This is a genomic window from Massilia sp. AB1, assembly GCF_018119385.1.
In the GTDB taxonomy this organism is placed as follows: Bacteria; Pseudomonadota; Gammaproteobacteria; order Burkholderiales; family Burkholderiaceae_D; genus Telluria.
In genome coordinates, this window is sequence record NZ_JAGKSG010000019.1 from 56,850 (window position 1) to 101,616 (window position 44,767).

45 protein-coding genes and 2 tRNA genes (1 of these 47 running past the window's edge) are annotated in these 44,767 nt (G+C 66.1%); 23 read left to right on the forward strand and 24 right to left on the reverse strand.

The annotated features are described in order from the left end of the window. Nucleotides 1-74, forward strand: the 3' end of a protein-coding gene (locus J8847_RS12820; protein WP_211525101.1) for a LytR C-terminal domain-containing protein. 1,054 nt of this gene lie to the left of the window's left edge; the window shows 74 of its 1,128 coding nt (coding positions 1,055-1,128); the start codon falls outside the window, past its left edge; the stop codon is at nucleotides 72-74. A 33-nt stretch (nucleotides 75-107) separates the two neighbouring features. Here J8847_RS12820 and J8847_RS12825 read toward each other — a convergent pair whose 3' ends face one another. Then, entirely contained in the window at nucleotides 108-875 is a 768-nt protein-coding gene (locus tag J8847_RS12825) for a head GIN domain-containing protein (protein ID WP_229429774.1), read from the reverse strand. A 245-nt stretch (nucleotides 876-1,120) separates the two neighbouring features. Continuing rightward, nucleotides 1,121-1,288, reverse strand: a complete 168-nt coding sequence (locus tag J8847_RS12830; protein WP_211525102.1) for a hypothetical protein — start codon at nucleotides 1,286-1,288, stop codon at nucleotides 1,121-1,123. A 391-nt stretch (nucleotides 1,289-1,679) separates the two neighbouring features. Here J8847_RS12830 and J8847_RS12835 point away from each other — a divergent pair, with 391 nt between their 5' ends. From J8847_RS12835 to J8847_RS12855, 5 genes are all read left to right on the forward strand, one after another. After that, entirely contained in the window at nucleotides 1,680-4,709 is a 3,030-nt protein-coding gene (locus tag J8847_RS12835; protein WP_211525103.1) for a TonB-dependent receptor, read from the forward strand. Between the two features lie 81 nt (nucleotides 4,710-4,790). Then, nucleotides 4,791-6,341 (forward strand): tryptophan halogenase family protein, encoded by a 1,551-nt coding sequence (locus J8847_RS12840; RefSeq protein WP_211525104.1) that lies wholly within the window; start codon nucleotides 4,791-4,793, stop codon nucleotides 6,339-6,341. A 28-nt stretch (nucleotides 6,342-6,369) separates the two neighbouring features. Further along, a complete protein-coding gene (locus tag J8847_RS12845) occupies nucleotides 6,370-7,089 on the forward strand; it encodes a SapC family protein (protein WP_211525105.1) in 720 nt (239 codons plus the stop codon). Further along, complete coding sequence (locus J8847_RS12850) at nucleotides 7,073-8,086, forward strand: cupin-like domain-containing protein (protein WP_211525106.1); 1,014 nt, start codon at nucleotides 7,073-7,075, stop codon at nucleotides 8,084-8,086. Before J8847_RS12845 ends, J8847_RS12850 begins: the two co-directional genes overlap by 17 nt. A 13-nt stretch (nucleotides 8,087-8,099) precedes the next feature. Next, entirely contained in the window at nucleotides 8,100-9,602 is a 1,503-nt protein-coding gene (locus tag J8847_RS12855; RefSeq protein WP_373888810.1) for a tryptophan halogenase family protein, read from the forward strand. Between the two features lie 43 nt (nucleotides 9,603-9,645). On the opposite strand, the gene J8847_RS12860 is transcribed toward J8847_RS12855, so the two are convergent. The 9 genes from J8847_RS12860 to J8847_RS12900 form a co-directional block, all read right to left on the reverse strand. Further along, nucleotides 9,646-10,929: a sugar MFS transporter gene (locus tag J8847_RS12860; protein ID WP_211525107.1), complete on the reverse strand. Its 1,284-nt coding sequence runs from the start codon at nucleotides 10,927-10,929 to the stop codon at nucleotides 9,646-9,648. Between the two features lie 19 nt (nucleotides 10,930-10,948). Further along, nucleotides 10,949-11,902 carry a glucokinase gene (locus tag J8847_RS12865; RefSeq protein WP_211525108.1) on the reverse strand — a complete coding sequence of 318 codons (954 nt, stop codon included), beginning with the start codon at nucleotides 11,900-11,902 and terminating at the stop codon, nucleotides 10,949-10,951. Continuing rightward, complete coding sequence (locus J8847_RS12870) at nucleotides 11,899-14,379, reverse strand: glycoside hydrolase family 3 protein (protein WP_211525109.1); 2,481 nt, start codon at nucleotides 14,377-14,379, stop codon at nucleotides 11,899-11,901. Before J8847_RS12870 ends, J8847_RS12865 begins: the two co-directional genes overlap by 4 nt. 17 nt (nucleotides 14,380-14,396) lie before the next feature. Continuing rightward, on the reverse strand, nucleotides 14,397-15,761 hold the full coding sequence (locus J8847_RS12875; protein WP_211525110.1) for a GH1 family beta-glucosidase: 1,365 nt from the start codon (nucleotides 15,759-15,761) through the stop codon (nucleotides 14,397-14,399). 112 nt (nucleotides 15,762-15,873) lie between these two features. Next, complete coding sequence (locus tag J8847_RS12880) at nucleotides 15,874-16,902, reverse strand: LacI family DNA-binding transcriptional regulator (RefSeq protein WP_211525111.1); 1,029 nt, start codon at nucleotides 16,900-16,902, stop codon at nucleotides 15,874-15,876. A gap of 67 nt (nucleotides 16,903-16,969) precedes the next feature. After that, entirely contained in the window at nucleotides 16,970-18,022 is a 1,053-nt protein-coding gene (locus J8847_RS12885; RefSeq protein WP_211525112.1) for an ABC transporter ATP-binding protein, read from the reverse strand. Between the two features lie 4 nt (nucleotides 18,023-18,026). After that, nucleotides 18,027-18,902, reverse strand: coding sequence for a carbohydrate ABC transporter permease (locus tag J8847_RS12890; protein ID WP_211525147.1), 876 nt, complete (start codon nucleotides 18,900-18,902; stop codon nucleotides 18,027-18,029). Nucleotides 18,903-18,922: 20 nt separating this feature from the next. Continuing rightward, a complete protein-coding gene (locus J8847_RS12895; RefSeq protein ID WP_211525113.1) occupies nucleotides 18,923-19,798 on the reverse strand; it encodes a carbohydrate ABC transporter permease in 876 nt (291 codons plus the stop codon). Nucleotides 19,799-19,803: 5 nt separating this feature from the next. Continuing rightward, a complete protein-coding gene (locus J8847_RS12900) occupies nucleotides 19,804-21,045 on the reverse strand; it encodes an ABC transporter substrate-binding protein (RefSeq protein ID WP_211525114.1) in 1,242 nt (413 codons plus the stop codon). A gap of 598 nt (nucleotides 21,046-21,643) precedes the next feature. On the opposite strand from J8847_RS12900, the gene J8847_RS12905 reads away from it, so the two are divergent. After that, the gene (locus tag J8847_RS12905; RefSeq protein ID WP_211525115.1) at nucleotides 21,644-21,988 is read left to right on the forward strand and encodes a hypothetical protein; all 345 of its coding nucleotides are present in this window, start codon (nucleotides 21,644-21,646) and stop codon (nucleotides 21,986-21,988) included. An 83-nt stretch (nucleotides 21,989-22,071) separates the two neighbouring features. On the opposite strand, the gene J8847_RS12910 is transcribed toward J8847_RS12905, so the two are convergent. The 6 genes from J8847_RS12910 to petA form a co-directional block, all read right to left on the reverse strand. Then, nucleotides 22,072-22,147, reverse strand: a tRNA-Thr gene (locus J8847_RS12910). Between the two features lie 37 nt (nucleotides 22,148-22,184). After that, nucleotides 22,185-22,676, reverse strand: a complete 492-nt coding sequence (locus tag J8847_RS12915; protein ID WP_211525116.1) for a ClpXP protease specificity-enhancing factor — start codon at nucleotides 22,674-22,676, stop codon at nucleotides 22,185-22,187. 137 nt (nucleotides 22,677-22,813) lie between these two features. Continuing rightward, the gene (locus J8847_RS12920; protein ID WP_005663771.1) at nucleotides 22,814-23,425 is read right to left on the reverse strand and encodes a glutathione S-transferase N-terminal domain-containing protein; all 612 of its coding nucleotides are present in this window, start codon (nucleotides 23,423-23,425) and stop codon (nucleotides 22,814-22,816) included. Between the two features lie 98 nt (nucleotides 23,426-23,523). Beyond that, the gene (locus tag J8847_RS12925; RefSeq protein WP_211525117.1) at nucleotides 23,524-24,285 is read right to left on the reverse strand and encodes a cytochrome c1; all 762 of its coding nucleotides are present in this window, start codon (nucleotides 24,283-24,285) and stop codon (nucleotides 23,524-23,526) included. A gap of 27 nt (nucleotides 24,286-24,312) precedes the next feature. Next, nucleotides 24,313-25,722, reverse strand: coding sequence for a cytochrome bc complex cytochrome b subunit (locus J8847_RS12930; protein ID WP_211525118.1), 1,410 nt, complete (start codon nucleotides 25,720-25,722; stop codon nucleotides 24,313-24,315). Between the two features lie 2 nt (nucleotides 25,723-25,724). Next, nucleotides 25,725-26,339 carry a ubiquinol-cytochrome c reductase iron-sulfur subunit gene (gene petA / locus J8847_RS12935; protein WP_211525119.1) on the reverse strand — a complete coding sequence of 205 codons (615 nt, stop codon included), beginning with the start codon at nucleotides 26,337-26,339 and terminating at the stop codon, nucleotides 25,725-25,727. Nucleotides 26,340-26,566: 227 nt separating this feature from the next. Between petA and mscL the strand changes: the two genes are divergently transcribed. Genes mscL through J8847_RS12955 form a run of 4 tightly spaced genes read left to right on the forward strand, consistent with a single transcriptional unit; the run spans nucleotide 26,567 to nucleotide 29,281 of the window. Next, nucleotides 26,567-26,977 (forward strand): large conductance mechanosensitive channel protein MscL, encoded by a 411-nt coding sequence (gene mscL, locus J8847_RS12940; protein WP_211525120.1) that lies wholly within the window; start codon nucleotides 26,567-26,569, stop codon nucleotides 26,975-26,977. Between the two features lie 47 nt (nucleotides 26,978-27,024). Continuing rightward, nucleotides 27,025-28,173 carry a Do family serine endopeptidase gene (locus J8847_RS12945; RefSeq protein ID WP_211525148.1) on the forward strand — a complete coding sequence of 383 codons (1,149 nt, stop codon included), beginning with the start codon at nucleotides 27,025-27,027 and terminating at the stop codon, nucleotides 28,171-28,173. A gap of 26 nt (nucleotides 28,174-28,199) precedes the next feature. Then, a complete protein-coding gene (locus J8847_RS12950) occupies nucleotides 28,200-28,889 on the forward strand; it encodes a DUF2461 domain-containing protein (RefSeq protein ID WP_211525121.1) in 690 nt (229 codons plus the stop codon). Between the two features lie 17 nt (nucleotides 28,890-28,906). After that, on the forward strand, nucleotides 28,907-29,281 hold the full coding sequence (locus J8847_RS12955) for a cupin domain-containing protein (RefSeq protein WP_211525122.1): 375 nt from the start codon (nucleotides 28,907-28,909) through the stop codon (nucleotides 29,279-29,281). A gap of 153 nt (nucleotides 29,282-29,434) precedes the next feature. Here J8847_RS12955 and J8847_RS12960 read toward each other — a convergent pair whose 3' ends face one another. The 5 genes from J8847_RS12960 to J8847_RS12980 all read right to left on the reverse strand — a co-directional run bounded on the left by J8847_RS12960 (nucleotide 29,435) and on the right by J8847_RS12980 (nucleotide 32,308). Beyond that, nucleotides 29,435-30,466, reverse strand: a complete 1,032-nt coding sequence (locus J8847_RS12960; RefSeq protein ID WP_211525123.1) for an NAD(P)H-dependent glycerol-3-phosphate dehydrogenase — start codon at nucleotides 30,464-30,466, stop codon at nucleotides 29,435-29,437. 14 nt (nucleotides 30,467-30,480) lie between these two features. Continuing rightward, a complete protein-coding gene (locus J8847_RS12965) occupies nucleotides 30,481-30,894 on the reverse strand; it encodes an SH3 domain-containing protein (RefSeq protein WP_229512783.1) in 414 nt (137 codons plus the stop codon). A 100-nt stretch (nucleotides 30,895-30,994) separates the two neighbouring features. Further along, nucleotides 30,995-31,453: a protein-export chaperone SecB gene (secB, locus tag J8847_RS12970; RefSeq protein WP_211525125.1), complete on the reverse strand. Its 459-nt coding sequence runs from the start codon at nucleotides 31,451-31,453 to the stop codon at nucleotides 30,995-30,997. A gap of 168 nt (nucleotides 31,454-31,621) precedes the next feature. Beyond that, a complete protein-coding gene (grxC, locus tag J8847_RS12975) occupies nucleotides 31,622-31,885 on the reverse strand; it encodes a glutaredoxin 3 (RefSeq protein WP_211525126.1) in 264 nt (87 codons plus the stop codon). A 21-nt stretch (nucleotides 31,886-31,906) separates the two neighbouring features. Next, the gene (locus J8847_RS12980; protein ID WP_211525127.1) at nucleotides 31,907-32,308 is read right to left on the reverse strand and encodes a rhodanese-like domain-containing protein; all 402 of its coding nucleotides are present in this window, start codon (nucleotides 32,306-32,308) and stop codon (nucleotides 31,907-31,909) included. Nucleotides 32,309-32,396: 88 nt separating this feature from the next. Between J8847_RS12980 and gpmA the strand changes: the two genes are divergently transcribed. The 11 genes from gpmA (at nucleotide 32,397) to gspM (ending at nucleotide 41,864) form a co-directional block, all read left to right on the forward strand. Beyond that, entirely contained in the window at nucleotides 32,397-33,143 is a 747-nt protein-coding gene (gene gpmA / locus J8847_RS12985) for a 2,3-diphosphoglycerate-dependent phosphoglycerate mutase (protein WP_211525128.1), read from the forward strand. Between the two features lie 10 nt (nucleotides 33,144-33,153). Next, nucleotides 33,154-34,581, forward strand: coding sequence for a peptidoglycan DD-metalloendopeptidase family protein (locus J8847_RS12990; protein ID WP_211525129.1), 1,428 nt, complete (start codon nucleotides 33,154-33,156; stop codon nucleotides 34,579-34,581). Nucleotides 34,582-34,589: 8 nt separating this feature from the next. After that, a complete protein-coding gene (locus J8847_RS12995; protein WP_211525130.1) occupies nucleotides 34,590-36,071 on the forward strand; it encodes a S41 family peptidase in 1,482 nt (493 codons plus the stop codon). A 159-nt stretch (nucleotides 36,072-36,230) separates the two neighbouring features. Beyond that, on the forward strand, nucleotides 36,231-36,983 hold the full coding sequence (locus J8847_RS13000) for a HesA/MoeB/ThiF family protein (RefSeq protein ID WP_211525131.1): 753 nt from the start codon (nucleotides 36,231-36,233) through the stop codon (nucleotides 36,981-36,983). Between the two features lie 165 nt (nucleotides 36,984-37,148). Next, nucleotides 37,149-37,586: a type II secretion system major pseudopilin GspG gene (gene gspG / locus J8847_RS13005; protein WP_211525132.1), complete on the forward strand. Its 438-nt coding sequence runs from the start codon at nucleotides 37,149-37,151 to the stop codon at nucleotides 37,584-37,586. Between the two features lie 8 nt (nucleotides 37,587-37,594). Then, the gene (gspH, locus tag J8847_RS13010; RefSeq protein ID WP_211525133.1) at nucleotides 37,595-38,089 is read left to right on the forward strand and encodes a type II secretion system minor pseudopilin GspH; all 495 of its coding nucleotides are present in this window, start codon (nucleotides 37,595-37,597) and stop codon (nucleotides 38,087-38,089) included. Further along, nucleotides 38,086-38,472 (forward strand): type II secretion system minor pseudopilin GspI, encoded by a 387-nt coding sequence (gspI, locus tag J8847_RS13015; RefSeq protein ID WP_211525134.1) that lies wholly within the window; start codon nucleotides 38,086-38,088, stop codon nucleotides 38,470-38,472. Before gspH ends, gspI begins: the two co-directional genes overlap by 4 nt. Beyond that, nucleotides 38,469-39,131, forward strand: coding sequence for a type II secretion system protein J (locus J8847_RS13020; protein WP_211525135.1), 663 nt, complete (start codon nucleotides 38,469-38,471; stop codon nucleotides 39,129-39,131). Before gspI ends, J8847_RS13020 begins: the two co-directional genes overlap by 4 nt. Nucleotides 39,132-39,145: 14 nt before the next feature. Beyond that, a complete protein-coding gene (gspK, locus tag J8847_RS13025; protein WP_229429778.1) occupies nucleotides 39,146-40,120 on the forward strand; it encodes a type II secretion system minor pseudopilin GspK in 975 nt (324 codons plus the stop codon). Nucleotides 40,121-40,140: 20 nt separating this feature from the next. Further along, complete coding sequence (gene gspL, locus J8847_RS13030) at nucleotides 40,141-41,349, forward strand: type II secretion system protein GspL (RefSeq protein WP_211525137.1); 1,209 nt, start codon at nucleotides 40,141-40,143, stop codon at nucleotides 41,347-41,349. After that, nucleotides 41,346-41,864: a type II secretion system protein GspM gene (gene gspM / locus J8847_RS13035; RefSeq protein WP_211525138.1), complete on the forward strand. Its 519-nt coding sequence runs from the start codon at nucleotides 41,346-41,348 to the stop codon at nucleotides 41,862-41,864. The genes gspL and gspM overlap by 4 nt, the downstream gene beginning before the upstream one ends. On the opposite strand, the gene J8847_RS13040 is transcribed toward gspM, so the two are convergent. Then, complete coding sequence (locus J8847_RS13040) at nucleotides 41,824-42,378, reverse strand: hypothetical protein (protein ID WP_211525139.1); 555 nt, start codon at nucleotides 42,376-42,378, stop codon at nucleotides 41,824-41,826. The genes gspM and J8847_RS13040 overlap by 41 nt on opposite strands. A 43-nt stretch (nucleotides 42,379-42,421) precedes the next feature. Beyond that, nucleotides 42,422-42,537, reverse strand: a tRNA-OTHER gene (locus J8847_RS13045). 96 nt (nucleotides 42,538-42,633) lie between these two features. Between J8847_RS13045 and gspD the strand changes: the two genes are divergently transcribed. Further along, nucleotides 42,634-44,767, forward strand: a 2,134-nt coding sequence (gspD, locus tag J8847_RS13050; protein ID WP_211525140.1) for a type II secretion system secretin GspD, incomplete at its 3' end; no start/stop codon positions are given.

Sequence of the window (44,767 nt, forward strand, 5' to 3'; positions counted from 1 at the left end):
CACCGGCGGCGCCCGCGGCAGCCGCGACGGCAGCCAGTGTTCCGGCGCCGCCGGGTAAAGGCAAAACCAGCTAGCCTGGTTCTCCCGGCAGCGCGTTCAGCTGCCGCTTACTTCCAGCTGATGCTGCCCATGCCGTTGTCGGTGCCGTTGCGCTTGGCCGGGTTGCCGTACACGGTGGCCGAGCCCAGGCCGCTCAGGCTCACGTCGGCGGCCTGCTTCGCATGGACCGAGGCGCCGCCCAGGCCGGACAGGGACAGGTCGACGGTGTCGGCCTGCAGCTCCTTCGCTTCCAGGCTGCCGACGCCGCTCAGCTTGGCCTGCAGCAGGCGGGCGTGGCCCTGCACCGTCATGCGGCCGGCGCCGCGCAGGTTCAGGTCGATGCGCTCGGCGCGCACGCCCTTGAGGTTCATGGCGCCCACGCCGCCCAGGCGGGCGTCGATCTGGCGGAAGTTGCCGTCGACGGCCACCGCGCCGGCGCCGTCCAGGGCCAGCTTCACGGCATCGCCGGTGAAGCCGCTGATGGTCGAGCTGCCGACGCCGTTCGACGTGAATTCGGCCAGGTTCGGCACCGTGAGTTCGGCGCGCAGCTTGTGTTCCGTGCGTTCGTTACGGGAAGTGAAGGATTCGGTGCCGATTTCGAGCGTGTCGCCGCGCTGCGCGGTGGTGATGCGCTGGATATAGCGGCGGTCGCCCGAGATCACCAGCGAGGGCGTGGCGCCCTGGAGCAGCACCAGGTCGATCACGCCGCCCAGCTTGACCTTGGTGACCTTGGCGTCCACGGCGCGGGTCTCGCGCACGGCTTCGTCGGCGAGGACCGGGCCGGCGGCCAGGGTGAACGAGCCGGCGACGAGGGCGGCGGTCAGCAGTTTTTGCATGGTGGATCTCCGATAACGGTTGTCGATAAGGGCAGGATAGGGGAGAAGGCCGGGTTTGCCCTCCGGATTGCGACGGACTGCGCATTCGGCGGGATGGACCGTCGAAAATCCCTACCGCCGTGGGCCGTTCTGCCGCCCTTGCCCGCCCTGCGATACACCCGTACGTAATCGGCCAGCATCTGCTGCGGCAGCACCGTCGTGCTGTCCGGATTACCCGCCGAGTAGAACCGCAGCTCCTGGTCGCCCTATCCATGTCCGCCGGCCTCCGCCACCCACTTGCCGCGGTCGAGCGCATCGCCCTCGAATTCGTCGCTCCAGGCCAGGGTCCAGCCGGAGGCGGCGGGCGGCTGGTGCGCGCAGCCGGCGCCCAGGACGGCGAACACCAGCACGGCTGCCTTGGCGATCATGCCCATGATTCTTCCCAATGAATTTGGAATGGTTTCCAAAAAGACAAGCCGTCTATAGCATCGCCAAAAAATCGGTGTCAACCACGCGCGCCTTCTATCGCTCCACGTGGCTCCCTCTAGCGCCGATGCCTATGTTGCAAAACCGCCGCATGGCGGCCCATATCTGTATGGAATATTCCGTTGACAATTTTTTTTTCCAACCCTAATATTCAGACCAACACATGGAAACGTTTCCATGCAACCGGAAAAATTGGAGCGATCCGGGAGGGTAAGCGGCGGCATGGCGGTCGGAGAGGACGCGGCAAGGGGCTTGAGGCGTCCAGCGGGTTGTGGAGACAAGGCGGCAGGCACAGAAGCCAGGTGTGACCGCCATATTTTAAAAAGAACAGGAGAACACATGGTTTACCCCAAGGCGAAACAGACATTGATGAGCCTGGCAGTGGCGAGCGCCTGCGCGGCCTTCGTCCCGGCTCATGCCCAGGACCAGGCCGGCACGCCCGAGCAGGCGCCCGCCACCCCGGCCAGCGCGGCCAGCGCGCCCAGCGAGGGCGCCAGCGCGCCCGGCCTGTCCCCGAACGGCACGACCCAGACCGTGGTCGTCACCGGCCTGCGCGCCAGCCTGGAATCCTCGCTCAACCTCAAGCGCAATGCGCAGGGCTTCGTCGACGGCATCGTGGCCGAGGACATCGGCAAATTCCCCGACACCAACCTGGCCGAATCGCTGCAGCGCATCTCCGGCGTATCGATCGACCGGACCATTGGCGAAGGCTCGAAGGTCACCGTGCGCGGTGTCGGCCCCGATTTCAACCTGGTGCTGCTCAACGGCCGCCAGATGCCGACCTCCGGCCTGGGCGACCGCAACGGCCGCGCCTTCGACTTCGCCAACCTGGCGTCCGAAGCGGTGTCCCAGATCCAGGTGTACAAGTCGGCGCGCGCCGAAACCCCGACCGGCGGCATCGGCGCCACCATCAACATCATCACCCCGCGTCCGCTGTCGCGTCCCGGCATGCAGGCCAGCGTCGGCGTCAAGGGCGTGTACGACAAGTCGGCCCAGAACCTGCCGGACGACGTCAAGCGCGGCGACAAGGTGACGCCGGAGATCTCCGGCATCTACAGCAATACCTCGGCCGACGGCCGCTTCGGCATCGCGCTCACCGGCAGCTACCAGGAACGCAACCTGGGCTTCAACCAGGCCGCGGTCTCTAACGGCTGGAAGGGGCCGTTCCGCGGCGACGAGAACAACTGGGGGACGATCCCGCAGCCGGGCACCCCGGGATCCGAGCGCATCACCAATCGTCCGGATCCGACCGATGTGTACCAGGTGCCGCAAAACCTGAACTACAACATGAACGGCGTGCAGCGCCAGCGCACCAACGGCCAGGTGGTGTTCCAGTTCGCCCCGACCAAGGCGCTGACCACCACCCTGGACTACACCTATTCGGAAAACAAGGTCCAGACCCGCCGCCAGGACATCTCGGCCTGGTTCAACTTCGGCGCCTCGTCGAGCAGCTGGACCGACGGCCCGGTGGCCAGCCCGCTGGTCTACACGGAGCTGATCCCCGGCGCCAACAGCGACATCGCGATGGGCGGCGCCGATTTCGCCACCAGGAACGAGAACAAGTCGCTCGGCTTCAACGCGGCCTGGAAAGTCAACAACGACGTCCGCTTCGAATTCGACCTGCACCATTCGACCGCCGAATCGACCCCGGACAGCCCCTGGGGCTCGAGCAACGTCCTCGGCACCGCCAGCATGAGCCGCGGCGACACCACCGTCGATTTCAGCAAGGACTTCCCGGTGCTGAGCATCGCCGGCGCCGACTTCACGCGCGCGCCGCAGCAGGTCACCGGCTCGGTGTTCGAGAACGGCTACATGAAGACCAAGATCGACCAGGCCCAGGTCCACGGCAGCTGGAAGATGCTGGAAGCGTCCGAACTGAAGTTCGGCCTGGCCGCGACCAAAGTCGACTATCGCTCGGCTTTCTCGGTGCAGCAGCGCGACACCTGGACCGGCGCCACCAGCCCCGCCGACTACCCGGCCAACATGTTCCACCGCGAGACCCTGAGCAGGTACTTCGACAATATCGACGGCAGCGACAACCCGGCCCTGTTCAACCAGTTCTACACCTTCGACTTCGAGCAACTGCGCGCACTGGCGGCGCAAGTCACCGGACAGCCCGACCTGTACCGGCCCAAGACCACCTACGACAACGACCAGCGCACCGAGGAAAAGTCGAAGAGTCTCTACCTGCAGTTCAACACCGACTGGGATACGGCCATGCCGATCCACACCTCGATCGGCCTGCGCTACGAGAAAACCGACGTCACCTCGAGCGCGCTGGTGCAGACGCCGACCGCCATCAGCTGGGTCTCGCAGAACGAGTTCCCGGTGGTGTTCGGAGAACGCGGCTTCACCACGCTCAAGGGCAAGTACCATCATCTGCTGCCGAGCTTCGACGCCGACGTCGACCTGCGCCCGGACATGAAGGCGCGCCTGAGCTATGGCGAGACCATCGGGCGTCCGCGCTATGACCAGATCTCCGGCGGCCAGGTCCTGAATTCGCTGGCGCGCGTGGAAGGCGGCACCGGCACCCAGGGCAATCCGTCGCTGGAGCCGGTCAAGGCCAAGAACATCGACCTCGCCTTCGAGTGGTACTACGCCAAGTCGAGCTTCTTCTCGGTCAACCACTTCCGCAAGCACCTGGACAACTACGCCGGCCAGTCGCAGTTCATCGCCCAGCCCTTCGGCGTGCGCACCCCGGTCGGCGGCGCCTACTGGAACGCCGCGGTGCAGAACGGCTGCCCCACCAGCGACACCACCTGCATCCGCAGCTACATCCTGCGCAATTTCGCCGGCCAGCCGGGCGTGGTGCGCGGCGCGGACGACGCTTCGGGCGCGCCGACCGGCATCATCACGGCCACCGCCAGCGATCCGATCGCGGACTTCCGCATCAACTCGTTCTCGAACCAGAAGAAGGACCGTGCCCGTGGCCTGGAATTCAACCTGCTGCACATGTTCGGCAACAGCGGTTTCGGCGTGCAGGCCAACTACACCTACGTGCATTCCGGCCTGAAGTACAACAACGCCAGCATCGGCGAGCAGTTCGCGCTGGTGGGCCTGGGCGACTCGGCCAACCTGATCGGCATCTTCGAGAACGACAAGTGGAACGTGCGCGCGGCCTACAATTGGCGCGACGAGTTCCTGTCGGGGACCTTCGACGGATCGGGGCCGAATCCGAACTATGTCGAGGCCTACGGCCAGTTCGACCTGAGCATCGGCTATAACCTGACGAAGAACCTGTCCATCCAGTTCGAAGGCATCAACCTCACGGACGAGATCAAGCGCATCCACGGCCGCACCAAGCAGACCTTGCTGTTCGTCGAACAGTCCGGACCGCGCTACATGCTGGCCGCGCGCTACAAGTTCTGACCTGAAGGACCTAAGGGCCGCGGGCATTCCCGCCGCGGCCCGTTCGGGGTAGACTGCCCCATCTGTTTTTCGGGACGCACCATGGTGACGAACGCCATCAGGAACATCGTGATCGTGGGCGGCGGTTCGGCCGGCTGGCTGACCGCCGCCGTCCTTGCCGCGCGCTACCGCACGCTGGAGCAGGGCGGCCTGCGCATCACCCTGATCGAGTCGCCCGACGTCGCGCCGATCGGCGTGGGCGAGGGCACCTGGCCCACCATGCGCGACACCCTGCGCGAGGCCGGCGTGTCCGAAACCGCTTTTTTCCGCTCCTGCGACGCCGCCTTCAAGCAGGGCTCGCGCTTCAACCGCTGGGTCAGCGGCGCGGACGACGATTATTACTTCCATCCCTTCGTACTGCCCCAGGGCTACGGCGAGGCCGATATCGCAAGCCAATGGCAGCGGCGCCATGCGCATGTGCCCTTCGCCGACCTGGTGAGCTACCAGCCGCACCTGTGCGTGGCCGGCCGCGCGCCCAAGCAGGCCGCGACGCCGGAATTCGCGGCCGTGGCCAACTACGGCTACCATCTCGACGCCGGCAAGTTCGGTGTGTTCCTGCGTACCCACTGCCTGGAAAAGCTGGGCGTGCACTACGTGCCGGACCACGTCACCGGCATCCGTTCGCGCGACAACGGCGACATCGCCGCCCTGCACACCAGGGCTCACGGCGACCTGGAAGGCGACTTGTTCGTCGACTGCACCGGCATGCAGTCCATGCTGCTCGGGAAGCACTACGGCATCCCCTTCCTGTCGCAGCGCCACGTGCTGTTCAACGACAGCGCGCTCGCGGTCCAGGTGCCCTATGCGCGCGAGGACGAGCCGATCGCGTCGCAGACCACCTCCACCGCCCAAAGCGCCGGCTGGATCTGGGACATCGGCCTGCCGTCCCGGCGCGGCGTGGGCCATGTATATTCGAGCGCGCACACCACGGACGAACAGGCCGAGCGCGAATTGCGCGCCTACCTGAAAGCCAGCGGCGCCGGCGAGGACCTGCCCGCACCGCGCAAGCTGAGTTTCCAGCCCGGCTACCGCGAGAAATTCTGGCACCGCAATTGCGTGGCCATCGGCCTGTCCGCCGGCTTCATCGAACCGCTGGAGGCGTCAGCGCTGGCGCTGGTGGAGCTCTCCGCCGCCATGCTGGCCGACGGGATGCCGGTCACGCGCGAGCAGATGGAAGCCGCGGCCGGGCGCTTCAACGCGACCTTCACCTACCGCTGGGAGCGGGTGATCGATTTCCTCAAGCTGCACTATGTGCTGAGCCGGCGCGAGGACAGCGACTACTGGCGCGACAACCGCTGCGCCGAGACCATTCCCGAGCGCCTGGCCAGCCTGCTGCTGCTGTGGCGCCACCGCCCGCCCTCGCGCTACGATATCGACCGCATCCAGGAAGTCTTCCCGGCGGCGAGCTATCAGTACGTCCTGTATGGCATGGGCTTCCATCACGCGCCGGGACCGGCGCCGCGCATGGAAGACGGCGCGGCCGCCGACGGCTTCCTGCGCGACGCGGCGAACCTGACGCGCCGCATGCTGCCGGCGCTGCCGGACAACCGCGCGCTGATCGACCATATTCGCAGCCACGGGCTGCCACGCTGACAACAACGACAACGAAAGAGACAACACGATGCCCACTATCTCCGTGCTGAACAACATCGACCACAAGGACCTGCGCATTATCACGGCCAACCGCCCCGGCCTGGGCGACGACGTGGCCTGGGTTCTCACCTTTGCCCAGGAATTCCGCCTGCTGCAGGCGGACTACCCGATCATCTTCCGCAAGACCGAGGGCGAGGTGCCGTTCGAGTCGATCGCGCTGATGGGCTTCACGGAAAACGAAAACCTGTTTCTCGGTCCCGACGGCTGGGACGCGCCCGTCATTCCCATGATGGTGGCGCGCCAGCCTTTCCTGATCGGCCGCAATGGCGACGAGCTGATGATCCAGCTGGACCTGGACAACCCGCGCGTAAGCCGGCTTGAGGGCGAGCCGGTATTCCTGCCCCACGGCGGCGGCACCGAGTACCTGGAGCGCATCAACGGCATGCTGTCCTTCATCCACCACGGCATGCAAGCCGAAGCCGGCTTCCTGCGGGCGCTGGTGAAGCACGAGCTGCTGGAGACCTTCGCGCTCGACATCACCCTCGACGACGGCTCGCAGAACCGCCTGTCCGGCTTCTACACCATCCATGAGGAGCGCCTGGCCGCGCTGGGCGCCGCCGCCCTGCACGAGCTGCACCAGGCCGGCCACCTGGCCCCGATCTACTATGCGCTGGCCTCCCTGTCGAACTTCCGCAGCCTGGTCGACCGCAAGAACCGCAGGATGAAGGCAGATGCTGCCCATCGCTAAGCGGGTACGCGAGCTCGCGGGCCTGCGTCCGCGCGACCTGGGCCAGGAAATCCTCGCGTCCACCGAGCCGCTGCTGCTGCGCGGCCTGGTGGCCGAATGGCCGGCGGTAGCCGCCGCGCGCGAGTCGCAACAGGCGGCCGGCGCCTACCTGCGCCGCTTCTACCGTGACGCCACCGTCGGCGCCATGCTGGGCGCGCCCGAGATCGAGGGCCGCTACTTCTACAACGAAGACCTGAGCGGCTTCAATTTCTATCCGGTGCGGGTGCGGCTCGACACCGTGCTGGCGGAGCTGGAGAAGCACCGCACGACCGAGCCGCCACCCTCGATCTATGTCGGCTCGACCACCATCGACACCTGCCTGCCGGGCTTCCGCGCCGAGAACGACGTCGACCTGGGCGCGCGCAATCCGCTGGCCAGCATCTGGATCGGCAACCGCACCCGCATCGCGGCCCACTACGACCTGCCGGACAACCTGGCCTGCGTGGCCGCCGGCCACCGCCGCTTCACCCTGTTCCCGCCGGACCAGCTGGACAACCTGTACATCGGCCCGCTCGACTTCACCCCGGCCGGGCAGGCCATCAGCCTGGTCGATTTCGCCCGGCCCGATTACGAACAATTTCCGCGCTTCGCCCAAGCGCTCGAGCATGCGCTGGTGGCCGAGCTGGAGCCGGGCGACGCCCTGTTCATCCCCAGCATGTGGTGGCACCACGTCGAGGCGCTGGACCGCTTCAACGTCCTGGTCAACTACTGGTGGCGCCAGTCGCCGGACTACATGGACACGCCGACCAACGCCCTGATGCACGCCCTGATGACGGTGCGCGACCTTCCGCCCGAACAGCGCAAGGCCTGGCAGGAGCTGTTTCGCCACTACGTGTTCGAAGCCGGCGAGCACACCGCCGCCCACATTCCGGAAGCCGCGCGCCGCATCCTGGCGCCCCTGGACGACGACGCCACCCGCGGCATCCGCACCCAATTATTAAAGCGGATGAACCGCTGACAGGAGACCGACCGTGGAACAGAGCACTCTTACCCGGCGCCCGGTACGCCGGGTCGTCATCGCCGGCGGCGGCACCGCGGGCTGGATGGCCGCCGCCTGCATCTCGAAGGTGCTGGGCAAGCGCCTCGATATCAAGCTGATCGAATCGGACGAGATCGGGACCGTGGGCGTGGGAGAGGCCACCATCCCGACCCTGATCCACTTCCACAAGCTGCTCGAGATCAGCGAGCAGGAATTCATGGCCGCGACCCAGGCCACCTTCAAGCTGGGCATCAGCTTCGAGAACTGGCGCAACGTCAGGGAAGACTATATCCACTCCTTCGGCCTGACCGGCACCGACCACTGGACCGCCGGCTTCCAGCACTTCTGGCACAAGGGCCGCGAGCGCGGCCTGGCCGGCGACTACGGCGACTACTGCCTGGAGCTGCGCGCCTCCCAGGAAAAGCGCTTCGCCCACTTGCCGCACGACGGCATGAACTACGCCTACCACCTGGACGCCAGCGCTTACGCACGCTTCCTGCGCAAGTTCAGCGAGCGCCACGGCGTGCAGCGCATCGAAGGCAAGATCGTCGACGTCAGCACCAGCGCCCTCACAGGCCACATCCGCTCGCTCACCCTCGATTCCGGCGCCGACATCGAAGGCGACCTGTTCATCGACTGCACGGGCTTCCGCGCGCTCCTGATCGGCCAGGCCATGAAGGTCGAGTACGAGGACTGGTCGCACTGGCTGTTCAACGACAGCGCGGTGGCCATGCAGACCATGTCCGTGGGCGACGCCGTGCCCTACACGCGTGCGATCGCGCACGGCTTTGGCTGGCAATGGCGCATCCCGTTGCAGCACCGGGTCGGCAACGGCATCGTGTTTTCCAGCCGCTATGTCGAGCAGGAGCAGGCGATCCAGGCCCTGGTGGAGAATGTCGAGGGCGAAGCCCTGATGAAGCCGCGCGTCATCAAGTTCCAGCCGGGGCAGCGCAGGCAGGTCTGGAAGGGCAACTGCATGGCGCTCGGTTTGGCGAGCGGCTTCCTGGAGCCGATCGAATCGACCAGCATCCACCTGATCCAGCGCGGCATCATCCGTCTGATGCAGATGTTCCCGACCGAGGGCATCTCGCAGGCCGACGTGGCGGAGTACAACAAGCAGGCCTGGACCGAGATCGAGCATATCCGCGATTTCATCATCCTGCACTACCACGTGACCAACCGCAGCGACACGCCTTACTGGCGCGACGCGCGCAACATGGAGATCCCCGCCAGCCTGCGCCACCGGATCGCGCTGTTCCGCGAGACGGGAAGGGTATTCCGCATCTCGAACGAGCTGTTCGCCGAGAACTCCTGGGTGCAGGTGCTGCTGGGGCAGGGCGTGATGCCGCTCCAGCACCACCAGGCGGCCGACCTGATGGGCGACGAGGAGCTGGCCCGCTTCCTCGGTTCCATCAAGAGCTCGATCGACAAGACCGTAAGTGGATTACCCACCCACCAGCAGTACGTCGAACGCTACTGCGCGGCGCCGAAATAAGAAAGCCCGCGAAAGCGGGCTTCTTTTTTCAGGCGGTCGCCCGCTAGCGATGCAGATTGGCGTACTTCACCCCGAAATACATGATGAACAGGTAGCACGCGGCCGGCACCAGGAAGGAAGGCTGCAGGCCGATGGTGTCCGCGAACATGCCCTGCACGAAGGGCACCACGGCGCCGCCCACGATGGCCATGCACAGGATGCCGGAACCCTGGCCGGTGAACTTGCCCAGGCCGTGCAGCGCCATGCTGAAGATGGTCGGGAACATGATCGAATTGCACAGGCCGACCGCCAGGATCGCCCACATCGCCAGCTTGCCTTCGCCGAAGGTCGCCGCCAGCACCAGCAGGATGGCGCCCAGCGCATTCACGGCCAGGGTCTTGCCCGGGCTGACGTAGCGCATGACGGCGAAGCCGATGAAGCGGCCCACCAGCGCGCCGCCCCAGTACAGGCTGACATACTGGGCGCCGTTGGCGTGGCTCAGGCCCGCGATGTGGCCCTCGCCCAGGAAGTTGATCAGGAAGCTGCCGATGCTCACTTCCGCGCCCACGTACAGGAAGATCGCCAGCGCGCCCAGCACCAGGTGGCGGTAGGCCATGGCGCCGCCCTTGCCGTCCACTGCGACGGTGCTGTCGTCGTGGCTGATCTTCGGGAGCCGGGCCACGGCGAACAGCACCGCCAGGATCGCCAGCGCTGCCGCCAGCCCCAGATAGGGACCTTGCACCGCCGCCGCTTCCCTGGCCTTGTACGCGGCCTGCTCGGCGCCGCTCAGAGCCGCCAGCTGGTCGGCGCCGAGGGTGGCGGCCGACAGGATCAGGATGCCGCCCAGGGCCGGCGCCACGGTGGTGCCGAGCGAATTGAAGGCCTGGGTCAGGGTCAGTCGGCTGGAGGCGGTGCGCGCCGGTCCGAGCACGGTGACGTAGGGATTGGCCGCCACCTGCAGGATGGTGATGCCGCTGGCCAGCACGAAGAAGGCGAACAGGAACAGGCCGTAGCCGCCCTGCGAGGCCGGATAGAACAGCGCGCAGCCCGCGGCCGCGATCATCAAGCCGGTGACGGCGCCATTCTGGTAGCCGATGCGGCGGATCAGCGCGCCCGCCGGCAGCGACACGATGAAATAGGCGCCGAAGAAGCAGAACTGCACCAGCATCGCCTGCAGGTAGGTGAGGGTGTAGATCGACTTCAGGTGCGGAATCAACACGTCGTTCAGCGACGTGAGCAGGCCCCACATGAAGAACAGGATGGTGACGATCACCAGTGCGCCGGTGTGCGGATTGTGTTCCCCGTCGGCGGCCGCCGCCAGCGTCGGGTTGGGTGCGGTGTTGTGCATGAGGTCTCCGTGGTGATGGCTAGGCCGCGAGCCGGTCCGACAGCATGGCGGACACGCCGCGCAGCGCCGGGTACTGCTCGGTGATCAGGTAGGTCGGGATGCGCGCCAGGTAGGGGCCCAGGCGTCCCTTGTCTTCGAAGCGCGCGCGGAAGGCCGAACCGGCGAACAGGCGCCCGAGACGCGGCACGATGCCGCCGCCGATGTACATGCCGCCGGTCGCGCCCAGGGTCAGCGCGACGTTGCCCGCGACGCTGCCCAGGATGGCGCAGAATGTCTCCACTGTGCCTGCGCAGTCGCTCGAGCTGCCGTCCAGTGCGGCCTGGGTGATCTCGGGCGCGCCGATACGCTTGCCCGTGCGCGCCCAGTGGATCAGTTCCAGGCCCATGCCGGACAGGAGGCGCTCCGCCGAGACGTGGCCGTACTCGCTCCACAAGGCCTCCAGGATCGCCACCTCGCCGCGGTTGGTCGGCGAGAAGCTGACATGGCCGCCTTCGCCGGCCAGCGCGATCCAGCGCTTCCCGGCCGGGATCACCCCCGATACGCCCAGGCCGGTGCCGGGGCCGATCAGGCCGATCGGCCGCTTGGCCAGTTCGACGCCGCCGCCGATGCGCTCGCGCTGGTCCGGGGCCAGGTGGGGCAAGGCCATGGCGAGCGCCGCGAAGTCGTTCACCACCAGCAGCGTTTCCAGGTCCTGCGCGCGGCGCAGGGCCTCGATCGAAAAGCTCCAGTGGTGGTTGGTCATCCTGACCTCGTCGCCCTCGACCGGATTGGCGATCGCGATGGCCGCGTGGCGCACCGTGTCCACCGCCAGGCCGCGCGCGCGTGCATTCGCCAGGTAGGCGCGCATGGCCTCGCCCAGCGTCGGATGCGCGGCGCAGGCCAGCACTTCGATGTCGACGATGCCCTCGCTGGATTCCAGCGCGAAGCGGGCGTTGGTGCCGCCGATATCGGCCAATAGCCGTAGTGCGTTCATCGCAATTCCTCGCAGCGCACGGCGTCCGCCTCGGCTGCCGCGCCGCCCGCGATCTCGATATTGGTGAAGGCCGCCGCGAAGGCCGCATCGCTGCTCAGGCTGAAGGGCGTGTCGACCTTGGCCAGGTCCAGCCCCTGGAAGCAGGCCAGCGGCACTTTGACTGTCTGCTTGCCCTTGCCGGCCAGGCGCTTGAACAGCGCCGTGGCGTCGACCGTGGCCTGCTGCACCGCCAGCGTCACCTTGCCGGCCGGCGCCGCCTGGACGATGGTGTCGAAGCGCAGCGCCGCCTTCTCGCTGGCCGCCGCCGGCAGCGCCATCGGACGCGCGCCGCGTGCCTCGACCGTGGCCGGGCCGGTCCAGCTCACCAGCTTGGCGTCCTGCTGGGTGTTCACCTGCGAGGTCGTGACCGTGATGCCCGGCAGCGCGAAGCTCGCGTTCAGGTCCGCGCCCAGCACGGTGCGCTCCTGGCCGCTGCGGATCGCCAGCGGGAAGCTGGCGCGGTCCGCCTGGCTGAAGACGGGATAGGTAGTGCTCACGCCGCAGCCGCCGGCCGGCACGGACTCGTCCAGCTTGCCCAGGCGCGAACGGTTCGCCTTCTTCAGGCCGTAGCCATAGGCGAACAGGGGCGCGTAATCCTGGTCGCCCACGTTCAGACGGGTCTGGCAGGCGGACTTCGGCCAGGAGAAGGGCAGCTTGCCGCGGAAATCGTAGTTGTTGACGCCGGCGATGAGGAGATCGGACACGCCCTTGCCCTCGGAACCCGGCAGCCAGGCCGCGATGAAGGTATCCGACAGGTTGATCAGGTCGTTCGCGTACAACGGACGGCCGGACACCATCACCGTGATCACCGGCTTGCCCTTGCCGGCCACCGCGCGCAGCACGGCCAGGTCTTCGGGATAGCGGCCGCTGTGGCGCAGGGTGCCGGACAGGCCGATGTCGCCGTCGCCTTCCGCGTAGGGACGCTCGCCGATCACGGCGATCACCGCATCGAACCTGGACACGTCGACATCCTTCGCATCCAGGCTGTAGGTCACATTGGCGCTGCCGGCCGCGGCGCGGATGCCGGTCAGGATGGTGTCGGCATGCTTGAAGTCGGCGTTGGTATTGGCCGTTCCCTGCCAGGTCAGCGACCAGCCGCCGGACTGGTTCGACAGGTCGTCCGCGCTCTTGCCCACCACCAGGATCTTCTTGCCGCGCGCCAGCGGCAGGGGCGGTCCTTCGTTCTTGAGCAGCACCAGCGACTCGCGCACCGCCTGGCGCGCCAGGTCGCGCGCCAGCATGGCGTCTTCCTTGCCGGCGTAGGCGTTCTGCGCCGGGCTCTTGCCGAACAGGCCGGCGCGCAGCTTGACGCGCAGGATGCGGGTGACGGCGTCGTCGATGCGCGCCATCGGGATCTCGCCGCTTTCCACCTGCTTGATGGTGTTGGCGATGAAGGCCTTCCAGTCATCCGGCACCATGATCATGTCGATGCCGGCATTGATCGCCTGCGGGCAGCTGTCGTTGCGGCAGCCGGCCACTTCGCCGATGCCGTTCCAGTCGCTGACCACGAAGCCGTCGAAGCCCATCTTGTTCTTCAGGATATCGGTCAGCGCCACCTTGCTGCCGTGGAGCTTGCCGTGTTCCTTGCCGGTGGCGGGATCAAGCCAGCTGTTGAAAGAGGCCATCACGGTCTGCGCGCCGGCGCCCAGCGCGGTCAGGTAGCCCTGGCCGTGGATGCCGAGCAGCTCCGCTTCGCTGACCCTGGTCACGCCGCGGTCCTTGCCGTGCTCGGTGCCGCCGTCGCCGATGAAGTGCTTGGCAGTGGCGACGGTGTTGGCGTCCTTGAAGGCGCCTTGCATGCCGCGCACGTATTCGCCGGCATAGCTCTTCACGACCGCCGGGTCCTCGGCATAGCTCTCGTAAGTGCGGCCCCAGCGGTCATCGCGCACGACGGCCAGGGTCGGGCCGAATACCCAGGCGATGCCGGTGGCGCGCACCGCTTTCGCAGTGGCCGCGCCGATTTCGCGCACGAGCGCCGGATTGCGCGCCGCGCCCAGGCCGATGTTATGCGGGAACAGGGTGGCTCCCGGCACGTTGTTGTGGCCATGCACCGCATCCGTACCCCAGATCACCGGCACCTTGACTGCCATGTCGGTCCGCATCGAGGCCTCATGGTAGGCCAGGGCCAGCGCCAGCCATTCCTTGGCGGTCGCATGCTTGTTCCCGTTCGGCCAGCTGCCGCCGCCGTTCAGCACCGAGCCAAGGTAGTAGCGGGTCACGTCCGCTGGCGTCGCGGTCTTGATCTCCGGCTGGGTCATCTGGCCGATCTTCTGCGCCAGGGTCATCCTGGCGACGATCCCGGCGACGCGCTTCTCGAGCGCGGCGTCCGGCTTGACGGCGCTGGCGATCTTCGGCCAGCCGGCGGCGGGCGCGGCGTGGGCGTGGAGGGGAAGGGCGGCGGCCAGCGCCAGCGCGAGGTAACGGAGCTTGGGTGTCATGGGAGGTCTCGTCGAGGTTATTCCTGGCGCAGGAAGGAGCGGTACCACTTGCCGCTGCCCTTCAGCGTGCGCTGCTGGGTGTCGTAGTCGATGTGGGTCAGGCCGAAGCGGCGCAGGTAGCCTTCCGCCCATTCGAAGTTGTCGAGCAGGCTCCAGGCGAAATAGCCCTTGACCGGCACGCCGTCGGCGATCGCCGCCCGCAAGCTCGCCAGGTGGCGCATCAGGTAGTGGCGCCGGCCGACGTCGTCGATCTCGCCGCCTGCATCCACGCTGTCTTCGTAGCAGGAACCGTTTTCGGTGATGTAGATCGGCCCCGGGTGGTAATCCTTCTCGATGCGCAGCAGGAGCTCGGCCAGTCCCTGCGGCGCCACTTCCCAGCCCATCGCGGTGGTCTCGACTTCGCCCGGCGGCAGCACCTCGGCGTCCAGTGGCGCGTGGCCCGGTGCGTGGGCGATGGTCTCGGGGAAGTAGTAGTTCACGCCCAGGAAGTCGGTGTCGACGGCGATCGCCTCCATGTCGCCCGGCAGGATAGCTGGCGCGGCATCGCCGATGGCGTCCAGGGTGGCCTGCGGGTAGCCGCGGCCGTGCAGCGGATCGAGGAACCAGCGGTAGCGCAGGCCGTCGTGGCGCTCCATCGCGGCCAGGTCTTCCGGCTTGCTGCTGGCGGCGCGCAGCGGATGCAGGCTGAGGGCGATGCCGACCTGGGCATCGGGCACGTTGGCGCGGATCAGCGGCACCGCCTTACCGTGCGAGACCAGCACGTGGTGCGCGACCTGGAGCGCGGTCTTGAAGTCGGTCAGGCCCGGCGCATGCCAGCCTTCGAAGTTGCCGATGATGGCGGTGCACCAGGGCTCGTTATGGGTGATCCAGTGCTTGACGCGGTCGCCCAGGCGGCGCGTCATCACGTCCGCGAATTCCAGGAAAGCATCCACCGTCTCGCGCCTGGCCCAGCCGCCGCGGTCCTGCAGATACTGCGGCAGGTCCCAGTGGTAGAGCGTGGCCCAGGGCTGCAGGCCGCGCTCCAGCATGCCGTCCACCAGGCGCGAGTAGAAGTCCAGGCCTTTCTGGTTCGGCCGGCCGCCTACCTCGCCGAAGATGCGCGGCCAGGCGATCGAGAAGCGGTAGGCGTTCAGGCCCATGTCGCGCCCGATGTCGAAGTCCTCCGGCCAGCGGTGGTAATGGTCGCAGGCGACCGCGCCGCTGGAGCCGTCGCGCACTTTGCCCGGGGTGGCGGCGAAGCGGTCCCAGATCGATTCGACGCGGCCGTCGACCGAGCCGGCGCCCTCGATCTGGTAGGACGATGTGGCGCAGCCCCACAGGAAGTCGGAGGCGAAGTCGCTACGCGCTGGTGCGGCAGGCTCGGGGCGGTTGGCAGTGGTCATGGTCTCGCGTCAAATAAAAACGTTGTTCGGCTATTCTAATGGAAAGCTTTCCAATCCGGCGATAAAAAAAATGGCCGGCAGGCGGCCACCGGGTTTGCACCCGGGGCATGCCTCATGATTTCTTCTTTCGGGTGGCCGGCGCCTGGGCCAGCGAGGCGCGCAGGGTGACGCTGACCGGGAAGGTGCGCGACACGGGGCGCTGCAAATCGTAGCAGCGGTTCAGCAGCATGTTCAGGCCGTTTAGGGTCATCTCGCGCCAGGGCATGTGCACGGAGGTCAGGCGCGGCGCCGAAAAGGCGGCGCTTTCGGTGTCGTCATAGCCGATCACCGACAGGTCGCGCGGCACGCTGATGCCGGCCTCCTGGAAATAGGACAGGGCGCCGACCGCCATCTCGTCGTTGGCGCAGAACAGCGCGCTGCAGGGCGTGCCGGATTCGATCAGCTCCTTGGCCGCGGCCCAGCCGCCGGCGGGCGAGAAGTCGCTCTCGGCGATCCAGATCTTGCTGGTGTCGATGCCTTCGCCGGCCAGTTCGTGCATGAAGCCATCGATACGGGCCACGTTGTCGGCGAGCGCGGTCGGGCCGGCGATGATGGCGATGTCGCGGTGCTTGTAGTCGAGCAGGGCGCGCGCGGCCAGGCGTCCGCCCTGGGTGTGGTCGACCGTGAAGCACTGCTCGGGGATATTGGCGAATTTGTTGTTCAGGGCCACCAGCTGGTACTGCTTGACGCCGAGCGAAGCGATGTCCTCGTCGGTGAGGGCGCTGGTCATCATGATCAGGCCGTCGCAGCCGCGCTCGATCAGGAACTCGATGCCTTCCATCGCCTGGCGGCGCGCGTCGCCCAGGCCGACGCCGAAGGCCACCACCATGTGCAGGCCGGCTGCGCGCAGCTCGGTGTCGATGATCTGCAGGATGGGGGTATAGAAGGTGCCGGTCAGGACCGGGATGTAGACGCCGATCATGCGGCTGGTGCCCGACAGCAGGGCGCGCGCGGCGTGCGAAGGGCGGAAGCCCAGTTCGTCGATCGCCTTGCGCACGCGCTCCAGCGTGGCCGGGGACACCGAGCCCTTGCCGCTGACCACGCGCGATGCGGTGCCGAGGCCCACCCCGGCGAGACGCGCTACATCCTTGATAGTCGCCACTGCTGGATTCCTGTTAGTTATTCGAACAACACCGAAGCATACTGCATCTTGATTCCCGTGGCACTCGTCACGACAGACTCCGGCCGCTGGCCGGGTCGAACAGCGATACCCGCTTCGCGTCGATCGCGAAGCGCACCCGCTGGCCGGCCTCCATGGGACGCGGCTCGTGCACCAGCGCCGACAAGGCGTGGCCCCCGCAATCGAGCCAGACCACCTGGTGGTTCCCCATCGGTTCCACCAGGGTGACCAGGGCTTCGAGCGGACCGTCGTCGCGCAGCTGCAGGTGTTCGGGACGCGCGCCCAGGGTCGCCGCGCCCGGCAGCGCGCCGCTGTCCGCCAGGGTGAGCGTGAGCGCGCCGGCGTGGAAGCATCCGTGGATGTCGACCTCGCCCTCGACGAAGTTCATCGACGGCGAACCCAGGAAGCCCGCCACGAAGCGGTTGGCGGGACGCTCGTAGACCTCGCACGGGCTGCCGATCTGCTGGATGCGGCCGCCCTGCATCACCACGATGCGGGTGGCCAGGGTCATCGCCTCGGCCTGGTCATGGGTCACGTAGATCATGGTCGAGCCCAGTGCCTGGTGCAGCATTTTCAGTTCGCGGCGCAGTTCGGTGCGCAGCTTGGCGTCCAGGTTGGACAGCGGCTCGTCGAACAGGTAGACGCCGGCCTCGCGCACCAGGGCGCGGCCGATCGCCACGCGCTGGCGCTGGCCGCCCGAGAGCTGGGACGGCTTGCGGTCCAGCAGCGCATCCAGCTGCAGCATCGCGGCGGCGCGCTGCACGCGGCGCTGGATCTCGGCCTTGGGCGCACCCGAGATGCGCAGGCCGAAGGACATGTTCTTCTCGACCGTCATGGTCGGGTACAGCGCATAGGACTGGAACACCATGCCGATCCCGCGCTCGCTCGGATCGGCGTCGCTCATGTCGCGTCCGCCGATCTCGATGGCGCCGCCGGACAGGTCGATCAGGCCGGCGATGCTGTGCAGCAGGGTGGACTTGCCGCAGCCGGAAGGCCCGAGCAGGACCAGGAACTCGCCCGGCTCCACCTGCAGGTCGAGATCGCGGATGATCTCGTTGCCGCCGCGGGTGATGCACAGTTTGCGCAGATGGACATTCGACATGGGTTCAGCCTTTCACGGCGCCGGCGGCGATGCCGCGCACGAACCAGCGTCCGGAGATGAAGTAGATCGCCAGCGGCAGCGCCGCCGTCAGGATGGTCGCCGCCATGTTCACGTTGTACAGGCGCGTGCCGGTGGTGGTGTTGATCACGTTGTTGAGCTGGACCGTCATCGGCAGGTTGTCGCGGCCGGCGAACACCAGGCCCAGGATGTAGTCGTTCCACACGCCGGTCACCTGCATGATGGCGGCCACCACGATGATGGGCAGCGACATCGGCAGCATCACTTGGGCGAAGATGCGCCAGAAGCCGCCGCCGTCGATGCGCGCGGCCTGGAACAGCTCGTGCGGCACGGAAGCGTAGTAGTTGCGGAACAGGAGGGTCATCACCGGCATGCCGAAGATGCAGTGTACCAGCACGATGGCGGGGAGCGATCCGAACAGGCCGGCCTTGGCCATCATCCACACCAGCGGATAGATCATCACCTGCACCGGGATGAAGGCGCCGGCCATCAGCACGCCGAACAGCAGCTTGGCGAAGCGCGGGCGCCAGAACGACAGGGCGTAGCCGTTGACGGCGCCGAGCAGGATCGGCAGCACGGTGCTGGGCAGGGTGATCGCGACCGAGTTCCAGAAGCCGGCGCCGACCTGGCCCCAGGCGCTGCGCCACGGGTCGAGGGTCAGCTGGACCGGCAGGGCCAGTACGCTGCCCATGCGGATCTCGTCCATGGTCTTGAACGAGGTGGTGATCATCACGTACAGCGGCAGCAGGAAGAACAGCGCGGCGCCGAACAGGAAAGCGTAGACGCCGATGCGTGCGGCGTTCAGGCGGCGGCGCTTGCGGGGCCGTGTCTGATCGAGGGAGGCGGGCAGGGCAGGCGCCATCGCGTGTACGGTGGATTGGCTCATGCGTGCCGTCTCCTCGAGCGGGCGTAGGCATAGGGCGCCAGCACGGCCAGCACCGGGATCAGCATCGTCACCGCGCCGGCCGAGGCCAGGCCGATATTCGAGCGCAGGAACAGGTGGTCCATGATGAACTTGGCCGGCACCTCGCTGGCGATGCCGGGACCGCCCTGGGTCATGGCGACCACGGCGTCGTAGAGCTTGACCACGGCGGTCGACAGCAGCAGGAACACGGTGGCGATGGTCGGGCCCAGCATCGGCAGCACGATCGACACGTACACGCGCCAGGGCGGAATGCCGTCCAGGCGCGCCGCCTTCCAGATCTCCGGATCGATGCCGCGCAGGCCGGCCAGCATCAGCGCCATCACCAGGCCCGCGGCTTGCCAGACGGTGGCGACGACGATGGTGTAGACCGCCATGTCCTGGTCGATGATCCACTCCAGGCGAAAGCCCGGGAAACCGAGCTGCCGGACCGCGCCTTCGATGCCGTTGCCGGGCGTGAGCAGCCATTGCCATACCAGGCCGGTGGCGATGAAGGACATCGCATAGGGGTAGAGGAAGACCGTGCGCAGCAGGCCTTCGCCGCGCACGTGCTGGTCGATGAACACGGCCAGCAGGAAGCCGATCAGCATGCTGGCCAGGATGAACAGCACGCCGTAGACGGCGAGGTTGTTCAGCGAGAGCAGCCAGCGCTCGTTGTCGAACAGGCGCAGGTACTGTGCCAGGCCGATCCACTTCTCGGAAGGGAAGGTGCGCGAGGCGGTGAAGGAGGTGCGCAGGGTCCACAGCGCCGCGCCCACGTAGGCGAACAGCACCGTCAGCGCCATCGGCAGCAGCGCGGCGTGCGGGATCAGCTTGGAAAGGCGGCGAGCGAGCATGGCGGTCAGTATTTGAGGGCGTTGGCGATGCTGCGCTGGACCTTGTCGACCGCGATGTTCATGTTCCAGTAGGCGGTGAGGATATCCTGCAGGGCGCCGTTCTGGTCCGGGGTCAGGTAGACCTCCGAGACGCCGAGCTGGCGCGAACGGTCCTTGATGATGGCTATGCCTTTTTGCGCGCACAGGTCGAGCGAGGACACGTCGACGTCGCTGCGCACCGGGATCGAGCCTTTCAGCTTGCTGAAGCCGACTTGCAGCTCGGGCTGGGCGACCACGCCGGCCAGCAGGTGCTGGGCTTTCAGCGCGGCCGGGTCGCTGGTCTTGGGGAACACGAACACGTCGCCCTGGATCAGATAGGGGCTGGCCGGTCCCATGCCCGCGATGCAGCCGTAGTGCCGGCCGGCGACTTGGCGGGCGTTGGTGAATTCGCCCTTGGCCCAGTCGCCCATGATCTGGAAGCCGGCCTTGCCGCTGATGACCATGGCGGTGGCGTCGTTCCAGTTGCGGCCCGGGGAATTCGGATCCACGTAGCTTTTCAGGCGCTTGAAGGTCTGCAGGATCTGGCGGAAGGCGGGCGAAATGAGCGTGGCCTGGTCGCGGTCTCGCAGCACCTTCAGGTACATCTCGCGCCCGCCCATGTTGGCCAGCACCGCCGAGAACAGGATGGTTTCCTGCCAGGACTGGCCGCCGTGGGCGAGGGGGATGATGCCCGCCGCCTTGAGCTTGTCGAGGGCGGCGAAGAATTCGGGCATGCTGCCTGGTTCCTTCGCGATGCCGGCCTTCTGGAAGGCGGCTTTCGAGTACCAGAACCAGGTCTGCATGTGGATGTTCAGCGGCACCGCGTAGTAGTGGCCCTGGACCTTGATCACCTCGATGATGGGCGCGGGCAGGATCCGGTCCCAGTCGTGGGCCTCGGCGATGCTGTCGACATTGTTGAGCATGTCCTGCTCGATCACGTCGAGGAACTGCTTGGAGGTGTTGAACTGGGCCGCGGTGGGCGGGTTGCCGCCGACGATGCGGTTGATGGTGACGGCGCGGGACTGGTCGCCGCCGGCGATCGCGGTATCGATCCAGACGCCGCCGGCATTGCGGTAGGCCTGGGCGACCTGCTTCACGGCGGCGGATTCGCCGCCCGAGGTCCACCAGTGAATGACTTCTGCCTTGGGCGCGGTGGCTTGCGCCGCCTGTGCGGATGCGAAGGCGCACAGCCAGGCGCAGGCTGCGGCCAGATTGCGTGCTGTGACCATCGTGTCTCCGTTCGTCGCCATTTTTTCGGTAAGTTGGAAACGTTACCATTGGCTTTGGACCGACTATAGCATCGGGTGAAATAGCGGTCAAACAAATATTGCAATCGAGGATTTTGGCACAGTTTTACTGTGTAAATGAGAACTCATGATGAGCGCGCCGGGGAACTGGAGGTGTCACCCGAATGGCATTGGAGGAAGCGCAAATTCCCAAGCTTTGGGATGGAACCAAGATTTTGTTCTCTCCGTCATAGCAAGTAGCTCAGCTGGCATGGCATTTCCGAAGATATCGATATGTTTTGCTTATGAAACTGTCTGTATGCATTCCATGTCGATATAACTTACATCGTTTCGCGTATAGGCAGAGACTATCCTTAATAATCAAGGTCTTATGCAATTGGCATTGTTCTTGCTGTCACAGGCATTCGCATTTTCGAGGATGTCGAGGAAGTCGCTCGTATTTGAGCCTCGGAAATAAGTGCTGAGGCCTGTCATCGGTATCAGTCTAATCAATGCGTTAACCAACAGTAGGTGGTGTTAACAAACAGACTAAATGGATGTAAAGCCAAGTTAGCTCAACAACAACTAATAAGGGATGCAAATGAAAAATTTATATGTAGCTATGCTGACTGTCGCCATCCTGTCCGGCTGTGCCAGCAGGCCGGAGAGTATTGCAGCGTCATATGTCTCGCACGAGAAATACAGTGGCAACGATTGCACACAATTGTCGACTTACCTGAGCGATGCACGTGCCGGGCTGCAGAAGGTCTCCGCCATGCAGGATTCGAAAGCCAATATGGATGCGGCAACCGTGTTCCTGGCCCTGGTTCCGGCCAGCAAATTGACCGGCGATCATGCAGGCGACGTTGCCAAGCTCAAGGGAGAGGTCGAAGCCATCGAAACAGCCCAGATCAAGAAAGGGTGCAAGGCTGCGAAAGTGGCGTGAGCCGATCCAGACGGGCGAGCCACAATCCGGCCCGAAAAAACAAAAGCCCAACCAATGGTTGGGCTTTGTCATTCATGCGAATCTGGTGCCGACTGCAGGACTCGAACCCGCCACCTGATGATTACAAATCAACTGCTCTACCTGATGAGCTAAGTCGGCTCACGATCATGTGATCGTTAGGGCAACAATTATACCCTTATTTGATGCGCGTCAGCGTCGGACGCCCGCCTTTCTTGGGCGGATCGTTGTCGTCCCCTGGTCCGGTGGTGGCCGGTTCCGGCGCAGCGGCAGGCTCGCTGCCGTTCGGCACCGCCGACAGCGAAGGCGAGGCGCTGGCCGCCTCGGCGGGCGCGGGCGCCGGTATCTCCGACGCCGTCACGTTCACTTCGAAGGCCATGCCCTGGCCATTCTCGTTCGCGTAAATCGCCAGCACGTTCTGCACCGGGATATAGAGCTCGCGCGACACGCCGTTGAAGCGCGCGCGGAAATGGATGGCGTCGTTGTCCATCTTCAGCCCCGACGTGGCGCCGTAGCTGATGTTCAGGATGATCTCGCCCTTGCGCACGTATTCCATCGGCACCGTCGTGGCGGAATCGACCTTGACCGCGAGGTAAGGCGTATAGCCGCTGTCGGTGCACCATTCATAGATGGCGCGCAACAGATAGGGTTTGGTGGAGATCTCTGCCATTGTTGTGTTATCAAAAGAATACGTATGCCTGCGCGTCCAGTGTAGCGGATTCCCCATGAGGCGTCCGACTTTCCGGCGCGTATCGGGCGAGGGACGCGGGAGGACTGCACGCAAGTGCACGCCTCCCGCTACGCCGATCAGCGGCGCATCACCTTCTCGGACGGGGTCAGCGCCTCGATGTAGGCCGGACGCGAGAAGATACGCTCGGCGTACTTCATCAGCGGGGCCGCGGTCTTCGACAGCTCGATGCCGTAGTGGTCCAGGCGCCACAGCAGCGGAGCGATGGCGACGTCCAGCATCGAGAACTCGTCGCCCAGCATGTACTTGTTCTTCAGGAACAGCGGCGCCAGGGTGGTCAGGCGGTCGCGGATCTCCGCACGGGCCTTGTCGTGGTTCTTGTCGTTGGCCTTGTTGCGCTCGCTTTCCAGCGTGTGCACGTGGACGAACAGTTCCTTTTCGAAGTTGAACAGCATCAGGCGGGCACGGGCGCGCATCAGCGGATCGGCCGGCATCAGCTGCGGGTGCGGGAAACGCTCGTCGATGTACTCGTTGATGATGTTCGATTCGTACAGGATGAGTTCGCGCTCGACCAGGATCGGCACCTGGCCGTAGGGGTTCATGGTCGAGATGTCTTCCGGCTTGTTGAACAGGTCGACGTCGCGCACCTCGAAGTCCATGCCCTTTTCGAACAGGACCAGGCGGCAGCGTTGGGAGAACGGGCACGTGGTGCCGGAGTAGAGAACCATCATGGTTTATAGTTCCTTAAGAAACAAAGGGGTGAAGCGCAAAGCGTCTCACCCCGAAAAATGATTGCCCGTATTATAGCCAACCGGGCAATGAAAGCGAATTACTTCACTTCTTTCCAGTACGATGCCTTCAAACGCCAGGCCAGGAAAGCGAAGACCGACATGAACAGCAGCACGATCACGCCCAGGCGTTTGCGCTGTTCCTGGGCCGGTTCGGCCATCCAGCCCAGGTAGGCCACCAGGTCGGCGGTCGCGGCGTCGAAGTCGCGCTTGTTCAGCTCGCCCGGCGCCACCTGCTCGAAGCCCGCGAACTTGTGGATCGTCTTGCTGTGATCATGCGGGTCTTTTTCTTCGACGAACTTGGCCGTGCGCACACCTTGGAGTTGCCACATCGCATGCGGCATCGCCACGTTCGGCACCACCATGTTGTTCCAGCCGGTCGGGCGGGTGTCGTCCCTGTAGAAGGTGCGGAGGTAGGTGTACAGGTAGTCGGCGCCCGTGCCGGCCGGCGAGGACTTGGCGCGCGCGATCACCGACAGGTCCGGCGGCACCGCGCCGAACCAGGCTTTCGCATCGTCCGGACGCATCGCCGTCGTCATCATGCCGCCCACCTTGTCCTGCGAGAACAGCAGGTTGTTCTTGATCTGCTCTTCGCTCAGGCCCAGGTCGCGCAGGCGGTTGTAGCGCATCGCCGAGGCCGAGTGGCAGTTCAGGCAGTAGTTGATAAACAGCTTGGCGCCGTTCTGCAGCGAGGCCAGGTCGTGTCGCTCAGGCGCGCGTTCCAGCGGGAAGCCGCCTTCCGCGGCGAATACCAGTCCCGGCACCAGGGCCAGGACCGCCATCATTTTCTTCGCAAATTTCATGTGATGTCCTTGTGCTCTTGATGTCGATCAGTGCGCTTCATAGGTGAGGCGGGTAGGCACCGGCTTGAAAGCGCCCATGGTGCTCCACCAGGGCATCAGCAGGAAGAACGCAAAGTAGGCCAGCGTGCAGATCTGCGAGATGAGCGTGAAGGCCGGGGTCGGCAGCTGGGTGCCGAGGTAGCCCAGGGTCACGAAGACGATCGCGAAGATCACGTACAGGGTGCTGTGCCAGCTCGGGCGGTAGCGCAGCGACTTGGCCGGCGAGTGGTCGAGCCACGGCAGGAAGGCCAGGATCACGACCGAGGAACCGAACAGCACCACGCCCCAGAACTTCGCTTCCAGCACCTGCGGGAGCATGCCGATGATCAGCACCAGGCCGATCACGGCGATGGCGATCTTGGTGCGGTAGGCCAGGCGCGACTTGAGCCAGATGAACACGACGTAGGCGGCGATCGCGGCCATCAGGACGTACATGAAGTCGGCGGTCGTGGCGCGCAGCACCGAGTAGAACGGCGTGAAGTACCAGGTCGGCGCGATGTGCGGCGGGGTCTTCATCGAGTCGGCCGGCAGGAAGTTGTTGTATTCCAGGAAGTAGCCGCCCATTTCAGGCGCGAAGAACACCACGGCCGAGAACAGCAGCAGGAATACCGACACGCCGTAGATGTCCTTGACGGTGTAGTAGGGGTGCGACGGGATCGCGTCCACCGGATGGCCGTCCGGGCCCAGGTTTTCCTTCACTTCGATACCGTCCGGGTTGTTCGAGCCGACTTCGTGCAGCGCGATCAGGTGGGCGGCCACCAGGCCCAGCAGCACCAGCGGCAGGGCGATGACGTGGAAGGCGAAGAAGCGGTTCAGGGTCGCATCCGAGACCACGTAGTCGCCGCGGATCCACAGCGACAGGTCCGGGCCGATGACCGGGATCGCACCGAACAGGTTGACGATCACCTGGGCGCCCCAGTACGACATCTGACCCCATGGGAGCAGGTAGCCGAAGAAGGCTTCCGCCATCAGGCACAGGAAGATCGCGAAGCCGAACAGCCAGATCAGTTCGCGCGGCTTGCGGTAGGAACCGTACATCAGGGCGCGCGCCATGTGCAGGTAGACCACGATGAAGAAGGCCGAGGCGCCGGTCGAGTGCATGTAGCGCACCAGCCAGCCCCAAGGGACTTCACGCATGATGTATTCGACCGAGCCGAACGCCAGGTTGGCGTCGGGCTTGTAGTGCATGGTCAGGAAGATGCCGGTGACGATCTGCAGCACCAGCACCAGCATGGCCAGCGAGCCGAACAGATACCAGGTATTGAAATTCTTGGGGGCGTAGTACTTGCCCCACTGGTCGTTCCACAGCTTCGACAGCGGGAAGCGGTCGTCCACCCAGGCCAGCGCCTTGTGACCGGCCGGTGCGTTTGCGGGAAGCTTTGTCTCCTTGAATGCCATTTTTATGCCTCGCCTTTCTCGTCTTTGCCGATGATCAGCTTGTTATCGGAGAGGTACATGTACGGCGGCACGTCCATGTTGGTCGGCGCCGGCTTGTTCTGGAACACGCGTGCCGACAGGTCGAAGGTCGAACCGTGGCAGGGGCAGAGGAAGCCGCCAGGCCAGTCGTCCGGCAGGTTCGGCTGCGGGCCGGAGGCCAGGCGCGACGAGGGCGAGCAGCCCAGGTGCGAGCAGATGCCCACGGTCACCAGCACTTCCTTGTGCTCGGCGCGCGAGCGGTGGGAATTCTTGGCGTATTCCGGCATCGGCAGCTGGAACACTTTGTCGGAGGCCGGATCGGCGAGCTCGCCTTCGACCTTGGTCAGGGTGGCCATCATTTCCGGAGTGCGGCGCAGGATCCAGACCGGCTTGCCGCGCCATTCGACCACCTTCATTTCACCCGGCTTGACGTCGGAAATATCGACTTCGACCGGCGCACCCGCCGCTTTCGCGCGTTCGGATGGCTGGAAGGTGCTCACCAGGGCTCCCGCCGTGGATACACCAACTACGCCGCCAGCCGCACATGTGGCGACCAGCAAACCTCGGCGGCCTGAATCGACCTGCTTCTCATTACTCATACCAACCCCACTCCGTGAAAATACGAAACTAAAGAATCAATAAAGAGCTTCCAGCAACACAAAATTATATGTGAATGGCAATACCGATTGGAAAAAAATTATCAACGGTACACAGTTTCACGAAACGCCCGTGCCAGCCGCACTATGACAACGGGGCATGACATCCGTTCGTCAAATGCATGCGGTATGATGGAAACGCTTGTCCCAACAACAATAAGGAGCCTCCAATGTCGATGCTGAAAGAGTTCAAGACGTTTGCAATGCGCGGTAATGTGGTCGACCTGGCCGTCGGTGTGATCATCGGCGCGGCCTTCAGCAAGATCGTCGATTCGCTGGTGCAGGACATCATCATGCCACCGATCAGCAAGCTGTTCGGCGGCCTCGATTTCGCCAGTTACTACCTTCCGCTCAATGGACAAGCCTATAACTTACCACTGGCCGAGGCCAAGAAGGCAGGTGCAGTGTTGGCTTATGGTAACTTCCTGACTATATTGCTCAACTTTATCATCCTGGCCTTCGTCATCTTCCAGATGATCAAGATGATCAACCGCCTGCGCGGCCCGGTCACGCCGGAAGCGGCGGCAGTCGCGGAAGAAGTCGTGCTGCTGCGCGAGATCCGCGATTCCCTGAAGCGCTAGCGAGCATGAAAGACGGCGACTTCCCGGTAGTAGAGCAACCCGGCGCCCTGAAGCGCCTGTGGATGCTGTTCGCCCAGGCGGTCACCGTCGCGCTCGCTGTCTATGTCGTCGTGGCCGCCCTCAAGCCCGAATGGCTGGAGGGCAAGCCCGAGCAGGTCAGCGTCGGCAGTCCCGGAAACTCTGTGCCCATGCTGCAGGCGCCGCCGCGCGCGCCGGGCGGCAGCTACCGCGACGCCGCGGCCCGGGCCATGCCCACCGTGGTCAATATCTTCACCAGCAAGGCCACGCGCCAGACCCATCCGCTGCTGAAGGATCCCTTCTTCCGCCGCTTCTTCGGCGACCGCATGCCGCCCGAAGAGCAGCTGGCCAGCCTCGGCTCGGGGGTGATCGTCAGCGCCGACGGCACCATCCTGACCAATAACCACGTGGTGGAAGGCGCCGACGCCATCGAAGTGGGCCTGGCGGACGGCCGCAAGGTGGCCGCGCGCATCGTCGGCCTGGATCCGGAAACCGACCTGGCCGTGATCCGCATCGCCGCGCGCGACCTGCCGGTGATGGTGCTGGGCGACCCCGAGCAGGCGCGCGTGGGCGATGTGGTGCTGGCGATCGGCAACCCGTTCGGGGTAGGCCAGACCGTCACCTTGGGCATCATTTCGGCGCTGGGGCGCAACAACCTGCACATCAACCACTTCGAGAACTTCATCCAGACCGACGCCGCGATCAACTTCGGCAACTCGGGCGGGGCCCTGGTCGACACCAATGGCCACCTGCTGGGCATCAATTCCGCGATCTATTCGCAGACCGGCGGCTCGGTCGGCATCGGCTTCGCCATTCCCGTCTCCACCGCCAAGACCGTGCTCGATTCCATCGTCAAGCATGGCCAGGTGGTGCGCGGCTGGATCGGCATCGAGTCGCAGGACATCACGCCCGAGCTGGCCGACAGCTTCGGCCTGGCGCGCTCGAGCGGCGCGATCATCGCCGGCGTGGTGCGCGGCGGGCCGGCCGACCGCGCCGGCATCCGCCCGGGCGACATCCTGGTGGCGGTGGGCGGCAAGAAGGTGGGATCGACCAACGACATGCTCAACCTGATCGCCCAGCTCGAGCCCGGCAGCAAGGCCCAGATGACCATCCTGCGCAAGAGCCGCGAGGCCACGCTCGGCGTGACGGTGGGCCGCCGCCCGCGCCAGATTCCCTAAATCCCTTTCCTTTTGTTGGACCCTCCATGCATCTGCGTGACCTGACGCAATACCTGAACGAACTCAGCGAAAACAACAACCGCCCCTGGTTCCTGTGGAACAAGCCGCGCTATGACATCCTGCGCACCGAATTCGTCGAGATGGTGGCCGAACTGATCCGTGAGATGGCGAAGTTCGACAAGGCGATCGCCGCCTGCGATCCGAAGAAGGCGGTGTTCCGCTTCCAGCGCGATACCCGCTTCGCCAAGGACAAGACGCCGTATAAAACCCATTTCGCGGCCGGGATCGCGCCCAACAACAAGCGCAAGCCGAGCGATGGCGCCGGCCCGACCTATTACTTCCACATCGAGCGCAACGGCAAGCTGCTGTTCGGCGCGGGCGAATACATCCCGCCGGCGGCGCGCCTGAAGGCGATCCGCGAGCACGTGGTCAACGATGCGCCGGGTTTCGCCAAAATGTTGAAGAATAAGCATCTCCGCGCCACCTATGGCGACTTGCGCCATGACGAGGGCAAGCTGCAGCGGCCGCCGAAGGGTTTCGATCCGGATCACCCGCTGATCGACTACCTCAAGCTCAAGAGCTTCTTCGTGTGGATCGAGGTGGACCTTGCCCTGAACGAACCGGACAAGCTGGTGCCGCAGCTGGCAAGCGGATTCAAGGATGCCTTCGCGCTGGTGACCTGGCTGCGCGGAGTGCCGGAGTACGTCGAAGAGTAATCTGGAAGGAGGGCGACATGGCCTTGCAACACGCAGTATCGGGGGAACGCATCGTATTGCAGCGCGGAGACGACGACATCGCCCATTTCACGTCCGTGGCCCTGGTCAAGACCGAGCACATGGAACTGATGCGCCTGGTGGTGCCGAAGGAGCGGCCGATTCCCGAGCACCGCGTGGAAGGAGAGGTGACCATCCTGTGCCTGGAAGGCGAGATGGCGATCGATGCGCATGGACGCACGACGACCCTCAAGCCGAACGAGATGGTGTACCTGGCGGGAGGGGAGCCGCATACCATCCGCGCGCTGAAGGATGCGGTGGCGCTCATGACCATCCTGATGGGGCCGGTAAGGACGGGTGGGCCGACCAATGATCCGCGGGGAGCGGCGAGCTGAAACCTTGGTGGTGCGCTGAGAAACTTGGGTTCCGGCCTGCGCCGGAACGACGTTCTTAGGCTACTTGCCGCAATAAGCAGCACCACTGCTCTCAGCACGTCGTTCCGGCGAAGGCCGGAACCCAAGTTTGCATGAGCAGCCACGAACTCCGAATCAGGCCAGCTCGACCCTCGGATCCCTCGCCAGCAAGCGTTGCGCCATCTCGGTCGCCGCGACGCCATCGAACAGCACCCCCGCCACCGCCTCGGTAATCGGCATCTCCACCCCCATCCTGCGCGCCAGTTCGCGCACAGCCTTCGCACACGGCACGCCTTCCGCCACATGCCCCAGCTCGGCCACGATGGTGTCGAGCGCCTTGCCCTGCGCCAGCGCCAGGCCCACGCGCCGGTTGCGCGACAGGTCGCCGGTGCAGGTCAGGATCAGGTCGCCCATGCCGGTGAGCCCCATGAAGGTCCCCGGCTGCGCCCCCAGCGCCAGGCCCAGGCGGGTGATCTCCGCCAGCCCGCGGGTGATCAGCGCCGCGCGCGCGTTCAGCCCCATGCCCAGCCCGTCGGCCGTGCCGGTGGCGATCGCCATCACGTTCTTGACCGCGCCGCCCACCTCGACGCCGACCAGGTCGTCGCAGGCATAGACGCGCAGGTTACCGCCGTGCACTGCCGCCACCACGCGCTCGCGCAGCTCGGCCGACTCCGAGGCCACCGACAGCGCGCACGGCAGCCCGCGCGCCACTTCCTGGGCGAACGAGGGCCCCGACAGCGCCGCGCCCGGCACAGCATCGCCCAGCACCTCGGCCATCACCTGGTGCGGCAGCAGGCCGGTATTGGCCTCGAAACCCTTGCACAGCCAGACCACGTTCGGAATCTTGCGGCCGCGCAGCTGCTCCAGCAGCGGGCGCAGGCCGGCCACTGGGCAGGCCGCGATCAAGAGCGGCGCTTCCTCGGGGCGGGCGTCCATGACATGCGCCAGGGCCGCCTCGAAGTCGCTGCCCACGCGCAGGGAGGCCGGCAGCGGATGGCCCGGCAGGTAGGCCAGGTTCTCGCGCGCCGCTTCGGTCTCGCTCATCTGCTGCGGGTTGCGGCCCCACAGCAGCACGTCGTGGCGGGCGGCGAGGGCGATCGCGACCGCGGTGCCCCAGGCGCCGGCGCCGAGGATGGTGATCTTGGAGGGTTGTTTGTCGTGTTGCATGGGATAGGTAGGAATCACAGGCCCCAGATGTCGGAAGCCTTGATGTAGCCGGTCAGGCCGTCGCGGTGGCGCACGCGCACCCAGGTGACGGCGTTCGGATCGACCAGTTCGAGCAGCACACCCTTGTCCGCGGTCATCAGGACCGGGGAGGTGTCGCTGGGCTCGCTGAAAACTTTTGCGCCGGGCACGCGCACCAGCACGTTGCGGCGCGCGGACAAGGCCTTGGCCTGGGTCCAGGCCACGTCGCCGTTCATGTCGCGCACCTTGACCCACTCGCCATAGCTGAGCATGACCTGCACCGGCATGCCGGCGGGCGCCACGTACAGCTTGTTGCCCTTGGCGGAAGGGGTGTCGTACAGGATGGCCATGGGCTGGCCGACGGTCTTGAAATCGAAGGCGAACGCGCTCGAGGCTGCCATGAGGAGCATGCCTGCAAGAAGTCGGGAAAGGATCATGACGGGCCTGGACGAAACCAACGCCGTGAGGCAGGAACAGGCGCCGCCCAAGCGGCGCCCGCGGGAGAACAGCTTATTGTGCCGGTGCGGCGGCAGCCTGGGCCATGGCGGCCTGGCGCTGCTGGTAGAAGGCTTCGAAGTTGATCTCGGCCAGGTGGACCGGCGGGAAGCCGGCGCGGCTGATCACGTCGGCGATGTTGGCGCGCAGGTACGGGTAGATGATGTTCGGGCAGCCGATGCCCAGCAGCGGATCCATCTGCTCGGCCGGGATGTTGCGGGCTTCGAAGATGCCAGCCTGCTTGCCTTCGACCAGGAAGGCGACCTTGTCCTTGACCTTGGCGGTGACGGTGATGGTCACGGTCGATTCGTAGATGCCTTCGGCGATGCTTTCCGCGCCGACGTCCAGCGAGACTTCGATGCTCGGCGCTTCCTGTTCCAGGAAGATCGACGGCGAATTCGGTTGCTCCAGCGACATGTCTTTCAGGTAGACGCGTTGGATTTGGAATACTGGTTGCAGGTTTTCGTCAGACATGGAACGCTTTCTTTAAATTGTGGAGAACGGCTGTCCGTTCAGGGTGCATTGGTCAAACGCGATCACAATTGTATCAAAATCAATTTGGATGCAATAGCGCTTTGCCGGGCCGTTGTAAACCTGTCATGCACCCGCCGTTTGGACGGCGCAGAGCCGTCCAAACCAGGCTTATTCGCCTTTCAGCAGCGGATCCAGGCGGCCGGCCTGGTCGAGCGCGTACAGGTCGTCGAAGCCGCCCACATGGGTTTCGCCCACGTAGATCTGCGGCACGGTGCGGCGGCCCGTGCGCTGCATCATGATCTGGCGCTGCTCCGGATCGAGGTCGACGCGGATGCGTTCGATGTCGGTCACGCCCTTGGCTTCGAGCAGGCGCTCGGCGCGGACGCAATAGGGGCAGGCGGCGGTGTGGTAGAGGACGACGTGTGCGGTCATGATGCTTCCTTCCTGAAAGGTTTATTTGGTCAGCGGCAAGCCGGCTGCGGTCCACGCCGCCAGGCCGCCCTCGAGCGCGTGCGCGTCCTCGAAGCCGGCCGCCTGCAGCTGGCGCGCCGCCTTGTCGGCACGGGCGCCGTTCTGGTCCACGATGACGACGGTGCGGCCCTTGGACTTGTCCAGCTCGCCGAGTCGATTGGCCAAGTCTGCCAGCGGAACATGTTTCGCGTCGCGCACGTGGCCGGCCGCGAATTCGTCGGCGCTGCGCACGTCCAGCACGAGGGTCTTGCCGCGGTTAATCATCTGCGTGGCCTGCAGCGGCGACACGCGTTTGCCGCGCGGCGCCAGGGCCGGCCAGAGCAGGGCGCCGCCCGAAATCACGGCGATTGCTACGACGAAGATATTATCGAGAATGAATTTCACAAGGCATCCAATGGTTGAACTGAATCGGGGCATTATAAAATAGAAGCCGAACCAGCCATCCAACCACTCTTTTTTTGAAGATCAGCTTATGTACAAAATCGTATTCATGCGCCATGGCGAATCCACCTGGAACCTGGAAAACCGCTTCACCGGCTGGACCGACGTCGACCTGACCGAGAAAGGTGTTGCCGAGGCGAAAGCCGCCGGCCGCGTCCTCAAGGAAGCCGGTTTCAGCTTCGATGTCGCCTACACCTCGGTGCTCAAGCGCGCCATCCGCACCCTGTGGCTGGCCCTGGACGAGATGGACATGATGTACCTGCCGATCAAGAACGACTGGCGCCTGAACGAACGCCACTATGGCGCCCTGCAGGGCCTGGACAAGGCCGAGACCGCCGCCAAGTTCGGCGACGAGCAGGTGCTGGTCTGGCGCCGCAGCTACGACACCCCGCCGCCGGCCCTGGAAGCGGGCGACGAGCGCACCTCCTTCGGCGACCCGCGCTACGCCGGCCTGGACAAGGCCCAGATCCCGCTGACCGAATGCCTGAAGGACACCGTGGCGCGCGTGATGCCGGCCTGGGACGAGGAAATCGCCCCGCAGATCCGCGCCGGGAAGAACATCCTGATCTCGGCCCACGGCAACAGCCTGCGCGCCATCATCAAGATGCTGGACAACATCAGCGACACCGACATCGTCGGCCTGAACATCCCGAACGGCCAGCCGCTGGTGTATGAGCTGGACGCCGACCTGAAGCCGATCAAGCACTACTACCTGGGCGACCAGGAAGCGATCGCCGCCGCCATGGCGGCCGTGGCCAACCAAGGGAAGGCGAAGTAAGGTCTTGCGTTTGCCAATCACGAAGTTCCTCGGGAGCGCGCTGCTGTGCGCGCTCCTGGGTATCGCTCTGTCTCCCGACGCCCTGGCCCAGCGCCAGACCGAACGCAGCCGCCAGAAGGCGGCCGCGGAAAAGCAGCGCGCCGGCATCAAGCAGAAGCTCGAGGCGATCAAGCGCGAGATCAGCCGTACCGAGGACGCCAGGGAAGACGCCGCCGACACCCTGGCGGAATCGGAAGACGCGATCTCGGACGCCAACCGCGCCCTGCGCGACCTGGCGACGGAACAGGTCGAGACCAATACGCGCCTGGAAGACATCGCGGCCGAGCAGGAACGTCTCGCCCGAACAATTGTTGTTCAGAAGAAGCAATTGTCCAGGCTGCTGCGCGAGCACTACGTGGCTGGCAACGAAGACCGGATCAAGCTGCTGCTGTCCGGCGACAATCCGAACCGCATCGCACGCGACCTGCAGCTGATGGGCTATGTATCCCAGGCCCAGGCGCGCCTGCTGGGCTCGCTGCGCGCGAACCTGGCCCAGGTCGAGGCCAACCTCGACAAGGTCGAGAACGCCAAGCAGGAGCTGGAAGAAATCGCGCAAGAGCAGCGCGACCAGAAGGAACGGCTGGAAAAGGAAAAGGCGCGCCGCGCCGCGCTGCTGCAGAATCTGTCGAGCCGCCTGGCCGACCAGCGCAAGCAGGCCGACCGCCTGGAGCGCGACGAACAGCGCATGAGCGGCCTGGTCGACCGCCTGAGCCGCCTGATCCGCGAGCAGGCCGAGGCCGAGCAGCGCCGCCAGGCCGCGCTCGCCGCCGCCAGGGCGAAAGCCGAAGCCGAGGAAAAGGCGCGGGCCCTGGCGCGCGCCAAGTCCGCGGCCGAGAAGGCCGAACGCGAACGGCTCGCACGCGAAGAGGCGAAGAACGGCGCCAAACCGGCCACGAAACCGGAACCCGAACCGCCGAAAGTGGCCGAGCAGCCCAAGCCGGCGGACACCAGGCCGTCCACCCCGCCGCCGCCCGAAGTGAGCCTGGCGCCCGCGGCCCCGGCCGGCGCCTTCGCCTCGCTGCGCGGACGCCTGGGCGCGCCGGTGAGCGGCAGCGTGGCGGCGCGCTTCGGCTCGCGCCGCGGCGAAGGACCGACCTGGAAGGGCATGTTCATCAGGGCCGCCGAAGGCGCCGAGGTGCGCGCCGTGGCCCAGGGCCGGGTCGTGTATTCCGACTGGATGCGCGGCTTCGGCAACCTGATCATCATCGACCACGGCGGCGAGTACCTGTCGATCTACGGAAACAACCAATCCCTCCTGAAACGCGCCGGCGACATGGTGCGTCCTGGCGAGGCCATCGCGAGCGCGGGCAATACCGGCGGTAACGAGGAATCGGGGCTATACTTTGAGCTCAGGCATCGCGGCAAGGCCTTCGATCCGGCAAGCTGGGTCAAATTCTAGGGGCAAACATGGGCAAGAGAGCTAAGAATTTCGGGCTGATCGGACTGGGCATGGTGGCCGGCGTGGCCGCTTCCTTCCAGTTCTCGGCCTATGCGCAAAAGAACGGCGCGCCGCTGCCGCTCGACGAGCTGCGCCAACTGGCCGACGTCTACGGCCTGATCAAGACCGACTACGTCGAGCCGGTCGAGGACAAGAAGCTGCTGTCCGAAGCCATCGGCGGCATGGTCGCCTCGCTCGACCCGCACTCGGTCTACCTCGACCAGAAATCCTTCCGCGAGATGCGCGAAAGCGTGCAGGGCAAGTTCGTCGGGGTCGGCGTCGAGATCGCCAGCGAGGACGGCTACATCAAGATCGTGTCCCCGATCGAGGACACCCCGGCGCACAAGGCCGGCATCAAGGCGGGCGACCTGATCACCCGCATCGACAACGTCCCGGTGCGCAACATGAACGTCGACGAGGCGATCAAGCGCATGCGCGGCAAGGTCGGCAGCAAGGTCACGCTCACCATCGCCCGCCCCGGCGAGGACCAGCCCTGGGTGGTGCCGGTCGCCCGCGAACAGATCAATGTCCAGAGCGTCAAGGCCAAGCTGGTCGAGCCCGGCTACGCCTGGGTGCGCGTGAGCCAGTTCCAGGAAAACACGCTGGAAGAACTGGCCAAGAAGACCAAGGCCTTGTACGCCGAGAATCCGGAGATCAAGGGCCTGGTGCTGGACCTGCGCAACGACCCGGGCGGCCTGCTGCCGGGCGCGATCGGCGTGTCGGCGGCCTTCCTGCCCAAGCCGGACCAGGTGATCGTCTCGACCAAGGGCCAGCTGCCCGATTCCAACACGGCCTATTACGGCCGGCGCGAATTCTATGCCCAGCGCGGCGATCCGCTGGCCGGCCTGCCGGCCGGGCTCAAGACGGTGCCGATGGTAGTGCTGGTGAACGGCGGCTCGGCCTCGGCCTCCGAGATCGTGGCCGGCGCCCTGCAGGACTACAAGCGCGCCATCGTGCTGGGCAGCCAGACCTTCGGCAAGGGCTCGGTGCAGACCCTGCGCCAGCTGTCGGCCGACACCGCGATCAAGCTGACCACGGCGCGCTACTACACGCCCAAGGGCCGTCCGATCCAGGCGACCGGCATCGTGCCCGACCTGCGCGTGCACGAGACCGCCGAGGGCGACATGCTGAACGCCTTGCGGGTGCGCGAGGCGGACCTGCAGCGCCACCTGGCGGCCGAGAACGAGAAGAAGGAAAAGGGCGCCGCCGCCAAGACCGCCGCGAACGACAGCCTGGAACAGCAGAAGCGTGCGCTGGCCCTGCTGAAGGACCGCAAGCCGCTCGAGTTCGGCAGCAAGGACGATTTCCAGCTGGCGCAGGCGATCAACCACTTCAAGGGCTTGCCGGTGCAGCTGGCCAAGACCGAGGACAACCGCGGCAAGCCGGCGCCGCAGCCGCTGCCGGGGGCGGAGCACAAGCCGCCGGAGATCAAGGCGCCGCCTAAAAAATAACAGCGCTGCGCGAAGGTAAGGAAACTTGGGTCCCCGCCTGCGCGGGGACGACGTGCATGGAGCAGTGGTGATGTTTGACCCTACCACTACCCTTGAGACCGTCGTCCCCGCGAAGGCGGGGACCCAAGTTCATGAGGCACCCATAACCCCATCAGCACCATGAACGACACCCAACTCCTGCGCTACTCCCGCCACATCCTGCTCGACGAGATCGGCATCGAAGGCCAGGAAAAGCTCCTGAACGCGCACGCGGTGCTCATCGGCGCCGGCGGCCTGGGTTCCCCCGCGGCGCTCTACCTGGCGTCCGGCGGCGTCGGCCGCATCACCCTGGTCGACGACGACGAGGTCGACCTGACCAACCTGCAGCGCCAGGTCATGCACACCACCGCCCGCATCGGCCAGCCCAAGGCCGAGTCCGGCCGTGAAGCCCTGCTCGCCATCAACCCGGACATCGAGGTCGTGGCCCTGCGCGAGCGCGCCGGTCCCGAGCGCCTGCGGGAACTTGCTGGCTCCGCCACGGTCGTACTGGACTGCAGCGACAACTTCGCCACCCGCCACGCCGTCAACCGCGCCTGCGTGGCGGCCGGCGTGCCGCTGGTGTCCGGCGCCGTGATCCGCTTCGACGGCCAGCTGTCCGTGTTCGACCCGCGCCGCCCGGGCGCCCCTTGCTACGCCTGCCTGTTCCCCGAAGGCAGCCAGTACGAGGACGTGGCCTGCAGCACCATGGGCGTGTTCGCGCCCCTGGTTGGGGTGATCGGCGCCATGCAGGCGGCCGAGGCCATGAAGCTGGTGGCCGGTATCGGCCAGCCGCTGGCCGGGCGCCTTCTCCTGCTCGACGGCCGGGCCATGGAATGGACCAGCATCGGCATCGCGCGTGATCCGAATTGCCCAGTCTGTTCGACTCATGCCTGAGCGCACGATTTAACGATACAGTGCCGGCGAAGCTGCCTTACAATTGCAGCCCTGAGTTGCTATTCTGGGAACAGTAAGCCCGATCTAAGCAAGCGTGTCATCGTTCGGGCTTATACTGGTCTGCTTCCAACGATTCATAGTAGAAGAACATTTATGCACATTGACATGCAACGCAAGCAGCACCGCGGTCTCCAACGCGGCTTCACCCTGGTCGAGATCATGGTCGTGGTGGTCATCATCGGCATCCTCGGCGCCCTGGTCGTGCCCAAGCTGCTGGGCCGCACCGGCGAGTCGCGCGTGACCGCCGCCAAGGTCGATATCGCCACCATGATGCAGGCGCTCAAGCTCTACAAGCTGGACAACCAGCGCTACCCGACCACCGAGCAAGGCCTGAACGCCCTGATCGCCAAGCCGACCGCCGGTCCGGCCGCCAACGGCTGGAAGGCTGGCGGCTATATCGAGAAGCTGCCGAAGGACCCGTGGGGTAATTCCTACCAGTATCTGTCGCCGGGCATCCATGGCGAGATCGATGTGTTCTCGCTGGGCGCGGACGGCCAGCCGGGCGGCACCGGCGAGGATGCCGACGTCGGTTCCTGGGAGTAAATTTCTTGATGCCGGCCCTGCGACCGCCACAGGCCACGCGCGCGCCGGCTCGAGGCTTCACCCTGGTGGAGCTGCTGGTGGTGCTGGTCATCATCGGTATCACGCTGGGCCTGGCTTCGCTGAACGCCATCCCGAGTCCGCGCCAGGACTTGCAGCAGGAAGCCCAGCGCCTGGCGCTGCTGCTGCAGCTGGCGCGCGACGAAGCCATCGTGCGCAACCGCCTGGTGGCCTTCGAGGCCAATGGCGAGCGCTACCGCTTCATGGTGCGCAACGACACCGGCTGGGAGCCCGTCACCCGCGACGACCTGCTGCGCGAACGCACGTTCAAGAACGCACCCCTGCAGCTGGTGCTGGAGCCGGCCGGCGCCAGCGGCGGCGGCGACCTGCTGCGCATCACCTTCGGGCGCGAACCGGTCGACAAACCCTTCCTGCTGACCATGGCCACGGGCGGCAACACGGTCGCGATCCGTGCCGACGGCGTCGGCCACTTCACGGTCGAATGAGCATGCGGCGACCTTCATCACGCGGATTCACCCTGCTCGAAGTGCTGGTGGCGCTGGTCATCGTCGGCACCGCGCTGTCGGCCGGCCTGCGCGCCGTCGGCAGCCTGACCGCCAACAGCGCCGGCCTGCGCGCCTCGATGATGGCCACCTGGTCGGCCGAGAACCGGCTGGTGCAGATCCGCCTGGGCCGCGAATTTCCCGAAATCGGACGGCGCAGCTTCCCCTGCCCGCAGGGCGACCTGAACCTCATTTGCGAAGAAGAAGTGTTCACCAGCCCGAACCCGCTCTTGCGCCGCATCGAAGTCTCGGTGTTCGACGTCGACAACCCGGGCCGCCGGATTGTCAAACTGGTCCAACTGGTCCTGAGGCCTTCCCCGGTATGACGATTTCCAAGCGCCGCGCAGGCTTTACCCTGGTCGAATTGCTGGTGGCGATCTCGATCCTGGCCATCGTGGCCGTGCTCGGCTGGCGCGGCCTGGACGGCATCGTGCGCGGGCGCATCGTCCTGACCGAGCAGATGGAAACCACGCGCGGCATGCAGCTGGCCTTCGCCCAGATGCAGAGCGACTGCGCGCACCTGGCCGGCGGCGACGTGCTGGGCCGCCGTCCCTACCTGCAATGGGATGCCGACCGCCTGACCCTGGTGCGCAAGGTGTACGTCGAGAACGAGCCTTCGCGCCTGCAGGTCGTGTCCTACCGCGTCGCCGGCGGCCAGCTGCTGCGGCGCGAATCGCCCGGCACGCGCGACCTGGCCCAGCTGGAACAATTGTGGCAATCGATCTCCTCGGATGCGCCGGCCCAGAACTCGCCGCCGGTGGCGCTGCAGAACGGCGTGCTCGGCATGCAGATCCAGGCCTGGCAGAACAATGCGTGGCGCAACGAACCGGCCCAGGTGGTCGGCAACCCGCAGCAGCAACAGCAGCCGCCGCTGGTGCAGGCGCCGACCGGCGCCAGCAACGAGCCGACCGGCGTGCAGGTCGCGCTCAACGTGCGCAACCTGGCCGCGCCAATGATCAAATCCTTCCTGCTGGGAGGCACCTGATGCGCCGGCCCGGCATGCAACGCCAGCGCGGGGTGGCGGTCGTGACCGCGCTGCTCCTGACCACCCTGGCCATCTCCATCGTCGCCAGCCTGTTCTGGCAGCAGCAGGTCCAGGTGCGCTCGATGGAAAACCAGCGCCTGCAATTGCAGACCCAGTGGATCCTGCGCGGCGCCCTCGACTGGTCCAGCGTCGTGCTGCGCCAGAGTAACTATACGGGCGACTACACCTCGCTCGACCAGATCTGGGCCACGCCGCTGGCCGAGACCCGGCTCGACCAGTTCATCGAACGCGAACGCATCGAGGGGGAGAATTTCGAAGCTTCCCTGTCAGGTAACATCATTGACGCCACGTCGCGTTACAATCTTACCAACCTGGCCAGGGACGGCATGGTCGTCCCCGAGCAGCAGTTCATCTTCAACCGCCTGCTGACCAACCTGCGCATCGACGGCAGGCTGGCCGAGCGCGCGGCGAAGATGGTGGCGGCGGGGCAGCCGCCGCCCTTCGTGCCCGAGGGCGAGGGGGGGCAGCAGACCGGGACGCCGCCGGTGCGGCAGCGCTCGAGTGAGATCGCCGGCACGCCGATGCCGCTGCTGCGGGTGGATGACCTGATGAGCCTGCAGGGTTTCACGCCGGAAGTGATGCAGAAGCTGCGGCCTTTCGTGATCGTCCTGCCGGAGCCGACGCCGGTGAACGTGAATACCGCGCCGCCCGAGGTCCTGGCGGCGGTGTTGCCCGAGTATTCGCTGTCGGAAGCGAACGTGCTGGTCGAGCGCAGGAAACGCACGCCCTGGCGCGACATCGAGCAGTTCAAGAGCGAATTGAAAACGACGAACGGGCTGCTCGAGGGCGCGATCGACAAGCAGAGCAAGTATTTCCTGGTACAGAGCCGGATCCGGCTCGACCGGGCGGCATTGAACGCCGAGTCCCTGATCAGCCGTTCGGGGATCATCGGCGGCGGCACCAAGGTGGTCTGGACCCGCCAGAACTAGAAGAAAGAAAGCGAGACAGTTTGACTACTCTTTATATCCGGCATCCGGCCCGGGCGGAAGGCGAGGGCGCGCTGTGCCGCTTCGCCCTCGTCGCCGAGGGCGGCGCCATCGAACAGCAGGGCGAGGGCCCGCTGCGCAACCTGGGCGATGTGGTCGCCGCCAGCCGCCGCGTGGTGCTGGTGCTGGCCGGCGCCGACGTCACCCTGCTGCCGGTCCAGGCGCCGCCTTTGAGCGGCGCGCGCCTGCGCGCCGCGCTGCCCGCCCTGGTCGAAGAACATATCCTGGGCGACCCGCTCGACTGCGTGCTGGTCGCCGCCCCCCAGCTGGCCGACGGCCGCCGCCCGGTGGCGGTGGTGCAGCGCGACTGGCTCGAGCCGCTGGTCAAGATCCTGCTGGTGCAAGGCGCGCGTGCCGTGTCGGCGCTGCCGGCCCAGCTGTGCCTGCCATTGCAGCCGGGCAGCGTCAGCGCCGCCATCGGCAACGGCGAACTGGTGCTGCGCCAGAGCCAGTACGAAGGCCTGGGCCTGGCCATGGACGGCAACCCGCAGGCGATCCTGCAGACCGCACGCGCCCTCTCGGGCGACGCGCCGCTGGTGCTCTACGTGCCGCATGAGCAGCTGGGCGAATACCAGGTGCTGCTGGCCGAAGCCGGCCCCGGCATCAGCCTGGAAAGCGATGCCTGGGCGCACTGGATTGCCGGCGCCAGGAGCGCCACGATGGACCTGGTGCCCGGCCTCGGCGCGGCCGGCGTGGCCCAGCGCGACTGGAGCCGCTGGCGCTGGCCGATCCGGCTGGCCCTGCTGGCCATCCTGGTCAACATCATCGGCCTGAACATCGAATGGCTGCGCCTCAAGCGCGAAGCCGACAGCGTGCGCGCCCAGATCACCCAGACCTTCCGCTCGGTCTATCCGAACACCCCGGCGATCGACCCGGTGGCCCAGATGCGCCAGAACATCGCGCGCGCCAAGGCCGGCAGCGGCCAGATCGCTTCCGACGAATTCCAGTGGCTGGCCGGCGCCGTGGGCGAAGCCATGCGCGGCCTCGGGCGCCAGCCCGGCATCGCATCGATGGAGTTCCGCGAACGCGCGCTGACCGTTCGCGTCAAGCCGGACACCATCGACCCGTCCGTCACTGCCCAGATGAGAACGGCGCTGTCGGCCCGTAACTTGAGCCTGGAGGAAAGTGCTCCGGCTACCTGGATCATCCGCAGCACGGGAGCCACACCATGACCATCGCCGCCCAGATCCTTGCATTGCGCGAGCGCGCGCTGGCCTACTGGCTCGCCCGTACCGACCAGGAGCGCAAGTTCCTCGCCGTAGGGGCGGGCGTGGCCGTGCTGGCCCTGGTCTACCTGCTGTTCATCGACCCGGCCCTGAGCGGGCGCGAGCAGCTGCGCCGTTCGCTGCCCGAGCTGCGCCAGCAGGCCGCCCAGATGCAGACCCTGGCCGCCGAGGCCCAGGCCCTGAACGCCCAGCCGGCGCCGGCCGTGACGCCGATGACGCGCGAAGGCCTGAGCTCGAGCCTGGCCACGCGCGGCCTGACCGCCGCCTCGCTCACCCTGACAGGCGAATTCGCCAAGGTCCAGTTCGACGGCGTGTCCTTCGCCAACCTGGTGGCCTGGATGGACGCCCAGCGGCGCGAGAACCGCGTGCTGGTGCAGGACGCCGTTTTCACCGCGAAAGATCCGGTGGGACAGGTCGACGCTACCCTGACGTTGCGCCAGGGCAGCGCGCCGGCTCCATGAAGCGCGCGCTTGCCTGGGGCGCGCTGGTCGTGCTGGCGGTGCTGGCCACGATCTTCGTGTTCCTGCCCGCCGCCTGGCTCGGCCCCATGGTCGAAAAGCAGACCGGCGGCCGTTTGACTCTGGGGGATGCGCAGGGTACGCTGTGGCGCGGCTCGGCCTTCGTGGGCGGGGCGCCGGGCGAGGGCGGAGCGGTCACGCCGCTGCTGCCGGGACGCTTCGCCTGGTCGCTGTCGCCGCTGGTGCTGTTCGGCCGGGTGCACATGGAACTGGAGAACCCCCAGGCCCTGAGCCGGCCGGTAAGGATAGAAGGGAGCTGGTCGGCATGGCAGGTCAGCCCCGGCGAGCTGCTGCTGCCGGCCGAGGGACTGGCCGGCCTTGGGGCGCCGCTCAACACGCTGGCCCTGAGCGGCGCGATCAAGCTCACCTGGAACAGGCTCGACCTGCTGCGCCAGGAAAACAGGGTGGCGGTGCAGGGCCGCACGGTGCTGTCGCTGGCCGACATGGGCTCGCGCATGTCGCCCGTCAAGCCGCTGGGCAGCTACGAGATGGTGATGGACTGGCGCGGCCCGCAGGCCGATTTGAACCTGCGCACCGTACGCGGCGCTTTGCTGCTGACGGGCTCTGGAATGTTGCAAAATGGACGTCTGCGCTTCTCCGGGCAGGCCACGGCCGCCGACGGCTACGAAGAGACGCTGGGGAACATGTTGAACCTGCTGGGCCAGCGCCGCATGGTGAACGGCAAAAACGTAATCGCACTCGAGTTCAGATAATGAAAACAACTACCCGTACCACCTTCGAGATCCCGGCCCTGCGCCGTCTTGCCGCCGGCGCCATGCTGTGCTGCTTCGCCGCGACCACGGCCGTGCCCCTGCCGGTCCTGGCCCAGGAAAGCGCGAACGCCGCCGCCTTGAGCTTCGTCAATGCCGACATCGAATCGGTGATCAAGGCGATCGGCCACTACACCGGCATGACCTTCATCATCGACCCGCGCGTCAAGGGCACGATCACCTTGCAGTCGGAAAAATCGCTGAGCAAGACCCAGGCCTTCGGCCTGCTGACCTCGGCGCTGCGCCTGCAGGGCTTCGCCGTGGTGACCAGCGGCGACGGCTACGCCAAGGTGGTGCCGGAAGCGGAAGCCAAGCTGCAATCCTCGCCGACCCAGGTCGGCGGCGTGCGCGCCAGCCGCGCCACCGGCGACCAGATAGCGACCCAGGTGTTCTACCTGAACTACGAATCGGCGGCCAACCTCACCGCCGTGCTGCGTCCCCTGATTTCGCCGAACAACTCGATCATGGCGAACCCGGGCAACAACACCCTGGTCGTCACCGACTACGCCGACAACCTGCGCCGCCTGGCCAAGATCATCGCCGCGCTCGACGCGCCGGTGGCCGCCGACCTCGACGTCATCCCGATCCGCAACGCGATCGCCACCGACGTCGCCCAGCTGGTCACGCGCCTGATGGAACCGGCGGCGGGCGGCGATTCCGGCCGCGTCACCGTGCTGGCCGATCCGCGCACCAACTCGGTCGTGATCCGCGCCCCCTCGCAGGCGCGCGCCAACCTGGCCAAGAGCCTGATCGCGCGCCTCGACCAGTCGACTTCGTCGCAGGGCAATATCCACGTCGTCTACCTGAAGAACGCCGACGCCAGCCGCGTCGCCCAGACCCTGCGCGCCGTGGTGTCGCAGGACGCCTCGGCGGTCCCGCAGCAGCAGCAGGGCACCTCGGGCGGCTCGATCCAGGCCGGCGGCCAGGGCGGCGCCGGCGGACTCGGCGGCCAGCAGGGACAGCAGGGCCAGCAGGCCGTGAGCGCGGTTGGCGGCGGCGGCAGCTACGGCCAGCAGGGCCAGCTCGGCGGCGGCGGGGGCGCCGGCGGCGGCACCGGTTCCGGCTTCATCCAGGCCGACGCCTCGACCAACAGCCTGATCATCACCGCGCCGGACGCGGTCTACCGCAACCTGCGCTCCGTCATCGACCAGCTCGACGTGCGCCGCGCCCAGGTCTATATCGAGGCGCTGGTGGTCGAGGTGAACTCGAACAAGGCCTCGGAGTTCGGCGTGCAGTGGGTGGGCGCCACCGGCGACAGCGACAGCAGGTACCGCGTGGGCGGCCTGCAGTCCTTCAACGGCGGCAACCCGACCAACAACATCGTCAACCTGGCCGCAGCCGCCACCCAGGGACTGAGCGGCGACGCGGTGCCGACCCTGCCGGGCGGGCTGTCGATCGGCCTGTTCCGCCAGGTGGGCGGCCAACTCGGCCTGGGCGCCGTGGCGCGCGCCCTTGAAAGCGACGGCAACGCCAACATCTTGTCCACACCGAACATGATCACGCTGGACAACGAACTGGCGTCGATCAAGGTCGGCCAGAACGTGCCGATCATTACCGGCTCGTACGCGACCAACACCACCACCGGCGGCGGCAATCCGTTCCAGACCGTCGACCGCAAGGACGTGGGCCTGCTGCTCAAGGTCCGTCCGCAGATTTCGGAAGGCGGTACGATCAAGATGGCGATCTACCACGAGAACTCGAGCGTGGACAACTCGACCCGCAACCTGGCCTCGGGCCTGACCACCAACGTGCGCGCAATCGAAAGCAACGTGCTGGCCGACGACGGCCAGATCATCGTGCTGGGCGGCCTGATCGAGGATACCGAGGGCGACGGCGAGGAAAAGGTGCGCGGCCTGGGCGACATCCCGGTGATCGGCAACCTGTTCAAGTACCGCACCCGCACCCGGGTCAAGACCAACCTGATGGTCTTCCTGCGCCCGGTCGTGGTGCGCAGCAAGGAAGCCTCGAACTCGCTCGCGATGGACCGCTACGAATACATGCGCGCAGCCGGCGCCGTCGGCCAGCCGGAAAGCTCGCCGCTGCTGCGCGAACTCGGCGCGCCGGTGCTGCCGCCCC

Bases quoted from the DNA above. Each gene is read 5' to 3' on its own strand.
- J8847_RS12825 (WP_229429774.1), bottom strand. From the start codon at position 875: ATGCAAAAACTGCTGACCGCCGCCCTCGTCGCCGGCTCGTTCACCCTG.
- J8847_RS12830 (WP_211525102.1), bottom strand. From the start codon at position 1,288: ATGGGCATGATCGCCAAGGCAGCCGTGCTGGTGTTCGCCGTCCTGGGC.
- J8847_RS12835 (WP_211525103.1), top strand. From the start codon at position 1,680: ATGGTTTACCCCAAGGCGAAACAGACATTGATGAGCCTGGCAGTGGCG.
- J8847_RS12840 (WP_211525104.1), top strand. From the start codon at position 4,791: ATGGTGACGAACGCCATCAGGAACATCGTGATCGTGGGCGGCGGTTCG.
- J8847_RS12845 (WP_211525105.1), top strand. From the start codon at position 6,370: ATGCCCACTATCTCCGTGCTGAACAACATCGACCACAAGGACCTGCGC.
- J8847_RS12850 (WP_211525106.1), top strand. From the start codon at position 7,073: ATGCTGCCCATCGCTAAGCGGGTACGCGAGCTCGCGGGCCTGCGTCCG.
- J8847_RS12860 (WP_211525107.1), bottom strand. From the start codon at position 10,929: ATGCACAACACCGCACCCAACCCGACGCTGGCGGCGGCCGCCGACGGG.
- J8847_RS12865 (WP_211525108.1), bottom strand. From the start codon at position 11,902: ATGAACGCACTACGGCTATTGGCCGATATCGGCGGCACCAACGCCCGC.
- J8847_RS12870 (WP_211525109.1), bottom strand. From the start codon at position 14,379: ATGACACCCAAGCTCCGTTACCTCGCGCTGGCGCTGGCCGCCGCCCTT.
- J8847_RS12875 (WP_211525110.1), bottom strand. From the start codon at position 15,761: ATGACCACTGCCAACCGCCCCGAGCCTGCCGCACCAGCGCGTAGCGAC.
- J8847_RS12885 (WP_211525112.1), bottom strand. From the start codon at position 18,022: ATGTCGAATGTCCATCTGCGCAAACTGTGCATCACCCGCGGCGGCAAC.
- J8847_RS12890 (WP_211525147.1), bottom strand. From the start codon at position 18,902: ATGGCGCCTGCCCTGCCCGCCTCCCTCGATCAGACACGGCCCCGCAAG.
- J8847_RS12895 (WP_211525113.1), bottom strand. From the start codon at position 19,798: ATGCTCGCTCGCCGCCTTTCCAAGCTGATCCCGCACGCCGCGCTGCTG.
- J8847_RS12900 (WP_211525114.1), bottom strand. From the start codon at position 21,045: ATGGTCACAGCACGCAATCTGGCCGCAGCCTGCGCCTGGCTGTGCGCC.
- J8847_RS12905 (WP_211525115.1), top strand. From the start codon at position 21,644: ATGAAAAATTTATATGTAGCTATGCTGACTGTCGCCATCCTGTCCGGC.
- J8847_RS12915 (WP_211525116.1), bottom strand. From the start codon at position 22,676: ATGGCAGAGATCTCCACCAAACCCTATCTGTTGCGCGCCATCTATGAA.
- J8847_RS12920 (WP_005663771.1), bottom strand. From the start codon at position 23,425: ATGATGGTTCTCTACTCCGGCACCACGTGCCCGTTCTCCCAACGCTGC.
- J8847_RS12925 (WP_211525117.1), bottom strand. From the start codon at position 24,285: ATGAAATTTGCGAAGAAAATGATGGCGGTCCTGGCCCTGGTGCCGGGA.
- J8847_RS12930 (WP_211525118.1), bottom strand. From the start codon at position 25,722: ATGGCATTCAAGGAGACAAAGCTTCCCGCAAACGCACCGGCCGGTCAC.
- petA (WP_211525119.1), bottom strand. From the start codon at position 26,339: ATGAGTAATGAGAAGCAGGTCGATTCAGGCCGCCGAGGTTTGCTGGTC.
- mscL (WP_211525120.1), top strand. From the start codon at position 26,567: ATGTCGATGCTGAAAGAGTTCAAGACGTTTGCAATGCGCGGTAATGTG.
- J8847_RS12950 (WP_211525121.1), top strand. From the start codon at position 28,200: ATGCATCTGCGTGACCTGACGCAATACCTGAACGAACTCAGCGAAAAC.
- J8847_RS12955 (WP_211525122.1), top strand. From the start codon at position 28,907: ATGGCCTTGCAACACGCAGTATCGGGGGAACGCATCGTATTGCAGCGC.
- J8847_RS12960 (WP_211525123.1), bottom strand. From the start codon at position 30,466: ATGCAACACGACAAACAACCCTCCAAGATCACCATCCTCGGCGCCGGC.
- J8847_RS12965 (WP_229512783.1), bottom strand. From the start codon at position 30,894: ATGCTCCTCATGGCAGCCTCGAGCGCGTTCGCCTTCGATTTCAAGACC.
- secB (WP_211525125.1), bottom strand. From the start codon at position 31,453: ATGTCTGACGAAAACCTGCAACCAGTATTCCAAATCCAACGCGTCTAC.
- grxC (WP_211525126.1), bottom strand. From the start codon at position 31,885: ATGACCGCACACGTCGTCCTCTACCACACCGCCGCCTGCCCCTATTGC.
- gpmA (WP_211525128.1), top strand. From the start codon at position 32,397: ATGTACAAAATCGTATTCATGCGCCATGGCGAATCCACCTGGAACCTG.
- J8847_RS12995 (WP_211525130.1), top strand. From the start codon at position 34,590: ATGGGCAAGAGAGCTAAGAATTTCGGGCTGATCGGACTGGGCATGGTG.
- J8847_RS13000 (WP_211525131.1), top strand. From the start codon at position 36,231: ATGAACGACACCCAACTCCTGCGCTACTCCCGCCACATCCTGCTCGAC.
- gspG (WP_211525132.1), top strand. From the start codon at position 37,149: ATGCAACGCAAGCAGCACCGCGGTCTCCAACGCGGCTTCACCCTGGTC.
- gspH (WP_211525133.1), top strand. From the start codon at position 37,595: ATGCCGGCCCTGCGACCGCCACAGGCCACGCGCGCGCCGGCTCGAGGC.
- gspI (WP_211525134.1), top strand. From the start codon at position 38,086: ATGAGCATGCGGCGACCTTCATCACGCGGATTCACCCTGCTCGAAGTG.
- J8847_RS13020 (WP_211525135.1), top strand. From the start codon at position 38,469: ATGACGATTTCCAAGCGCCGCGCAGGCTTTACCCTGGTCGAATTGCTG.
- gspK (WP_229429778.1), top strand. From the start codon at position 39,146: ATGCAACGCCAGCGCGGGGTGGCGGTCGTGACCGCGCTGCTCCTGACC.
- gspM (WP_211525138.1), top strand. From the start codon at position 41,346: ATGACCATCGCCGCCCAGATCCTTGCATTGCGCGAGCGCGCGCTGGCC.
- J8847_RS13040 (WP_211525139.1), bottom strand. From the start codon at position 42,378: ATGCGCGAGCCCATGTCGGCCAGCGACAGCACCGTGCGGCCCTGCACC.